49 protein-coding genes, 3 tRNA genes and 3 pseudogenes (2 of these 55 cut by a window edge) are annotated in these 55,387 nt (G+C 71.3%); 35 read left to right on the top strand and 20 right to left on the bottom strand.

Going from position 1 to position 55,387, the window contains the following annotated elements:
- From ACH4TL_RS14955 to ACH4TL_RS14940, 4 genes are all read left to right on the top strand, one after another.
- Positions 1–19: the end of a lipid-transfer protein gene (locus tag ACH4TL_RS14955; RefSeq protein ID WP_398314098.1), read on the top strand. 1,148 nt of this gene lie to the left of the window's left edge; only the last 19 of its 1,167 coding nucleotides appear in the window; its start codon lies beyond the left edge, outside the window; the stop codon is at positions 17–19.
- A gap of 53 nt (positions 20–72) precedes the next feature.
- Positions 73–921 carry a DUF1906 domain-containing protein gene (locus ACH4TL_RS14950; RefSeq protein WP_398314096.1) on the top strand — a complete coding sequence of 283 codons (849 nt, stop codon included), beginning with the start codon at positions 73–75 and terminating at the stop codon, positions 919–921.
- A 179-nt stretch (positions 922–1,100) separates the two neighbouring features.
- A complete protein-coding gene (locus tag ACH4TL_RS14945) occupies positions 1,101–1,631 on the top strand; it encodes a SigE family RNA polymerase sigma factor (protein WP_398314094.1) in 531 nt (176 codons plus the stop codon).
- Between the two features lie 139 nt (positions 1,632–1,770).
- Positions 1,771–3,423 carry a long-chain fatty acid--CoA ligase gene (locus tag ACH4TL_RS14940; protein ID WP_398314093.1) on the top strand — a complete coding sequence of 551 codons (1,653 nt, stop codon included), beginning with the start codon at positions 1,771–1,773 and terminating at the stop codon, positions 3,421–3,423.
- Positions 3,424–3,468: 45 nt separating this feature from the next.
- On the opposite strand, the gene ACH4TL_RS14935 is transcribed toward ACH4TL_RS14940, so the two are convergent.
- Positions 3,469–7,818 carry a PAS domain-containing protein gene (locus tag ACH4TL_RS14935; protein WP_398314091.1) on the bottom strand — a complete coding sequence of 1,450 codons (4,350 nt, stop codon included), beginning with the start codon at positions 7,816–7,818 and terminating at the stop codon, positions 3,469–3,471.
- 212 nt (positions 7,819–8,030) lie between these two features.
- Entirely contained in the window at positions 8,031–8,480 is a 450-nt protein-coding gene (locus ACH4TL_RS14930) for an SSI family serine proteinase inhibitor (protein ID WP_398314089.1), read from the bottom strand.
- A 223-nt stretch (positions 8,481–8,703) separates the two neighbouring features.
- Between ACH4TL_RS14930 and ACH4TL_RS14925 the strand changes: the two genes are divergently transcribed.
- Positions 8,704–8,794 (top strand) — tRNA-Ser (locus ACH4TL_RS14925).
- Positions 8,795–9,066: 272 nt separating this feature from the next.
- Positions 9,067–9,139 (top strand) — tRNA-Arg (locus ACH4TL_RS14920).
- A gap of 212 nt (positions 9,140–9,351) precedes the next feature.
- On the opposite strand, the gene ACH4TL_RS14915 is transcribed toward ACH4TL_RS14920, so the two are convergent.
- Positions 9,352–11,022 carry a hypothetical protein gene (locus tag ACH4TL_RS14915; protein WP_398314087.1) on the bottom strand — a complete coding sequence of 557 codons (1,671 nt, stop codon included), beginning with the start codon at positions 11,020–11,022 and terminating at the stop codon, positions 9,352–9,354.
- Between the two features lie 311 nt (positions 11,023–11,333).
- On the opposite strand from ACH4TL_RS14915, the gene ACH4TL_RS14910 reads away from it, so the two are divergent.
- The 6 genes from ACH4TL_RS14910 to ACH4TL_RS14885 all read left to right on the top strand — a co-directional run bounded on the left by ACH4TL_RS14910 (position 11,334) and on the right by ACH4TL_RS14885 (position 14,846).
- On the top strand, positions 11,334–11,927 hold the full coding sequence (locus ACH4TL_RS14910) for a class I SAM-dependent methyltransferase (protein WP_398314086.1): 594 nt from the start codon (positions 11,334–11,336) through the stop codon (positions 11,925–11,927).
- 283 nt (positions 11,928–12,210) lie between these two features.
- On the top strand, positions 12,211–12,873 hold the full coding sequence (locus ACH4TL_RS14905) for a DUF4232 domain-containing protein (RefSeq protein ID WP_398314084.1): 663 nt from the start codon (positions 12,211–12,213) through the stop codon (positions 12,871–12,873).
- A 78-nt stretch (positions 12,874–12,951) separates the two neighbouring features.
- Complete coding sequence (locus tag ACH4TL_RS14900; RefSeq protein ID WP_398314082.1) at positions 12,952–13,422, top strand: hypothetical protein; 471 nt, start codon at positions 12,952–12,954, stop codon at positions 13,420–13,422.
- Complete coding sequence (locus ACH4TL_RS14895; RefSeq protein ID WP_398314080.1) at positions 13,419–13,763, top strand: transcriptional regulator; 345 nt, start codon at positions 13,419–13,421, stop codon at positions 13,761–13,763. Before ACH4TL_RS14900 ends, ACH4TL_RS14895 begins: the two co-directional genes overlap by 4 nt.
- A gap of 20 nt (positions 13,764–13,783) precedes the next feature.
- Positions 13,784–13,857 (top strand) — tRNA-Met (locus ACH4TL_RS14890).
- Positions 13,858–13,964: 107 nt separating this feature from the next.
- Positions 13,965–14,846, top strand: a complete 882-nt coding sequence (locus tag ACH4TL_RS14885) for an amidohydrolase family protein (RefSeq protein WP_398314078.1) — start codon at positions 13,965–13,967, stop codon at positions 14,844–14,846.
- A gap of 21 nt (positions 14,847–14,867) precedes the next feature.
- Here ACH4TL_RS14885 and ACH4TL_RS14880 read toward each other — a convergent pair whose 3' ends face one another.
- A complete protein-coding gene (locus ACH4TL_RS14880) occupies positions 14,868–15,749 on the bottom strand; it encodes an LLM class F420-dependent oxidoreductase (RefSeq protein WP_398314076.1) in 882 nt (293 codons plus the stop codon).
- A 135-nt stretch (positions 15,750–15,884) separates the two neighbouring features.
- Here ACH4TL_RS14880 and ACH4TL_RS14875 point away from each other — a divergent pair, with 135 nt between their 5' ends.
- From ACH4TL_RS14875 to ACH4TL_RS14850, 6 genes are all read left to right on the top strand, one after another.
- On the top strand, positions 15,885–16,622 hold the full coding sequence (locus ACH4TL_RS14875; protein ID WP_039938430.1) for a response regulator transcription factor: 738 nt from the start codon (positions 15,885–15,887) through the stop codon (positions 16,620–16,622).
- A 5-nt stretch (positions 16,623–16,627) separates the two neighbouring features.
- Entirely contained in the window at positions 16,628–18,517 is a 1,890-nt protein-coding gene (locus ACH4TL_RS14870) for an ATP-binding protein (protein WP_398314074.1), read from the top strand.
- Between the two features lie 25 nt (positions 18,518–18,542).
- On the top strand, positions 18,543–19,841 hold the full coding sequence (locus ACH4TL_RS14865) for a glycosyltransferase (RefSeq protein WP_398314072.1): 1,299 nt from the start codon (positions 18,543–18,545) through the stop codon (positions 19,839–19,841).
- Entirely contained in the window at positions 19,838–22,120 is a 2,283-nt protein-coding gene (locus ACH4TL_RS14860; protein WP_398314070.1) for an ArnT family glycosyltransferase, read from the top strand. Before ACH4TL_RS14865 ends, ACH4TL_RS14860 begins: the two co-directional genes overlap by 4 nt.
- Before the next feature lie 172 nt (positions 22,121–22,292).
- Positions 22,293–23,819 (top strand): MFS transporter, encoded by a 1,527-nt coding sequence (locus tag ACH4TL_RS14855; RefSeq protein ID WP_398314068.1) that lies wholly within the window; start codon positions 22,293–22,295, stop codon positions 23,817–23,819.
- 77 nt (positions 23,820–23,896) lie between these two features.
- Entirely contained in the window at positions 23,897–24,682 is a 786-nt protein-coding gene (locus tag ACH4TL_RS14850; protein WP_398314066.1) for a TetR/AcrR family transcriptional regulator, read from the top strand.
- Positions 24,683–24,705: 23 nt separating this feature from the next.
- Here ACH4TL_RS14850 and ACH4TL_RS14845 read toward each other — a convergent pair whose 3' ends face one another.
- The 3 genes from ACH4TL_RS14845 to ACH4TL_RS14835 all read right to left on the bottom strand — a co-directional run bounded on the left by ACH4TL_RS14845 (position 24,706) and on the right by ACH4TL_RS14835 (position 28,853).
- Positions 24,706–25,560, bottom strand: a complete 855-nt coding sequence (locus ACH4TL_RS14845) for a YceI family protein (protein WP_398314064.1) — start codon at positions 25,558–25,560, stop codon at positions 24,706–24,708.
- 192 nt (positions 25,561–25,752) lie between these two features.
- Complete coding sequence (locus tag ACH4TL_RS14840; RefSeq protein WP_398314062.1) at positions 25,753–28,359, bottom strand: MFS transporter; 2,607 nt, start codon at positions 28,357–28,359, stop codon at positions 25,753–25,755.
- Positions 28,360–28,367: 8 nt separating this feature from the next.
- On the bottom strand, positions 28,368–28,853 hold the full coding sequence (locus tag ACH4TL_RS14835) for a MarR family winged helix-turn-helix transcriptional regulator (protein WP_398314060.1): 486 nt from the start codon (positions 28,851–28,853) through the stop codon (positions 28,368–28,370).
- Positions 28,854–29,063: 210 nt separating this feature from the next.
- Here ACH4TL_RS14835 and ACH4TL_RS14830 point away from each other — a divergent pair, with 210 nt between their 5' ends.
- A complete protein-coding gene (locus tag ACH4TL_RS14830) occupies positions 29,064–29,264 on the top strand; it encodes a hypothetical protein (RefSeq protein WP_398314058.1) in 201 nt (66 codons plus the stop codon).
- 41 nt (positions 29,265–29,305) lie between these two features.
- On the opposite strand, the gene ACH4TL_RS14825 is transcribed toward ACH4TL_RS14830, so the two are convergent.
- From ACH4TL_RS14825 to ACH4TL_RS14810, 4 genes are all read right to left on the bottom strand, one after another.
- Positions 29,306–30,211: a hypothetical protein gene (locus tag ACH4TL_RS14825; protein WP_398314056.1), complete on the bottom strand. Its 906-nt coding sequence runs from the start codon at positions 30,209–30,211 to the stop codon at positions 29,306–29,308.
- A gap of 38 nt (positions 30,212–30,249) precedes the next feature.
- A complete protein-coding gene (locus tag ACH4TL_RS14820; RefSeq protein ID WP_123104616.1) occupies positions 30,250–31,080 on the bottom strand; it encodes an RNA polymerase sigma factor SigF in 831 nt (276 codons plus the stop codon).
- Between the two features lie 183 nt (positions 31,081–31,263).
- Positions 31,264–32,118 carry an RNA polymerase sigma factor SigF gene (locus tag ACH4TL_RS14815; protein WP_398314054.1) on the bottom strand — a complete coding sequence of 285 codons (855 nt, stop codon included), beginning with the start codon at positions 32,116–32,118 and terminating at the stop codon, positions 31,264–31,266.
- Positions 32,119–32,314: 196 nt separating this feature from the next.
- Complete coding sequence (locus ACH4TL_RS14810) at positions 32,315–32,479, bottom strand: hypothetical protein (RefSeq protein ID WP_398314052.1); 165 nt, start codon at positions 32,477–32,479, stop codon at positions 32,315–32,317.
- Positions 32,480–32,686: 207 nt separating this feature from the next.
- On the opposite strand from ACH4TL_RS14810, the gene ACH4TL_RS14805 reads away from it, so the two are divergent.
- Positions 32,687–33,712: a 6-phosphofructokinase gene (locus ACH4TL_RS14805; protein ID WP_398314050.1), complete on the top strand. Its 1,026-nt coding sequence runs from the start codon at positions 32,687–32,689 to the stop codon at positions 33,710–33,712.
- Positions 33,713–33,780: 68 nt separating this feature from the next.
- On the opposite strand, the gene ACH4TL_RS14800 is transcribed toward ACH4TL_RS14805, so the two are convergent.
- Complete coding sequence (locus ACH4TL_RS14800) at positions 33,781–34,698, bottom strand: universal stress protein (RefSeq protein ID WP_398314048.1); 918 nt, start codon at positions 34,696–34,698, stop codon at positions 33,781–33,783.
- Between the two features lie 305 nt (positions 34,699–35,003).
- Between ACH4TL_RS14800 and ACH4TL_RS14795 the strand changes: the two genes are divergently transcribed.
- Positions 35,004–36,218, top strand: coding sequence for a DUF6777 domain-containing protein (locus ACH4TL_RS14795; protein WP_398314046.1), 1,215 nt, complete (start codon positions 35,004–35,006; stop codon positions 36,216–36,218).
- 125 nt (positions 36,219–36,343) lie between these two features.
- On the top strand, positions 36,344–36,697 hold the full coding sequence (locus ACH4TL_RS14790; RefSeq protein WP_398314045.1) for a hypothetical protein: 354 nt from the start codon (positions 36,344–36,346) through the stop codon (positions 36,695–36,697).
- Positions 36,698–36,878: 181 nt separating this feature from the next.
- On the opposite strand, the gene ACH4TL_RS14785 is transcribed toward ACH4TL_RS14790, so the two are convergent.
- The 3 genes from ACH4TL_RS14785 to ACH4TL_RS14775 all read right to left on the bottom strand — a co-directional run bounded on the left by ACH4TL_RS14785 (position 36,879) and on the right by ACH4TL_RS14775 (position 38,689).
- On the bottom strand, positions 36,879–37,118 hold the full coding sequence (locus tag ACH4TL_RS14785) for a DUF6411 family protein (RefSeq protein WP_398314043.1): 240 nt from the start codon (positions 37,116–37,118) through the stop codon (positions 36,879–36,881).
- A gap of 143 nt (positions 37,119–37,261) precedes the next feature.
- Positions 37,262–38,056: a GNAT family N-acetyltransferase gene (locus ACH4TL_RS14780; protein WP_398314041.1), complete on the bottom strand. Its 795-nt coding sequence runs from the start codon at positions 38,054–38,056 to the stop codon at positions 37,262–37,264.
- A gap of 39 nt (positions 38,057–38,095) precedes the next feature.
- Positions 38,096–38,689 carry a GNAT family N-acetyltransferase gene (locus ACH4TL_RS14775; RefSeq protein ID WP_398314039.1) on the bottom strand — a complete coding sequence of 198 codons (594 nt, stop codon included), beginning with the start codon at positions 38,687–38,689 and terminating at the stop codon, positions 38,096–38,098.
- A gap of 47 nt (positions 38,690–38,736) precedes the next feature.
- Here ACH4TL_RS14775 and ACH4TL_RS14770 point away from each other — a divergent pair, with 47 nt between their 5' ends.
- On the top strand, positions 38,737–39,342 hold the full coding sequence (locus ACH4TL_RS14770; protein ID WP_398314037.1) for a helix-turn-helix domain-containing protein: 606 nt from the start codon (positions 38,737–38,739) through the stop codon (positions 39,340–39,342).
- Here ACH4TL_RS14770 and ACH4TL_RS14765 read toward each other — a convergent pair.
- Positions 39,333–40,532 (bottom strand): SMI1/KNR4 family protein, encoded by a 1,200-nt coding sequence (locus ACH4TL_RS14765; protein WP_398314035.1) that lies wholly within the window; start codon positions 40,530–40,532, stop codon positions 39,333–39,335. The two genes, ACH4TL_RS14770 and ACH4TL_RS14765, sit on opposite strands and share 10 nt — an antisense overlap.
- Positions 40,533–40,782: 250 nt before the next feature.
- On the opposite strand from ACH4TL_RS14765, the gene ACH4TL_RS14760 reads away from it, so the two are divergent.
- On the top strand, positions 40,783–41,388 hold the full coding sequence (locus tag ACH4TL_RS14760) for a methyltransferase domain-containing protein (RefSeq protein WP_398314896.1): 606 nt from the start codon (positions 40,783–40,785) through the stop codon (positions 41,386–41,388).
- A gap of 493 nt (positions 41,389–41,881) precedes the next feature.
- Here the strand turns inward: ACH4TL_RS14760 and ACH4TL_RS14755 are convergent, their stop codons facing one another.
- Positions 41,882–42,547: a TetR/AcrR family transcriptional regulator gene (locus tag ACH4TL_RS14755; protein WP_398314033.1), complete on the bottom strand. Its 666-nt coding sequence runs from the start codon at positions 42,545–42,547 to the stop codon at positions 41,882–41,884.
- Between the two features lie 135 nt (positions 42,548–42,682).
- Here ACH4TL_RS14755 and ACH4TL_RS14750 point away from each other — a divergent pair, with 135 nt between their 5' ends.
- Entirely contained in the window at positions 42,683–43,297 is a 615-nt protein-coding gene (locus ACH4TL_RS14750; protein ID WP_398314031.1) for an NAD(P)-dependent oxidoreductase, read from the top strand.
- 3 nt (positions 43,298–43,300) lie between these two features.
- On the opposite strand, the gene ACH4TL_RS14745 is transcribed toward ACH4TL_RS14750, so the two are convergent.
- Complete coding sequence (locus ACH4TL_RS14745; protein ID WP_398314894.1) at positions 43,301–43,840, bottom strand: transposase; 540 nt, start codon at positions 43,838–43,840, stop codon at positions 43,301–43,303.
- Complete coding sequence (locus ACH4TL_RS14740) at positions 43,837–44,376, bottom strand: winged helix-turn-helix domain-containing protein (protein WP_398314029.1); 540 nt, start codon at positions 44,374–44,376, stop codon at positions 43,837–43,839. Before ACH4TL_RS14740 ends, ACH4TL_RS14745 begins: the two co-directional genes overlap by 4 nt.
- 153 nt (positions 44,377–44,529) lie before the next feature.
- On the opposite strand from ACH4TL_RS14740, the gene ACH4TL_RS14735 reads away from it, so the two are divergent.
- Positions 44,530–45,282: an SDR family NAD(P)-dependent oxidoreductase gene (locus ACH4TL_RS14735; RefSeq protein ID WP_398314027.1), complete on the top strand. Its 753-nt coding sequence runs from the start codon at positions 44,530–44,532 to the stop codon at positions 45,280–45,282.
- On the opposite strand, the gene ACH4TL_RS14730 is transcribed toward ACH4TL_RS14735, so the two are convergent.
- Positions 45,234–45,521 (bottom strand): hypothetical protein, encoded by a 288-nt coding sequence (locus ACH4TL_RS14730; RefSeq protein WP_398314025.1) that lies wholly within the window; start codon positions 45,519–45,521, stop codon positions 45,234–45,236. The genes ACH4TL_RS14735 and ACH4TL_RS14730 overlap by 49 nt on opposite strands.
- Positions 45,522–46,490: 969 nt before the next feature.
- Between ACH4TL_RS14730 and ACH4TL_RS14725 the strand changes: the two are divergent.
- The 9 genes and pseudogenes from ACH4TL_RS14725 to ACH4TL_RS14685 form a co-directional block, all read left to right on the top strand.
- Positions 46,491–46,840 (top strand): annotated as a pseudogene (locus ACH4TL_RS14725) (TerB family tellurite resistance protein); the annotation flags it as partial.
- Between the two features lie 288 nt (positions 46,841–47,128).
- Positions 47,129–49,249 (top strand): MMPL family transporter, encoded by a 2,121-nt coding sequence (locus ACH4TL_RS14720; RefSeq protein ID WP_398314023.1) that lies wholly within the window; start codon positions 47,129–47,131, stop codon positions 49,247–49,249.
- Positions 49,250–49,347: 98 nt separating this feature from the next.
- A complete protein-coding gene (locus tag ACH4TL_RS14715) occupies positions 49,348–50,715 on the top strand; it encodes a sensor histidine kinase (protein WP_398314021.1) in 1,368 nt (455 codons plus the stop codon).
- Positions 50,712–51,383: a response regulator gene (locus ACH4TL_RS14710; protein WP_398314019.1), complete on the top strand. Its 672-nt coding sequence runs from the start codon at positions 50,712–50,714 to the stop codon at positions 51,381–51,383. The genes ACH4TL_RS14715 and ACH4TL_RS14710 overlap by 4 nt, the downstream gene beginning before the upstream one ends.
- A 117-nt stretch (positions 51,384–51,500) precedes the next feature.
- A pseudogene (locus tag ACH4TL_RS14705) lies at positions 51,501–51,787 on the top strand (IS1380 family transposase); the annotation flags it as partial.
- A 470-nt stretch (positions 51,788–52,257) separates the two neighbouring features.
- The gene (locus ACH4TL_RS14700; RefSeq protein ID WP_398314017.1) at positions 52,258–53,205 is read left to right on the top strand and encodes a MerR family transcriptional regulator; all 948 of its coding nucleotides are present in this window, start codon (positions 52,258–52,260) and stop codon (positions 53,203–53,205) included.
- 17 nt (positions 53,206–53,222) lie between these two features.
- Positions 53,223–53,444, top strand: coding sequence for a hypothetical protein (locus ACH4TL_RS14695; RefSeq protein WP_398314015.1), 222 nt, complete (start codon positions 53,223–53,225; stop codon positions 53,442–53,444).
- An 835-nt stretch (positions 53,445–54,279) separates the two neighbouring features.
- Complete coding sequence (locus ACH4TL_RS14690) at positions 54,280–55,161, top strand: alpha/beta hydrolase family protein (RefSeq protein WP_398314013.1); 882 nt, start codon at positions 54,280–54,282, stop codon at positions 55,159–55,161.
- Positions 55,162–55,291: 130 nt separating this feature from the next.
- Positions 55,292–55,387, top strand: a pseudogene (locus ACH4TL_RS14685) (transposase family protein); its annotated part runs 206 nt beyond the window's last position; the annotation flags it as partial.

Here is a 55,387-nt window from a genome sequence, read left to right as displayed (position 1 = left end):
CCTCGGCGCAGACGGCTGAACCACGCGCGTGTCTGCGGCACCGGCCGTCCGGTGTCCCCATTCACTCCTCATATGAACCGAGGAAAGAAGAACAGATGGATGTTCATGGGCTGGGCCGCCAGTCTGATCGCGGTGCTGGCCACCGCGCTCACCGGCCCCGCCTCCGCCTCGGCGGAAGCACTCCCCGACCCACGGCCCCTGGGCGCCAAGGTCTTCCAGGGCTGGGGCTTCGACACCTGCCACACGCCCTCGCTCACCGCCCTGCGCGCGTGGAACGTCTCCCAGTATCGCGCCGTCGGCATCTACTACGCGGGCCGCGGCCGGGCCTGCCCGAGCCAGCCCAACCTCAGCGTCTCCTGGATGCGCGGAGTGAAGAGCATGGGATGGCAAGTGCTGCCCATCTTCGTGGGGTCCCAGTCTCCCTGCGTCCGCAACAAGAACAAGAGGCATGTCCCCATCGGCAGCACGCCCTGGTCCCAGGGGCGCGCGGAGGGGAAGGACGCGGTGGCCCGCGCGAAGGCGCTGGCGATGAAGAAGCGCAGCGCGCTCTATCTGGACATGGAGGCATACGACCAGGGGAAGGCGAGCTGCGCGGCCACCACGCTGTCCTTCATCCGCGGCTGGAACCGCGAGGTGCGGTCGCATGGCTTCTTCCCCGGCTTCTACAGCAGCGCCGAGTCCGGCGTGCGCCATCTGGAGAGTGCCCGGAAGGCGGGGATCCATGACCTCCCCTCCGTGATGTGGTTCGCGCGCTGGAACGGGAAGGCGGCGCTGGCCGGTGAGCCGGTCCTGGCCGAGAAGGCCTGGCAACCGCACCGCCGCATCCATCAGTACGTGGGCAATGTGAGCGAGAAGCACGGCGGCCGGACCCTCCAGATCGACCGCAACAAGGTGGACGCGCCGGTCGCGATCATCGGCTGAGCCGTGGTCGGAGCCGTCGTCCGCAAGGGGGAGACCCTCTCCGGCAGAGCCCTGAGCGGAGCCCCACCCCCTCCATCCGCAGGAGGTGTTGCCAGCCCTACCCCTACAACCTCAGGTTGATTCGGCTTCGGCACTTGTGGCCGATCCGCGGTGAGCCGCTCACTCCCTAGCGTTGGGGCATGACCACGACCGTGTGCACAGGGGCTTCCCCCGCCGCGTTCCCGTCGTTCACCTCGTACGTACGGGCACGAGGGCCGATGCTGCTGCGCACCGCCCGCTCGCTGACACCCAACGTCTGTGACGCCGAGGATCTGCTCCAGACCGCGCTGACCAAGACCTACATCGCGTGGGAGCGGATAGAGGACCACAAGGCGCTGGACGGCTACGTGCGCCGGGCGCTGGTCAACACGCGCACCTCCCAGTGGCGCAAGCGCAAGGTCGACGAGTTCGTGTGCGAGGAGCTGCCCGAGCCGGACCCGGTCCCGGCTCCCGACCCCGCCGAGCAGCAGGTTCTGCGCGACATGATGTGGCGCGCGGTGCTGCGGCTGCCGGACCGCCAGCGGGCCATGGTCGTCCTCAGGTACTACGAGGACCTGAGCGAGGCCCAGACGGCGGAGGTCCTCGGGGTGTCCATCGGCACGGTCAAGAGCGCCGTCTCGCGCGCCCTCGTCAAGCTCCGCGAGGACCCGGAGGTGGGCCGCGCCGCCTGACGGCGGAAGGCTCCGGGGCGCAAACGGGCTCTGCGAGACGGAGGGGTTCCCAGGGGCGAGCGGGGTAGTGACATACCGGCCGGTCGCTTGCACAATCGGCGGACTACCCGCGCGTAACCGTAAAACCCTGGAGGCCACGGTGCTCAGCACGATGCAGGACGTACCGCTGACCGTGACCCGCATCCTCGAGCATGGAGCGCTGGCCCACGGCAAGGCTCAGGTGGTCACCTGGACCGGTGGCGGGGAGCCGCAGCGCCGTAGTTTCCACGATGTGGGCCTGCGCGCCACCCGGCTGGCGAACGCGCTGCGCGACGAGCTGGGGGTCGGGCAGGGGCAGACCGTCGGCACGCTTCTTTGGAACAACTGCGAGCATCTGGAGGCGTATCTCGCGGTCCCCTCCATGGGCGCCGTCCTGCACACCCTCAATCTCCGGATGCCCGCCGGGCAGCTGACCTGGATCGTCAACCACGCCGCGGACCGCGTGATCGTGGTGAACGGCTCGTTGCTGCCGCTGCTCGCCCCGCTGCTGCCCGGCCTGGGCTCCGTGGAGCACATCGTCGTCACGGGGCCGGGCGACCGTTCCGTGCTGGACGGGTGCCGGGCCACCGTGCACGACTACGAGGAACTGATCGCGGGCCGTCCGGAGAGCTTTCCCTGGCCGGTGACCGACGAGCGCCAGGCCGCGGCCCTGTGCTACACCTCCGGCACGACCGGCGATCCCAAGGGCGTGGCCTACAGCCACCGTTCCATCTATCTGCACTCGATGCAGGTCAACAGCGCCGAGGCGTTCGGCATGTCCGCGAAGGACACGCTGCTGCCCGTCGTCCCGATGTTCCATGCGAACGCGTGGGGCACCCCGCACGCCGCGTTCATGGCGGGCGCCTCGATGGTGATGCCCGACCGCTTCCTCCAGCCCGGGCCGCTCGCCGAGATGATCGAGGCCGCCCGGCCCACCCTCGCAGCCGCCGTTCCCACCATCTGGCAGGGACTGCTCGCCGAACTCGACGCCACGCCACGGGACGTATCGAGCCTCACCCACGTCTACATAGGAGGATCGGCCTGCCCGCCGTCCCTGATGAAGGCGTTCGAGGAGCGGCACGGCATCCGGGTCGTGCACGCATGGGGCATGACGGAGCTGTCGCCGCTCGGCTCCATGGCCCATCCGCCCGCCGGGCTCACCCCGGAGGAGGAGTGGCCGTACCGGGTGACACAGGGCCAGTTCCCGGCCTCCGTGGAGTACCGGCTGATCGCGCCCGACGGCGCGGTCGTGCCCGCGGACGGAAGGGCGGTCGGCGAACTGGAGGTGCGCGGACCGTGGATCGCGGCCGCGTACTACGGCGGGGCGGCGGGCGAGCCCATGCGGCCGGAGGACAAGTTCACCGAGGACGGCTGGCTGAAGACCGGCGACGTCGGCACGATCTCCCCGGACGGCTATCTGACCCTGACCGACCGGGCGAAGGACGTCATCAAGTCGGGCGGCGAATGGATCTCGTCGGTCGAGCTGGAGAACCACCTCATGGGCCACCCTGACGTCGCCGAGGCGGCGGTGGTGGCGGTGCCCGACGAGAAGTGGGACGAGCGCCCGCTCGCCACGGTGGTGCTGAAGGAGGGCGCCACCGTCGACTACGCGGGGCTGCGGGAGTTCCTCGCCGGACGGGTCGCGCGCTGGCAGCTGCCGGAGCGCTGGGCGCTGATCCCGGAGGTGCCGAAGACGAGCGTGGGGAAGTTCGACAAGAAGGTCATCCGGAAGCGGTACGCGGACGGGGAGCTGGAGGTGACCACGCTCCACTGAGGCCGCCCCGCTCGACCGGCGCCGATACCGCTGGGGGACGAGCCCTCAGTTGGTGCCGATCTTCGCCAGCAGGTCGACGATCCGGGCCTGCACCTCCGCGCTCGTCGAGCGCTCCGCGAGGAACAGCACCGTCTCGCCCGAGCTGAGCCGCGACAGGTTCGCCGGGTCGATGTCCGCGGAGGTGTAGACGACCAGCGGGGTGCGGTTGAGCAGCCCGTTGCCGCGCAGCCAGTCGACGATCCCGGCCCGGCGGCGGCGTACCTGCATCAGGTCCATCACCACCAGGTTCGGCCGCATGCGCCCCGCGAGCGCCACCGCGTCCGCGTCCGTCGCGGCCCTGGCGACCTGCATGCCGCGCCGCTCCAGGGCCGCCGTCAGCGCCGCCGCGATCGGCTCGTGCTCCTCGATCAGCAGGACGCGCGGCGGATGCTGTTCGCTGTCGCGCGGGGCGAGCGCCTTGAGCAGGACGGCCGGGTCGGCCCCGTACGCCGCCTCCCGCGTCGCCTGGCCGAGCCCCGCCGTCACCAGCACCGGCACCTCGGCGGCGACCGCCGCCGTCCGCAGTGACTGGAGCGCCGTGCGGGTGATCGGCCCGGTCAGCGGGTCGACGAACAGCGCCGCCGGATACGCGGCGATCTGCGCGTCCACCTCCTCACGGGAGTTCACGATCACCGGGCGGTAGCCGCGGTCGCTCAGCGCCTGCTGCGTGGACATGTCCGGCGCGGGCCACACCAGGAGGCGGCGCGGGTTGTCCAGCGGCTCCGGGGGCAGTTCGTCGTCCGGCGGCGGGGTGCGGTCGTCGACGATCTCGATGGCCCCATTGGGCCCGTCCAGCGGCTCCGGCCCCTCCGCTCCTTCGTCAGGCGCGCCGATCGCGAAGGCGCGCCCCGAACTCTGCGGCGAGGCCGGGCGCGGCGGCTGCGGACCCGGGCCGGGCTGGGGCCGCGGCTGTGCTCCGGGCGGGGGCCCGGCCTGGCCGGGGGCCTGCGCCGGGGCCTGGGGATGGGCACGGGTGCCCGCGGGTTCCAGCTCCGCCGAGGTGTTCTGCTCGGCCATATCGGGCCGGGCGGCCAGCTTGCGCCGCCTGCCGGACCCTGCCGTGGCCGTGCCCCCGGAGGGCGTCTGGGGCTGCTGTGGCTGAGGCGTGCGCTGGTGTTCGCTGACCTGCTGCGCGAACGGCACCCCCTGGCCCAGCGTGCGCACGCTGAACGCGCGCCCCTGGGTAGTGTCCGCGCCTTGCGGTGCGCCCTGCGGTGGGCTTTGGGGTGTGGCCTGCTGCGGGTTCTGGCGTGCGTTCTGGGGCGCGCCCTGGGGCTGCGCGGTGCGCGGCACCTCGGGAGGCAGCTGCTGCGGAGGCATCTGCTGCGCGGGGGGCTGCGCTCCGGACGCGGGCTCCGGCTGCTCCTCGGCGAGGGGGCGCCGGGCGCGGCGCCGCCCGGTGGGCTGGGCCGCCTGCTGGCCGCCGAGCGAGTCCTGCGGCGCCTCGCCCCACGCGGGCTGCTGCTGTTCGGGGGTGCGGGCGGCGGGGAGTGCGGGCATCGCGGACTGACCCGTACCGGCGCCCGGCCCGGCTGTGCCCGGGCGCGGGGCCTGGGGCCCGCCCTGTCCCTGGTTCCGGCCCTGCTGGGCCGGTGTCTGCTGGGGCTGCTGCGGCGCCTGACCGGGACCGGACGGCCAGGCTCCGTTACGCGCGGTGCCGCCCGGGGGCACGGGCTCGCCCCGTACGGCCAGGCCGCCGCCCTGCGGCTGGCCCTGCGCCTGCGGGGCGCCGATGCGCGGGTCCCGGCCGCCGGGCTGCGCGGGAACCAGCCCTGCGGGACCCGCCGGGCCCAGCTCGGGCGGCAGCGCACCGGGCTGTGCCCGGTCGGCCGCCGCGGGCGGCAGCGCGAACGGAGACCGGGCCACGCCGGATTCCCCCGCGGGCTGCTGCGGCTGCTGCGGTTGGGGCTGTCCCGGGTGCTGGCCCGGCTCCGGCACCGGCCGGCTCGGCGTCTCGGACAGCGGTCGGCGGGCGCGGCGGCGGCCGGAGGGCTGGGCCCCCTGCTCGCCGTCGGTGGAGTCGTCGTCCCACCCGGGGGGCTGCTGTTCGGGGGTGCGGGCGGCGGGTAGCGCGGGCAGGGCGGACTCGCCCGGACCGGTCGCGGCGGGGCCGTTCGCGTCGGCCGCCGCCGGAGGCAGCGCGAAGGGGGAACGGCCGCCTCCGCCCTGGCCGCCCTGCTGGGCCGGATACGGAGCGCCGGACTCCTGCGCCGGGGCGCCACGCCGACGGCCGCCCGGGGCCGGGGGCTGCGGCTGAGCGGCCATGCCCTGCGGCGGTACGACGCCCATCCCGGCGGGGCCGACCGGCTGCGGACCGGGCTGCCCCTGCTGATCCTGCGGACCGGCACCGGCGCCCTGGCCGTCCGAACCGTCGCCCGCGGCCGCAGCCGGGTCCTCCTCGGGGCGCGGGCGCGCCCGGCGCCGCCCGGTCGGCCGCGGCTGGTCCTGCTCGCCCGGCTGGTTCTGCTGCGGATCGGCGGTACCGGCCTCCGCGGGGAGCGCCGTGGATACGGAACGGTTCTGCGCGCCGCTCGTCTCCGTCCCCGGAGCGCCCTGCGGGTCGCCGGAACCGCCGGAACTGCCCGAATCGGGAGCGCCGTTCGGCGCACCGTCCGCGCTACCACCGGACGTGTCCGCAGCCGCGCCCGTTCCGCCGCCGGAGGTGCCCTGACCCTGCGCACCCTGCGTACCGTCCGCGCCACCGGACGCCCCCTGAGCGTCGGCCTTCGCGCGCTCCTGGTCCGCGGCCGCCGCCGAGATCGGCACCTCCAGGACATAGGCGTGCCCGCCCATGCCCGGCATCTCATGCGTCTGGAGGACACCACCGTGCCGGCGCACGATCCCGCGCACGATCGGCTCGTGCACCGGGTCGCCGCCCGCGTACGGCCCGCGGACCTCGATCCGTACGACGTTGCCGCGCTGCGCCGCCGCGACCACGATCGTCGAGTCCCCGGACGCGCCGCCGCCCGAGGCGGCCTTGCCGGTCGAGTCGACCCCGGCCACGTCCGCGATCAGATGGGCGAGCGCCTGGGCCACCCGCTGCGGGTCCACTTCGGCCTCGATCGGCGGGGCGTGCACGGCGAACTGTGCTCGCCCCGGGCCGATCAGCTCGACCGCGCCCTCCACACCGGCGGCCACGACCTCGTCCATCGAGACCGCGCACCGGACCAGCTCCTCGCCGTCCGCGTCGAGCCGCTGATAGCTCAGGACGTTGTCGACGAGCGTGGTCATCCGGGTGTACCCGGCGGCCAGGTGGTGCAGGATCTGGTTGGCCTCGGGCCACAGCTGCCCGGCCGGGTCGTCGGCCAGCACGCCGAGTTCGCTGCGCAGCTCCTGGAGCGGACCGCGCAGCGACTGGTCGAGCACCGCGAGCAGCTGGCCGTTGCGGGCGGCGAGGGCGTCCAGCCGCTCCGCGTACGTCTGCCGCTCCCGGTCGAGCTGCGCGTGCAGCTCCTCCAGCGCCTTGGCGTGTTCGTCGCGAAGCTCCTCCAGCTCCTTGCCGTGCCGCGAGGTGAGGCTTTCCACCTCCTCGGCGTGGGTCGAGACGAGGGCTTCCTCGGCGCGCCGGTCGGTGAAGGTCATGACGGCGCCGACGAGTTGCTCGCCGTCCCGTACGGGCGCGGTCGTCAGATCGACCGGTACCGCGCTCCCGTCCTTGGCCCACAGCACCTGGCCGCGCACCCGGTGCTTGCGGCCGGAGCGCAGGGTGTCGGCGAGCGGGGACTCCTCGTACGGGAAGGGGGAACCATCCGGGCGCGAGTGGTGTACAAGAGAGTGAAGTTCCTGACCGCCCAGGTCACTGGCCCGGAAGCCGAGGATCTGTGCCGCGGACGGGTTGACGAGGACCACCTTGCCCTCGGTGTCCACGCCGACCACGCCCTCCGCCGCCGCGCGCAGAATCATCTCGGTCTGGCGCTGCTGGCGGGCGAGTTCGGCCTCGGTGTCGAGCGTCCCGGTCAGGTCCCGCACGATGAGCATCAGCAGCTCGTCGCCGGTGTAGCTGTACTGATCGGCGTACGGGGTCCGGCCGTCCTCGACGTTCGCGCTGGTCACCTCCACGGGGATCTGGGCCCCGTCGGTGCGCCGCGCGATCATCCGGGTCGGCTTGGTGCTGACAGTCTGTTCCGCGTCCCCGGGCCTGCGCATCGACCCGGGGATCCGATTGGGATCGAAGGAGGGAAGAAGATCGAGCAGACCACGGCCCACCAAAGCGGTGCCCGGCGCCTCGAACGACTCCAGCGCGATGTGGTTGGCGTTGACGATCGTGCCGTTGCAGTTGACCAGCACCAGTGCGTCGGGAAGGGCGTCGAGTATCGCTGCGAGGCGAGCAGCGCCTCGGGATGGCCTGCTGCTCACGACGACGCTTCCTCCCTGACTTACCGCACCTTGCTGACACCCGCGGTCATTGTGCCGCCCGTCCGTGGAGTGTCTCAGGGGAGTCTACGGGCACCAAGGGCGGGCGCGGCGGTAGATGAGAGCGAGGTCGCAGCACGACGTGCACGTCTCGGCGCACCCCCGGACAAACCTCGCGGGCCTCTCCGCCGCCCACTCCCGGCCCAATCCCCAGGTCAGCTCCCAGGCAGACGCAAAACGATCGAGAACCGATTCCACCGGGCGATTTCGCATCCGTTCGTACGCGTGAAGCGAGCGTTGACGGGGCGGCCCGCCCAGTGCCCCCGCACCGTCGCCGTTGCCTCCCCGCCGTACTGCCCCGTGCACATCGCCCCGGGCGGCACCGGCGCGAACGGGTCCCGGCCCCACTCGGTCTGCGCGTCCAACTGACGGCAGGCCGCCCGCGCCCGGGGGTGGGTGCCACCCGTCGGGTGGCACGCCAGTACGTACCGCACGGTGTCGAAGGGCTGGCCCGTCTCGCTCACCCTGATGACGAGACGGTCCGAGCTCTCCCCGTCGTACGACACGGGCAGCGGCAGCGGCGTGGCCGCCGCGGGGCTCAGTGCGGCCACGGTGGCGGCGACAGCGGCGGCGGTGGTGACGGCGAGGCGATGCAGCAGGGGCATGTCAGTACTCCTGGTGTGATCGGACCGGGGCACGCTGCCCCTGCCCCTGCTAACGCGCCTCCGCCGCGCGCGTTGCGCCGCCATCCGGGCATTGCGCCCCCGAAGAGCTTTGCGGTCCTGCCCGCCAGCCGAGTACCGTAGGCCGCGATTGGTGACATCCCACTGGGCTGTGACATCATCTGCACACACCACATCGCGCTCGCGTGAGCCGACACGGTGTGCTGGAGGCTTCGCCTAGTCTGGTCTATGGCGCCGCACTGCTAATGCGGTTTGGGCCCTAAAGCCCATCGAGGGTTCAAATCCCTCAGCCTCCGCTTCTTGAGAGCCCCGGTCGATCGCGATCGGGGCTCTTGTGCGTACGCCCTCCGGGTGACGATCTCCCTCCGTAGCGTCACCCCTCCGGAGCGCCCCCGAGCCGCGCCACCCGGCCCTTCTCACCCTGCCGCCATCACCGGTCCCACCGACCTCAAAACTGGTATCTGCCCAGGTCAGAGGGGGTGAGGGAAACGGATTTCGCGTGACGGCGCAGGTCATGTAATGTTGTTCCCGCAACGCCGACCGGCAAGAAAAACCGCCGGGAAGCCAAGCGCTCGTAGCTTAACGGATAGAGCACTTGACTACGGATCAAGAGGTTGCAGGTTCGAATCCTGCCGAGCGCGCAGCAGCTCAGAGGCCCCTTCCAGAGATGGAAGGGGCCTCTTGCGTTGTGCGTTGACGGCGGTCGTGATGGTCACGCGGATCGAGCTGTGCCCGAGGATTCAATGATCATCCGGGCGTCGGCTCCCTGCTCGTGGAGCAGGGACGCGCAGGTGCGGCAACCCTGTCTCGCGCTTCGGGGTATGGCGGGCCCGGAGCGTCGTCCGCCGGGGGGTCACCCGTGACGGTGGTGGCCGTGCTGACGGTTGTGGCCATGGTGGCCATGGTGGTGAGGGTGGGCGTGGCAGTCGGAGAGCTGGAAGGAGGCGATGCGCGTGTTCCAGTTTCCGGTGCCATCGGTCGGTTGGTACTGGTTGGTGTACCAGAACGTACAGTCGTCCACCGGGTCGATCGCCATGGAGGTGTAGTCACCCCAGCGGTTGCTGCCGGTCTGGGAGCCTGCGCCGGTCCACACGGTGGTTTCGCGGAACGTCATCAGGTTCGGCGGGTCGTGCGCCAGGCGTCCGGTGACGCGGATCGAGGGGTGGGTCCGGGAGGACGACTGCGAGTATCCCAGGGCGATGTCGCCGTTCTTGTTCATGGCCGCGGAGCCCATCCACCGGTACGTGGGGTCCGGGGCATAGGTGCTCTGCTGGCGGACGACCGGCCGGCCGTGGCGCAGCCGCAGTTCGTACCAGCGCACGCCCACGCCGCCGCGGGCATCGACCGCGTGGTTGACGACCAGGGACTGGTGGTCGCCGAAGTTGCGGTAGGCGAACCGGTACATGGGTGAGTAGGAGAGCGAGTCCAGTTTCTGGGTGGTGCCGGCCTGGGGGACGCACTGGGTGGGATCGGCACTCTCGCAGGCCCGGGTGTAGCGGGCCACCTTCAGCTCCCGCGGGCCCGCGAGGGTGGTGCGGGCCGGGTTCGTCCAGTCCACGTGGAACCGCCAGTACTGCAGCCTGTCGTCGGTGGGGCCGAGGTTGATCAGCAGGTTGGGCTCGCCCCGCGGGGGTGGGGTCGTGCCGTCGAGGTCCGAGCCGATCGGGATGGTCGCTGCCGGGACGGTGTAGCACTGCTGGTCGGCGTCGGCTCCGCGCAGCATCCTGTGCCGGTCCCAGGCGCACGCCACGAAGAGCGAATCAGCGGCGGTGGCGATCACGTAGTAGGCGTCCGGCCACACCGCGAACTTCGGGTGGTCGGGGAGGGTCCGATACCCGAAGTCGTAGCGGTAGTACGCGCCGGTGGCGTCCGCGGTGCGGGAGACGGCCACGCACAGTCGATTCGTGTTGGTCACGGGGTCGCTGGCGAACTGGTTGATGATCCAGCGGTGGGCCAGGGAGTCCCATCGGACTTCGGGGTCCCCGAGGAAGTCGTTCTGAGCGGTCTCGCACGGTCCGCCGAACCCGCGGAACAGGGTCTGGGTCGTCAGCGGCCTCAGAAGCGTGGCGCCGGACTTGGAGTACACCGCGAGTTTGAAGTTGGTGATCTCTACGACCTGGCGGGAGCCTACCGAGGCGTTGGGGTCAGGAGGGGTGCCCCCGCCTTCGCGGATGCCCTCGAAATTGACGCCCAGCCGGATCCGCCCCCGGCTGCCGTCGCGGTTCTGCACCACCCGGTCGTGACCGGTGGCCTTGGCGGAGGACGGGCGCGACCGCTCGCTGGGGGGCATGGGGTCGGAAGCGCGCCGGAGCTGTCCGGATCTTTGCGCCAGCTTGCGCAGCGGTGGCGAGGTGTCATGGTGCACCGCGGGGCCCGAGTCAGGGGACCGAGTGGCCTTCGTGTGGTCGACCGTCTTGAGTACCGCTCTGGCGGCGGGCATGGCGGACCACGCCGGGGAGGCCAGCAACGCCGCTCCCACTGAGGTGGCGGCAACGATCGAACGCAGGGCACGGGATACGTGCATCGAACCTCCGAACGGGTCGGTGAGCCGACCCGTTCGGCAGCCTGGTGACGGCGGTGTCCGAGACAAACCCCCACTCGCGTGCGGGGCTGTCGCGACCTCCCCGCGACCCGGGCACGCCGGGCACGTGTCGAGGCCACAACATGAGGGCGGGTGACTCATATGATTGTTTGGAAAACCTAGTTATTCACCTCGTCCGCGCACCGCTGGGGTGACGGGTGTCGTGTCGGGTGCGGTTCAGCCGTATGGCGCTGCCTGCATGGCGGGCCGGTCACCGTGGCGGCGGTGGCGGGGGCTGGGTAGGGTCCGGACGCATGGGAGTGAACTTCAACGATCACTACCACTCGCTTCTGCTGAGGCAGGTGCCGGACGGGGCGCGGACCGCGCTGGAGGTCGGGTGCGGCACGGGGCGGTTCGCGCGGCTGCTCGCGGGGCGGGGGCTGGACGTCGACGGGATGGACGCCGATGCGGACGTCATCGCGGCGGCGCGGGCGGCCGGGGGCGGGCCTCGGTACCGGCAGGCCGATGTGCGCGACGCGGACCTTCCGGACGGGCACTACGACGTCATCTCGTGCATCGCGAGCCTCCATCACATGCCGTTCGAGACGGTGCTGACGCTGCGGCGGGCCCTCGCTCCGGGCGGGGTGCTGGTGGTGCTGGGGCTCTGTCCGGTCAGGACGGTGACCGACTTCGTGTGGGCCCTCCCGGCGTGGGCCCTCCTCAAGGCGGACCGCCTGCTGAACAGGGGCCGCCCTGCGCCGTCCGTTCAGGTCCCGATCGTCTGGCCGCCGCCGCTGTCGTACGACCGGACTCGTGCGGAATCCGCCCGGCTGCTGCCCGGTTCGACGGTGCGGCGTCTGCTGTTCTGGCGGTATCTGCTGGTGTACCGGGCGCAGCCCGCGGAATGATCTGGCGTCGTGGGGCATGACCACCCGGTAGCCCGGCTCCAGGGCCGTGCGGGCCGTGCGGGCCGTCGCGCCGGTGCCTCGGGGGCCGCGTCGGGGGGCCGCGACCAAGGCCGGCTGGGCGTCGGCCACGATCGGGCGATCGTTGCGGACGGCCCCGGGACCAGGGCGGGGGCGGGGCGTTAGTGATGCGTTAGTGGGGTGCCACTGGCGTGTTAACAGGGCACTAGCGCGGATCGGCAGGGTTGTTGATGCGAGAGACGTTCGTATCAGCGAGGGGGTTCCCATGTCGCACATCACGCTCACCAGCCGGGGCAAGGTCGTCGTCACCACCATGGCGGCGGTGGCGGCCATGGGAGTGACGGCTTGTCAGGGCACCGAGCCGAAGCCCGAGGGCAAGGGCCCCGCGCCCGCGGCCGCCGCCTCGCAGGACGGCGGCGCGGCGAAGGGGTCGGCGACCGGGGGCTCGGCGACCGGTTCGGCGACCGGTTCGGCGGGCGGCGAGGAGATCGGGTCGAAGGCCGGAAGCGCCGGCGGCGGGCGGTGCGAGTCCTCGGCGATGGGCCTGCGCCTGGGGCGCGCGGACGTCGGGGCGGGCAACATCCACTACTCGCTGGTGTTCACCAACAAGGGCAAGAGCGCCTGCACGCTGAACGGCTTCCCCGGGGTGTCGCTGCTGGCCGGGGACGGCCAGACGATCGGGAAGCCCGCCGAGCGGGAGGGCGCCACGGGGAAGCCCGTCACGGTGCCCGCCGGGGGCAGCGCGCACGCCGTGCTGCACACGATCAACGACGGCCTCTCGGACAAGCCGTGCTGGAAGAGCGCCTCGCTGGTGAAGGCCTACCCGCCGGGGTCGAAGGAGGCCATGACCGCTCGGGTCGCCTCGGGGCTGCGGGTGTGCGGGGACGAGTTCACCGTCACGGCTGTCACGTCCGGGGCCGGTGCGTAGACAGCGGCGAACGGGGCGGCGGAGCCCCGGAGCGCATCTACTTGCCGTAGCGGAAAGTGGTCTGTCATTCTTTCCGGTATGGAAAGTAGTTCGCGCAACTCGGGTGAGATGGACGCCGGTTCGGCACGTGCCTCCCTGGATGCCGTCGACGCCTCGCGCGCCCGACTGGCGGCTCGTGTCTCCGCACCCTGGTGGTACCACTGGGGGATGGGGTGCATGCTCATGCTCGCGTTCGCCTCGATGAGCCTGCGACTGGCGTCCTGGGTGGTGCCGATGGTCCCCGCCGTGGTCCTCGGGCTCGAGTGGGCGATCCGCAGGTCGACCGGGGTCGCGTTCGAGCGCCACGCGGCCACGCAGGGCACCAGGCAGCTCTACGGGGCGTACTGCGCGGTCCTGGTGCTGCTCGCCGCGGTCGGCATGTGGCTCGAATGGGGGCTGGACCTGCGCTTCGCCATCGCCGCGGCCGGGCTGGTGATCGGGGCGCTCACCATCGCGATCGGCTATCGCCTCGATGCCGTGGCACGCGAAGACCTCAAAGCCTCACGATGACCGCCCCGGCCTTCGACGAAGTGATCCACGCGCCGAACCGGCTCCAGATCTGCGGCATGCTCGCGGCGGTCGATGCCATGGAGTTCTCGGCGGTCCGCGATGCGCTGGACGTGAGTGACTCGGTGCTCAGCAAGCACCTCAAGGTGTTGCAGGGGGCGTCGTACGTCGAGGTGAAGAAGGTGCGCGGCGGCTCCTATCCGCGTACGTGGATCTCCCTCACCGCCGACGGGCGGCAGGCCGTCGCCGGGCACCTCGCCGCGCTGCGCCGCATCGTCGCGATGGCGGAGAGGGGCGAGGAGGGAAGCGAGCAGGGGGCCGATTTCCCTCTGCGGAGCGAATGACGTAGTGTTGCATTCACCGACGCGGGGTGGAGCAGCTCGGTAGCTCGCTGGGCTCATAACCCAGAGGTCGCAGGTTCAAATCCTGTCCCCGCTACTTGAGATCGAGGGCCCGGCACCTGATAGGTGCCGGGCCCTCGTGCGTGCCGGGTGGTGTCGGGTACGTGGTCCCGGGGGCGTGGGGCGAGTCGTACCGTGATCCGTATGACTGATCCTGCCGCCGCCGCCACGGTCCGTCGTTTCTGGGAAGGGCTCGGGCTGCCCGGACTCATCGATGTGCACACCCACTTCATGCCGAAGAACGTCCTGGACAAGGTCTGGGCGTACTTCGACGCCGTCGAGCCGCTGGTCGGGCTCGAGTGGCCCATCACGTATCGCGAGGACGAGGACGAACGGCTCGCGCTCATCCGGGACTTCGGGGTGCGGGCCTTCACGTCGATGGTCTATCCGCACAAGCCCGGCATGGCGGCGTGGCTGAACGAGTGGGCGGCCGGGTTCGCCGCCCGTACGCCGGACTGTCTGCACACCGCGACGTTCTTCCCGGAGCCGGGCGTCGAGGAGTACGTGCGCGCGGCGCTGGACGGCGGGGCGCGGGTGTTCAAGGCGCATGTGCAGGTGGGGGCGTACGACCCGGGGGACGCGCTGCTGGACCCGGTGTGGGGGATGCTCGCCGACGCCGGTACGCCCATCGTCACCCACTGCGGTTCGGGCCCGGCACCCGGCAAGCACACCGGGCCCGAGCCGGTGGCCCGGCTGCTGGCCCGGCATCCTCGGCTGCGGCTGGTCGTCGCGCACATGGGGCTGCCGGAGTACGCGGACTTCCTGGGGCTCGCGGAGCGGTACGAGGAAGTGCGCCTGGATACGACGATGGCGTTCACCGACTTCTCCGAGACCCACTGGCCGTTCCCGCCGGAGGAGCGGGGGCGGCTGGGGGCGCTGGGCGACCGGGTGCTGTTCGGGAGCGACTTCCCCAACATCCCGTACGGCTACGCGCACGCCCTGGAGGCGCTGACCCGGCTGGACCAGGACGACGACTGGTTGCGGGGGGTGTGTTACGGGAACGCGGCCCGGTTGTTCGGTCTGTGACACCCCCCGCCGCTCGGGGCGTCAGCGGCCGCCGAGGGGCAGGGCCTCGGCCAGGGCGCGCCACTCCTCGCGGGGGAGGCGGGTGGCCAGGTCGGAGGTCACCACCTGCACCGCGACGTGGTCCGCGCCCGCCGCCAGGAACCTGTCCACGCCGCGCCGGATCGCCTCCGCGTCGCCCAGGGCGAAGACGGAGGTCAGCAGGCGCTCGCTGCCGCCGTCCGTGAAGTCCTTCTCCTCGAAGCCGAGCCGCAGCAGGTTGTTGGTGTAGTTCGGCAGGGCCAGATAGCGGGAGAGGTAGTCGCGGGCGATGGTGCGGGCCCGCTCGGGGTCGGGTTCGAGGACGACCTTGAGGTCCGGGGCGAGCAGCGCCCCGTCGCCCAGGATCTGCCGCGCCTGCGCCGTGAACTCCGGGGTGACCAGGTACGGATGGGCTCCGGCCGCGCGGTCGCGGGACAGCTCCAGCATCTTCGGGCCGAGGGCGGCCAGGACGCGCCCGGAGGCGGGGACCGGGGCGGGGGCGGAGTCCAGCGCCGCCAGGTACTCCCGCATCGCCGAGTACGGGCGCTTGTACCGCTCGCCGGCGAGCGCGCTGTGGCTCACCCCGAGGCCGAGGACGAAGCGCCCGCCGTGGGCCGCGTCGAGGGCGGCGTACCGCTCGGCCACGAACGCCGGGTCGTGATCCCAGATGCTGAGGATGCCGGTCGCGACGGTGATCCGCTCGGTGGCTTCCAGGAGGGGCGCGGCCAGGTCGGGGCCGGGGCTGCCGCCGAGCCAGAGGGTGCCGTAGCCGAGCGCGTCCAGCTCGGCCGCCGCCTCGCTGACCTGCGGCGCCGGGGAGGAGTCCGTGCCCCGCAGGGACGCGGTCCAGATGCCGATCTTGCCGAGGGCGGGTTGAGTAGCCATACCCCTGGTAACCGGAGGGGAGCTCCGCACTATTCCCGGGCCCGGAGACCGGGCGATTCCAGGCCCATAGGATTCTCAGGTTATTCACAGGTAGCCGAAAGGAAGCTCTCAGACCCTCACCGGAAGCTGAGGTTCATGATGGCGACCTCGCCCCATGGGCGTACCGAGCTGCTGCGACCGGACGGGAGCCCCGTCCGGGTGCTGGTTGTGGACGACGAGTCGGCCCTCGCCGACCTGCTGTCGATGGCACTGCGCTACGAGGGCTGGGAGGTGCGGACAGCGGGCGACGGCGCCGAGGCGATCCGTACGACCCGTGAGCTGCGCCCCGACGCGGTCGTGCTCGACGTCATGCTGCCCGACATGGACGGGCTCACCGTCCTGGGGCGGCTGCGCCGCGAGCTGCCGGAGGTGCCGGTGCTGTTCCTGACCGCGCGGGACGCGGTCGAGGACCGGATCGCCGGGCTGACGGCGGGCGGCGACGACTACGTCACCAAGCCGTTCAGCCTGGAGGAGGTCGTCGCCCGGCTGCGCGGGCTGCTGCGCAGGTCGGGGGCGGCGGCCGCGCGCAGCGAATCGGTGCTGGCGGTCGGCGATCTGGTGCTGGACGAGGACAGCCACGAGGTGTCGCGGGCGGGTCAGGAGATCCATCTCACCGCGACCGAGTTCGAGCTGCTGCGGTATCTGATGCGCAACCCGCGCCGGGTGCTCAGCAAGGCGCAGATCCTGGACCGGGTGTGGAGTTACGACTTCGGCGGCCAGGCCAACGTCGTCGAGCTGTACATCTCGTATCTGCGGCGCAAGATCGACGCGGGCCGCAGCCCGATGATCCACACCCGGCGCGGCGCCGGGTATCTGATCAAGCCCGGGGAGTAGGCACCGTGGCGCACCCGAGCCCGCGCGGCAGGAAGAACACCCGGGCCGCCGCCCGGCGGCCCTGGTCGCTGCGCACCCGTCTGGTCGTTTCGGCGGTGTCGCTGATCGCCGTGGTCTGCGCCGTGATCGGCACGGTCACGACGATCGCCCTGAAGTCGTATCTGGAGGGCCAGGTCGACAACAACCTGCGCTCCTCCGCGGGCGGCGCGATGCGCAAGGCGAGCGAGCAGCCGAACTCGATCGACCCACGCGGCCCGGAGAGCATCTTCTTCCTCAACGGGCCCGGGCAGCCCATCGGCACGGCCGGGGCGCGCCTCGGGACGGACGGCAAGGCGATCAAGTCCGGCAAGAGCAACGACGAGGCCATGCTGCCGGACTTCTCGAACGCCGCGCAGCGCGTGGACAAGCTGACCAGCAGCCAGGAGAAGGCGCTCACCTCCATCCCCCTCGACGACAAGGTGCACGCCGTCGACCTCCCCGGCCTCGGCAGCTACCGGGCCGTGGCGAAGTGGAACCCGAGGGACGGCGGGATCATCATGGCCTTCCCGCTGAACCAGACCCAGGACACCGTCAACACCCTCATCCTGGTCGAGGTCTGCGTCGCCGCCGCCGGGCTGGTCGCGGCCGGGCTCGCCGGGGCCACCATGGTCGGCATCTCGCTGCGCCCGCTGCGCCGGGTGGCCGCGACCGCGACCCGGGTCTCGGAGCTGCCGCTGCACAGCGGCGAGGTGGCGCTGCGGGAGCGGGTCCCGGCCTCCGAGGCCGATCCGCGGACCGAGGTCGGCCAGGTCGGGGCGGCGCTCAACCGCATGCTGGGGCACATCGAATCGGCGCTGGCGGCCCGCCAGGAGAGCGAGACGCGGGTACGGCAGTTCGTCGCCGACGCCAGCCATGAACTGCGGACCCCGCTCGCCTCGATCCGCGGCTACGCCGAGCTGACCCGGCGCGGCCGCGAGGAGATCGGGCCCGACACCCGGCACGCGCTGGGCCGGGTGGAGTCCGAGGCCGGGCGGATGACCGGTCTGGTGGAGGACCTGCTGCTGCTCGCCCGGCTGGACGCGGGGCGGCCGCTGGAGTGCGCCGAGGTGGATCTGTCCCCGCTGGTGGTGGACGCGGTCAGCGACGCGCGGGCGCTCGGCTCCGACCACGGGTGGCGGCTGGAGCTGCCCGACGAACCCGCGCTCGTCTACGGCGACTCGGCGCGGCTGCACCAGGTCCTGGTCAACCTGCTGGGCAACGCCCGTAACCACACCCCGGCCGGGACGACCGTCACCGCGCGCGTGCTGTGGGGCGGCCCGCACACCTCGCCGCGTCCGTCGCCGTACCTGGCGCCGTACGGGATGGTGCACGGCCCGTCGTACGGCGCCCACCACGATCCGGGCAACGGCAACGGCAACGCCAACGCCAACGCCAACGGCAACGGCAACGGCAACGGCAACGCCAACGGCTTCGGGCCCGAGTCGCCGTACGCCTTCGGCCATGGCCCAGGGCACGGTACCGGTGCGCCCTCCGGCGGCAGCGCGTCCGGCTCGCCCTACGCGGCGCCGTACGGATCCCCGTACGCCAGGGCGCGGGCGGCCGCGCACCCCGGCACCTTCGGGCCGCCGCAGCCGCCCTCGTACCTCTCGCTCCAGATCGAGGACGACGGCCCCGGCATTCCGCCCGATCTGCTGCCGCACGTCTTCGAGCGCTTCGCGCGCGGCGACGCCTCGCGTTCGCGCACCGCGGGCAGCACCGGTCTGGGGCTGGCCATCGTGCACGCGGTGGTCGCCGCGCACGACGGTCAGGTGACGGTGGACAGCGTGCCGGGGCGGACCGTGTTCGGCGTCCATCTCCCTGTTCACCAGGGCGTAACGCACTCACAGCCAGGCCACAGGCTGACCACACAGCCGTGACAGCGCGGCTCGCGAATGTCGTTCCATGCGAACCGACACCCCTCTCGAGGCGCCGCCCGAGACACCCCTCCAGACCTTGCCCGCGCGGCGGCACATCGTGGTCGACCGCAGCCGTCCGGCGCTCGACGTCGTGATCCCCGTCTACAACGAGGAGGCGGACCTCGAGCGGTGTGTGCGACGGCTGCACGACCATCTGACGCGCACCTTCCCCTACCCCTTCCGGATCACCATCGCGGACAACGCCAGTACGGACCGCACGCCCCATGTGGCGGCCTATCTGGACGACACGATCGAGGCGGTGACGGCGGTCCGGCTGGAGCAGAAGGGCCGCGGGCGGGCGCTGCGCACCGTATGGACGCTGTCCGAGGCGCCGGTGCTCGCCTATATGGACGTCGATCTGTCCACCGACCTCAACGCGCTGTTTCCGCTGGTGGCCCCGCTGATCTCCGGCCACTCGGACCTGGCGATCGGGTCGCGTCTCGCGCGCAGCTCGCGCGTCGTACGCGGCACCAAGCGGGAGTTCATCTCGCGCGCGTACAACCTGATCCTGCGCGGCAGTCTGGCGGCCCGGTTCTCCGATGCCCAGTGCGGCTTCAAGGCGATCCGCAAGGACGTCGCGGAGCGGCTGCTGCCGATGGTCGAGGACACCGGGTGGTTCTTCGACACCGAGATGCTGGTGCTCGCCGAGCGGGCGGGGCTGCGCATCCACGAGGTGCCGGTGGACTGGGTCGACGACCCGAACAGCACGGTGCACATCGTGAAGACGGCCACCGACGACCTGAAGGGCGTCTGGCGGGTGGGGCGCGCGCTGGCCACCGGCGGGCTCCCGCTGGACCGGCTGCGCCGCCCGTTCGGTGACGATCCGCGGGACCGGGAACTGAGCGGCGTGCCGGGCGGACTGGCCCGCCAGCTCGTCGGGTTCTGCGTGGTGGGCGGGCTGTCCACGCTCGTCTATCTCGCGCTGTACACGCTCTTCCGGCTCGGTACGGGCCCCCAGGTGGCCAACGCGCTGGCGCTTCTGCTGTCCGCGCTCGGCAACACCGCGGCCAACCGGAGGCTCACCTTCGGCGTCCGCGGCCGGGATCGGGCCATCCGCCACCAGGCCCAGGGGCTCGTCGTCTTCGGTATCGGCCTCGTGCTGACCAGCGGCTCCCTGGCCGCCCTCGACGCCGCCCCCGGATCCCCCTCGCACGGCACCGAACTGGCCGTGCTCATCGCGGCCAACCTGGCCGCGACCGTACTGCGCTTCCTGCTCTTCCGGGCCTGGGTCTTCCCGTCGGACAGCGGAGCCACCACCGACCACGACCCGAGGACCAACCGATGACGACGTACGACTACGGCACCCGGGAAGCCGGTCCCCCGCCCGCCACCCCGCCCGCCACCGCTCCCCGCGTCGCGCCCGCCGCTCCCGGCGGCTCGCGCCTGGCACGGGCCTGGCGGGGCCGCCCCGAGGACCCGCGCTGGGCGCGGCCCGCGCTGTGGGCCCTGCTCGCCGTGACCACCGTGCTCTACGTGTGGAGCCTGGGCGCCTCCGGCTATGCGAACCAGTTCTACTCGGCCGCCGTGCAGGCGGGCAGCGAAAGCTGGAAGGCGTTCTTCTTCGGCTCCTCGGACGCCGCGAACTCCATCACCGTCGACAAGCCCCCGGCCGCGCTGTGGCCGATGGCCCTCTCGGTGCGCCTCTTCGGCCTCTCCTCCTGGGCGATCCTCGTCCCCGAGGCGCTGATGGGCGTCGCGACGGTCGGCGTGCTCTACGCGGCGGTGCGCCGCAGGTTCAGCGCGGCCGCCGGGCTTATCGCGGGCGGCGCGCTCGCGGTGACCCCGGTCGCGGCGCTGATGTTCCGCTTCAACAACCCCGACGCGCTGCTGTGCCTGCTCATGGCCGCGGCCGTCTACTGCGTGCTGCGCGCGCTGGAGGACGCCCGGACGAAGTGGCTGGTGCTGGCCGGAGTCTGCTTCGGCCTGGGCTTCCTCACCAAGACGCTCCAGGCGTGGCTGATCCTGCCGCCGCTCGCCGTGGTGTACGCGGTGTGCGCCCCGGCGAAGCTCGGCCGCCGCATCGGGCAACTGCTGCTCGCCGGGCTCGCGATGGTGGTCTCCGGCGGCTGGTGGGTCGCGATCGTCGAGCTGTGGCCCGCGTCGTCCCGGCCGTACATCGGCGGCTCGCAGAACAACAGCTTCCTGGAGCTGACCTTCGGCTACAACGGCCTGGGCCGGATCAACGGCAACGAGACCGGCAGCGTCGGCGGCGGTGGTGCGCGCGGCGGCGGTGGCGGTGGCGGCGGGATGTGGGGCGAGACCGGCATCGACCGGCTCTTCGGCTCCGACATGGGCGGTCAGATCGCCTGGCTGCTGCCCGCGGCGTTCATCCTGCTGGTGGCGGGGCTCTGGCTGACCTGGCGGGCCAAGCGGACGGACACCCAGCGCGCGGCGTTCCTGGTCTGGGGCGGGGCGCTGCTGATGACGTTCGCGACGTTCAGCTTCATGTCCGGGATCTTCCACCAGTACTACAACATCGCCCTCGCGCCCTACATCGCGGCGATCGTGGGCATGGGCGCGACGATGCTGTGGGAGCGGCGGCGGCAGGCCGAGGGCCGCGTCGGCACCGTGGCCTCGGTGGTGCTCGCCGTCACGGTCGCGGTCACGGCCTACTGGTCGTACGTGCTGCTGGGCCGGTCCGCGGACTGGCACCCGTGGCTGCGCTGGGCGGTGCTGATCGCCGGTCTCGCGGCCGCGGCCGGGCTGCTGTTCGCGGCGCGGCTGGGGCGGGCGCTCGCGCTGGGCGTGGCCGCGCTCGGTCTCGCGGCGTCGCTGGCCGGGCCGGTGGCGTACACGCTGAACACGGTGGAGACGCCGAAGAGCGGCTCGATCATCACGGCCGGTCCGACGGTGTCGGGCGGCATGGGCGGCCCGGGCGGCGGCCGCCCCGGCGGCGGACGCATGGGCGGCCCGCCGGGAATGCAAGGCGGTCAGCAGGGTCAGCAAGGCCAAGGCCAGCAGGGGCAGGGCATGCCGGGCGGCGGTCCCGGCGGCGGCCAGCCGCAGCAGAACGGCAACGGCAACACCAACCGCAACGGCAACGCCCAGGCCCAAGGCCAGGGCCAGCAGGGCCAGCAGGGCCAGGGCAACGGCCGGAGCCAGAGCCGGAACGGTCAGCCCGGCATGATGCCCGGCGGCACGGCCGAAGGCGGCCGACGCGGTATGGGCGGCGGCGGCATGGGCGGGCTGCTCAACGGCCAGCAGGTCAACGCCAAGGTGAAGGCGAAGCTGGAGAAGAACGCCGGTGACTACACCTGGGTCGCGGCGGCCATCGGCTCGCAGAACGCCGCGAGCTACCAGCTCGCCACCCAGGACCCGGTGATGGCCATCGGCGGCTTCAACGGCAGCGACCCGTCGCCGACCCTCGCCCAGTTCAAGGAGTATGTGAAGCAGGGGAAGATCCACTACTTCCTGTCCTCGGGCACCGGCATGGGCGGCGGTCCGGGCGGTGGCAGCAACGGCACCTCCTCCAAGATCACCACCTGGGTCGAGGCGAACTACAAGAAGGTCACCGTGGGCAGCACCACGCTCTATGACCTGACGCAGAAGAAGTCCTCCAGCTGACGCCTTCAGTCCCGTCCGTACGGGCCGGTGGCCGGGTTCCCCCCGCGGCCGCCGGCCCGTACTCGTATGGGCGTACGGACACGGAAATTAGCTGTACGGCGTAGAGCGGTTCTCGTACGGTGTAAGGCAAACACCCGGCCCCGCACCGTACAAACGTCTCCCTGGAGTGCCCATGACGGCCCCGACCGCCGATACCGGACCCGCCGCGCCGCCCGGCACCACCACCGGTGGCCATCCACAGCGCTGGCTGATCCTCGCCGTGATCTGCCTCGCGCAGCTCACCGTGCTGCTGGACAACACGATCCTCAATGTGGCGGTCCCCTCCCTGGCCCGGGAGATGGACGCGAGCACCGCCGACATCCAGTGGATGATCAGCGCCTACTCCCTGGTCCAGTCCGGGCTGCTGCTGAGCGCGGGCAACGCCGCCGACCGCTACGGCCGGAAGAAGATGCTGGTCGCGGGGCTCGCTCTGTTCGGCGTGGGCTCGCTGATCGCGTCGCTGGCGCAGGGGGCGGGTCAGCTGATCGCCGCCCGTGCCGGGATGGGGATCGGCGGCGCGCTGCTCATGACCACCACGCTCGCGGTCGTGGTGCAGATCTTCGACGACACCGAGCGCACCAAGGCGATCGGCGTATGGGGCGGGGTCAGCTCGCTCGGCTTCGCCGCGGGACCGCTCATCGGCGGCAGCCTGCTGAACCACTTCTGGTGGGGTTCGATCTTCCTGATCAACATCCCCGTCGCGCTGCTGGGCCTGGTCGCCGTGGTCTGGCTCGTGCCCGAGTCCAAGAATCCCGTCGGCGACCGGCCCGATCTGCTGGGCGCGCTGCTCTCCACGGTCGGCATGACCGGCGTCGTCTACGCGATCATCGCGGGGCCCGAGCACGGCTGGACCTCGCTGCGGGTGCTGTTGTCCGCCTTCGTCGGGGTGGTGGTGCTGACCGGCTTCGCACTGTGGGAGCGTCATATTCCGTATCCCATGCTGGACATGCACTTCTTCCGGGACCGCCGCTTCGTCGGCGCCGTGGCCGGCGGCATCCTCGTCGCCTTCGGCATGGGCGGCTCGCTCTTCCTGCTCACCCAGCACCTCCAGTTCGTGCTCGGCTACGACGCGCTGGACGCGGGGCTGCGCACCGCGCCGCTCGCCCTGGTGATCGTGGCGCTCAACCTCACCGGTGCCGGGGCCCGGCTGCTGCCGAAGCTCGGCACGCCGCTGACGATCGTCACCGGGATGGGGATGCTCGCGCTCGGCCTCGCGCTGATCGCGGTCCTCGGCGCGGACGGCTACGGCGGGATGCTGCTGGGCCTGGTGGTGATGGGGGCCGGTATCGCGCTGGCCATGCCCGCCATGGCTAACGCCATCATGTCGGCGATCCCGCCGGAGAAGGCCGGGGTGGGCGCGGGCGTCAACGGCACCCTCACCGAATGCGGCAACGGGCTCGGCGTCGCGGTCCTGGGCGCGGTGCTGAACTCCCGCTTCGGCTCACTGCTGCCCGCGGCCGCCGCCGGAGCCGGTTCGCTTCCGGCCGCCCTCGGCGCGGCCCGTACCCCCGAGGACCGGGCGGCCGTCCTGGACGCCTTCACCTCCGGGGTGGAGAGCAGCCAGCTGGTCGGCGCGGCGGCCGTGCTCGCCGGTGGGGTGCTGGCCGCGGTGCTGCTCCGCCGGGCCGAACGATCTTCAGAGGCGGCTCCGGCGGCATAGCATCGGACGTGTATGACCCGTCGCGCATCCTGTCCGCCTGATACGCGGCAGCAGCGCAGCGCAGAAGGAGAGCCGCCATGGCAACCGGCAGCCGTGTCACCCGCCCGCGGTCCAGCGTCTGGCTCTCCGAGCGCAAGGCCCCCAAGCGCAAGGGCGACCAGCAGCCGGTCGGTCTCGACCATGTGAAGATCATCGCGGCGACCGTCCGGCTGCTGGACGCCGAGGGGCTGGCGGGCTTCTCCATGCGCCGGCTGGCGGCGGAGCTGGGCGTCACCGCCATGTCGGTCTACTGGTACGTGGAGACCAAGGACCATCTGCTCGAACTCGCCCTCGACGCAGCCATAGGGGAGGTCGCCCTCCCCGGGGAGGCCGTCCAGGCCGCCGGGGAGCCGGACCAGCTGCCCACCGAGCCCCGGGACTGGCGCGAGCAGCTGCGCCAACTCACGTCCGAATACCGCGACGTGCTGGTGCGCCACCCCTGGCTGTCCCCGCTGATGGGGGAGTACTTCAACATCGGGCCGAACGCGATGGCCTTCTCCACCGCCGCCCAGCGGGTGATGCGCACCAGCGGGCTGCCGGACGAGAAGATCACCAGCGCGCTCGCCCTCGTCTACCAGTTCGTCTACGGCTTCAGCACCATCGAGGGCCGCTTCTCCGCCCTTTGCCGGACGCTGGGGGTCACCCAGGACGAGCTGTTCCAGGAGGTGATGAGCTCGGTCGAGGACCGCCCCGAGTTCGACGAGTCGCGCAGGACCATGGAAGCCAGCCGCGGACAGATCGTCGAGGAGATGCGCGAGCGGGAGTTCACCACCGCTCTGGACTTCGCGATCGCCGGTATCGAGGCCCTGCGGGACGCCCCCTAGCCCGCGAGCGGGCGCCACGGCGGTCATGCCGCCGCCGGAAGCTCCTCGCCCTGGACGGCCTGTATGTCCAGCTCCACCCGCAAGGTGGTACCGATTGCCGCGATGCCCGCCGCGACCACCTGGTTGTAGTTCATCGCGAAGTCCTCGCGGCGCAGCTCCGCGGTCGCCCTGAAGGCCGCCCGCACCCCGCCCCAGGGGTCGGGGCCGGTGCCCAGATAGGTCAGCTCCAGATCCACGTCCCGCACGACACCGTGCATGGACAGCTCACCGTGCACCGTCCACCGGTCAGGACCGGCCGCGCTCAGATGCGTGCTCTGGTAGGTGAGGACGGGGAACTGCTCCACGTTCAGGAAGTCCGGCGACTTCAGGTGGCCGTCCCGCATCTCGTTCCCGGTGTCGATGCTGGCCGCCTGGATCACCGCCTCGACCCTGGACTTCTCGATGTCCTCGGCGATCTCGATCCGGCCGCCGAAGTCGGTGAACCGCCCGTGCACGCTGGAGATCCCCAGATGCTGCGCGACGGCCCCCACGGTCGAATGCGCGGGATCCAGCGTCCACGCCCCGGGCGGCGGCAGCTCCACCCCGCCCTGCCGGGCCAGCACCAGCGTGCCCACATCGGCGCGCCCGGCCGCCGTGACGATCGCGGTCGACGCCACCGGTGCGTACCCCACCGCGGTGGCGATCACCGTGTACGGACCGGGCGGCAGCGGCTCCTCGCCGCGCACCGAACCGTCCTCGCCGGCCTGGGCGCGCAGCACCTGCCCGCCCGTCATGTCGGTGACGGTCAGCACCGCGTGCTGCACCGCCCATCCGTCGCGGGTGAGGATCCGGGCGCGCAGCCCCGCTCCCCCGCCTGCTCCTGCCCCAGTGGTCGTCATGCCGTCCGTCGTCTCCTGCTCCCGTGCGTGGTGCTGTGGTCTTCGCGCCCGGACCGGGCAGCGATGTGAGGCCGTCCCCTGCCTGATGTACACCGCTGCCCGGCGCCGGGTTCCGGGTCCGGCGGAATGCGCCGCCCGGGCCGGGGCCGGGGGCGCGTCTCCGCTCTGCGCACGCCCCCGGTCCCGGGGTTCTCAGTCGCCGGGGTGGGCGAGCTCGACGTCGTGTCCGTCGATCCCCTGCCCGGCGACCGTCAGGCTGCCCGCGACCGGCGGGTAGCCGCTCGCGATGACCGTGTAGTCGCCCGCGTCCAGGTCGGTGAAGGCGTACGCGCCGTCCTCCCCGGTGGTGGCGGTGGCGACCACGTTCCCGGCCGCGTCGACCAGCGTGACCCGCGCGTCGGGCAGCGGGCGCCTGTCGGCCCCGGCCCGTACGGTGCCCTGCACCCGGGCACCGGCCTGGAGCGCGATCTCCAGCCGGGTCAGGCCCTGGGAGCCGACCTCGACGGGCAGCGCGGCGGGCCGGTGGCCGGGCGCGTTCACCGCGACCGTGAAGGTTCCGGCGACCAGCTCCTCGAAGCTGAACTCGCCCCGCTCACCGGTCTTGCCGGTGGCCAGCACCTCACCGCGGACATCGGTGACCACGACCATCGCCGCATCCACCGGCTGCCCGTCCTCGGCGCCGCGCACGGTGCCCACAAGACCGCTGGTGGCCGACAGCACGATGTCGAAGCCGAGCGGTTCGTCGCCGACGACGACCGTGGAGGCCTGCGGCTGGTGCCCGTCGGCGGCCGCGATCAGCACGTACGAGCCGGAGCCCGGGGCGTCCAGGGCGTACGAGCCGTCGGTGTGCGCCACCGAGCGGCCGAGCTGCCGCCCCGAGAGCGAGATCAGCGTCACCGCGGCGCGCGGCACGGCGCCGCCCTCCGCGTTCCGCACGAAACCGTGCACGCCCTGCCGGGGCTGGTGTCCGGCTCCGCCGTCAGCGGCCGAGGCGTACGCCGCCAGGCGCTGCGCGGGGACCGCGGCGGCCGGGGCGCGGCCGGAGTCCGAGGTGGACAGATCGGCGGCCGGGGCGCCCACCAGGGCGGGCTCCCGCTCCTCGGTCCGGTCGGGGCCGGTCTCCGCGGCGGCCGCCGCGGGGGCGGTCTCCGGCGCGGCGGTCTCGGCGGACGGCGCCGAGCCGGTGTTGGTGCGCAGCGCGACCTCCTTGATGAAGAGGGTGAGCAGGAAGGCGAGCAGCGCGGCCGGAGCGGCGTACAGGAAGACGTCCCCGATGCCGTGCCCGTAGGCGCTCTCCATGATCGTGCGCATCGGCTGCGGCAGTGCCTGCACATCGGGGATGCCCCCGCCGCCGGTGCCGCCGTGGCCCATCGCCTGGCCCTTGGGGCCCAGCTCGGCGAGGCCGTCCTTGACGTAGTGGGTGACCCGGTTGGCGAGCACCGCGCCGAGCGCCGAGACGCCGACCGCACCGCCGAGGGAGCGGAAGAAGGTGACGACGGAGCTGGCCGCGCCGAGGTCCTGCGGGGCCACCTGGTTCTGCGTGGCCAGGACCAGGTTCTGCATCATCATGCCGATGCCGAGGCCCATGAGCGCCATGTAGATCGACATGTGCCAGTACGGGGTGTCGTACCGGATGGTGCCCAGCAGCCCGAGGCCCGCGGTCACCAGCGCACCGCCGGTGACCAGCCATGCCTTCCAGCGACCTGTCTTGGTGATGATCTGACCGGAGATGGTCGAGGAGACGAACAGGCCACCGATCATCGGGATGGTCATGAGGCCGGACATCGTCGGCGTCTTACCGCGCGCCAGCTGGAAGTACTGGCTGAAGAAGACGGTGCCGACGAACATCGAGATACCGACGAAGAGGGACGCCAGCGAGGCGAGAGTGATCGTCTTGTTGCGGAAGAGCCGCAGCGGAATGATCGGTTCGCTCGCCTTGGACTCGATCAGGACGAAGAGCAGGCCGAGCACGACCGCGCCGCCGACCATCGCGTAGGTCTGCCAGGAGAGCCAGTCGTACTTGTCACCGGCGAAGGTCACCCAGATCAGCAGCAGCGAGACCGCGGCGCTGATGAAGAACGCGCCTCCCCAGTCGACCTTGACGTCCCGCTTCACGACCGGGAGCTTCAGGGTCTTCTGGAGCACGATCAGCGCGATGACCGCGAACGGCACGCCGACGTAGAAGCACCAGCGCCAGCCCAGCCAGTCGGTGTCGGTGATCACGCCGCCCAGCAGCGGACCGCCGACGGTCGCGACGGCGAACGTCGCGCCGAGGTAGCCGCTGTAGCGGCCGCGCTCGCGCGGGGAGATCATCGCGGCCATGACGATCTGGGCCAGTGCGGACAGACCGCCGACGCCGACGCCCTGGACCACGCGGCAGGCGATCAGCATGCCGGTGTTCTGCGACAGACCGGCGACCACCGAGCCCGCGACATAGATCAGCAGGGCTATCTGGACCAGCAGCTTCTTGCTGAAGAGGTCGGCGAGCTTGCCCCACAGCGGGGTGGTGGCCGTCATGGCCAGCAGCGTCGCGGTGACCACCCAGGTGTAGGAGGACTGGCTGCCGTTGAGATCGGCGATGATCTTGGGTAGTGCGGCGGAGACGATGGTCGACGACAGGATCGCGACGAACATGCCGAGCAGCAGCCCGGACAGCGCCTCCATGATCTGCCGATGCGTCATCGGTGCCGCGCCGTCGGAGCCGTGGCCGTGGCGGCCGTGTCCTCCTCCGTCGTGCTTGGCGTGGGCGGGGTGCCCCGCGGGTCCCCGCACACCGCCGTCCGGTGTGGTCGATGCCATGAATGTCCTTAACTTTGCGAAGGTGTACGGGTGGTGCACTCGGCCTGGTGCGACGGGGTCCGGTGCCGGGTGTCACCGAAGCTCGTCCGCAGCCGGGCGAGAAGTTCATTGAGGCGGCCGATGTCGTCGTCCGACCAGTCGCTCAGACAGCTCGCGAGTGCCTCCGTGTAGCGCTCGGAGACCTGGCTGAGCAGCTTCAGCCCGCTCGCGTTGATGCTCAGCAGCCGCGAGCGCCGGTCGAGCGGATCGGGCTTGCGGTCCACCCAGCCGCGCTCGGCGACATGGGCCACATGGCGGCTGGTGACCGACATGTCGATGTCCAGCAGCTCGGCGAGTTTGCTCATGCGCATCTCGCCGTAGCGGTCGAGGAGCATGAGGACGACGGCCGAGCCGGCTTGGCAGTCGGCGGGCAGCGCCCGCCCCAGGCCGCGCTTGACGGTGCCGATGGCGCTGAGCTGGCGGGCCAGCTCTTCGTACTGACTCTGCGCTGCCATCGCACACCTCCTTGACGTTCTTGACTTTAGGTTGCTTAAGGCAACCATAGAAGAAGTTAGTTGCTACAGGCAAATGATGGGGTGGGTTGAGTAGTAAATTCCCCTTAAAGGCTTGTCCTCTTATCGGTCAAATGGGGCCGCTGAGGTGTGAGGTGCCTCGAGTGACCCAGGGGTGGGCGGGAATCCGCGCGTTCGCTAGGGTCTGGGCCCATGGCGAACAACCCGCAGAGCCCCAACGGCAACCACGATCCGGCCGGCTCCACCCAGATGTTCCGCGCGTTCGTCGACGAGGGCGGACGGCAGCCGCAGGCCGCCGCTCCATCCAGCGGCGGCTCGCGGGTCGGTGTGATCGTCGGCGTGGTCGCCGCGATCGTCATCGTCGCGGCGGTGGCCTGGCTGGCCCTGGGCTGATCCGTCGATCCCCGGGATCTGCCCCGGGACCTGTCAGACCTTCACGACACCTCGGGGGTCCCGGAGTTCGGGGCCTTCGGAGTCTTCGAAGGTTTCGGCTTCGGCTTCGGAGGCTTCCACGGCTTCCAGTCGACCGAGACGTCCCTGGTCTCGATGTACATGCCCAGGGGTACCCGCCAGGCGTCCACGCACACGTTCCAGGTCCGCACCCGCTTCTGACCCGCGCCGATCGGCGCGGGCAGCTTCCGCTTCGATTCCAGCGTCGCCCAGTCGAGCCCGAGCGCGTCGATGACATGCGTCGACAGCGTCACCGTGCCCGATATGACGGGCAGGCCGCCGGTGTTGCGGAACTCGACGGTCACCTTCTCGCACCAGCGCTCGTCGGTCGCCGTGCGCTCGGGGTCGCCGACCTTCAGGGCGGCCGGTCCGCTGGGCGTGGTGGGCGAGGGGGACGCGCCGCCGGGCGTGGTCGAGGGGGCGGGCTCGCCGTTCGTACGTCCGTCACCGGGGCCCGTGTCGCCGCTTCCGTCCTGTTCGCCCGTGCCCGCTGCGCCGGAGGCCGGGGGACGCGATGACGCCGATGGTGCGGGCGCGTACGTACCGGATGCGGCGCCGGACCCCGTGCCGGGTCCGGGCGCGGGGGACGTGCCGTCCGCGTCGTCCGCGCCGGGTGTCCCCGGGGTCCCGCTCTTTCCGTCCGTGCCGCGTGGCTCGCCGGAGGGGCTGTCCTGGCCGGGCTGGTCCAGCGGCACCAGGTCCACGCCGCCCTTCGGGGGGACGGCCTTCGTCGGGGCCCGCCCGTCACCCGGTCCGGCCGCTCCGGTCGCGACATGGCCCTCGCCGCTCCCGGCGCAGCCGCTGAGCAGCGCACCCAGGCACAGCGCGGCCGCCGAGGCGGCGATCGCCGTGCCTCGGCGGCCCGTTGTCCGGCTCCCTGCGGGTCGCATCGGGCCAGTGTGGCTGACGGCCCGTCAGGAGTACAGGGTCAGTCCGCGATGAGTCCCTCGCGCAGCTGGGCCAGGGTCCGGGTGAGCAGCCGGGAGACGTGCATCTGAGAGATCCCGACCTCCTCGCCGATCTGGGACTGCGTCATGTTGGCGAAGAAGCGGAGCATGATGATCTGGCGCTCGCGCGGGGGCAGTTTGGCGAGGAGCGGCTTCAGCGACTCGCGGTACTCCACGCCCTCCAGGGCGCTGTCCTCGTACCCGAGCCGGTCGGCTAGGGAGCCTTCGCCGCCCTCGTCCTCCGGGGAGGGGGAGTCCAGCGAGGACGCGGTGTAGGCGTTGCCGACCGCGAGCCCGTCGACCACGTCCTCCTCGGAGACGCCGAGCGCCGTGGCCAGCTCGGTGACGGTCGGGGAGCGGTCGAGGCTCTGGGACAGCTCGTCGCTGGCCTTCGTCAGCGCCAGCCGCAGCTCCTGGAGCCGCCGCGGGACGCGCACCGACCAGCTGGTGTCGCGGAAGAAGCGCTTGATCTCGCCGACGACGGTCGGCATCGCGAAGGTCGGGAACTCCACGCCCCGTTCGCAGTCGAAACGGTCGATCGCCTTGATCAGGCCGATCGTGCCGACCTGGACGATGTCCTCCATCGGCTCGTTGCGGCTGCGGAACCGGGCCGCCGCGTAGCGCACCAGCGGAAGGTTCAGCTCGATGAGGGTGTCCCGTACGTAGCCCGCTTCCTCGCTGTCCCGGTCGAGTGCGGCGAGCCGCAGAAAGAGGGAGCGGGAGAGGGTGCGGGTGTCGATGGCGTCGCAGTCGTCAAGCACGTGCGGTGCGTCGTTGGTGAGCACCTTCGAGCTGCCCAGTTCTACGGACATGCCACCCCCTTGAGGTCGCGGACGGATCCCAGTTGCGCTCTGAAGCGTTCAGCGCAGCCTCCCCCTCAATACCGGAGGTCGGGCCGCGGCAAACGCGACTCCAGCAGAATGTCACATGTCGGCAACACGCTGTAGCGCCATGTCGACATTACAGCGCCGAAGGGGCGGGGCGGGGGTCCCTCGTCACGACGACGGTTCGATCCGATTTGCGGATCGCAGCCGGGCGAAGCTGCGGGACAGCAGCCGGGACACATGCATCTGCGAGACACCCAACTCCGCGCTGATCTGAGATTGAGTCAGATTGCTGTAGTAACGGAGCAAAAGGATACGCTGCTCGCGCTCGGGCAGTTGTACGAGGAGGTGGCGCACCAAGTCGCGGTGCTCGACTCCGGCGAGCGCAGGGTCCTCGTAGCCGAGCCGGTCGACCAGTCCCGGCAGCCCGTCGCCCTCCTGGGCGGCTTCCAGGGAGGTGGCGTGGTACGAGCGCCCGGCCTCGATGCAGGCCAGCACCTCGTCCTCGCCCAGGCCCAGCCGTTCGGCGATCTCGGCGGTGGTGGGCGAGCGGCCGTGCAGCACCGTCAGGTCCTCGGTCGCGCCGTTCACCTGCACCCACAGCTCGTGCAGCCGGCGCGGTACGTGCACGGTGCGGACGTTGTCCCGGAAGTAGCGCTTGATCTCGCCGACGACGGTCGGCATCGCGAAGGTCGGGAACTGGACGCCGCGCTGCGGGTCGAACCGGTCGATCGCGTTGATCAGGCCGATCGTGCCGACCTGGATCACGTCCTCCATGGGCTCGTTGCGGCTGCGGAAGCGGGCGGCGGCGTAGCGGACCAGCGGCAGATTGGCCTCGATCAGCGCATCGCGCACCCGGTTGTGCTCGGGGGTGCCGGGGGTGAGGCCGGACAGCTCGGCGAAGAGCACCTGGGTGAGGGCTCTGGCGTCAGCCCCGCGGCTTCTGCCGCTCTCGCTGCCGCCGTCACCTCTGCCGCCATCGCCTCGGGGCGGGGTTCTGGGCGCGGTACGGGCCGACACGGTCACGCCACCCCTTCACGATGTACTCACCCGGCAAAGCGGTCATAGCATCACAAGACATGTGCACTGTGTGCAAGCACCGCTTTACTACGTGTTGGTGGCGAAATTGCCCCATAGTGGGGCAGGCGCTTCCGTCGGTACCCGGGTCGGTACTCGGAAGGGCGAGCCGACGGTCACCCGGGTGCCCGGCCCGGGCGGCGGGTCAGTTGACCAGTTCGCTCATGAAGTCACCGACGCTCTTCGCGGCCTCCGATATGCCCTCGAACCCCACCTGCACGAGGTCGGCCGCTCGTGCCGGGCTGTTGATGATCGTGTACAGCACGAAGACGATCAGCATGTAGAGCGCGACTTTCTTCGCCTGAACCATCTCGTACTGCCTCTCCCGCCGTGTCCCCTGGGGCAATCGCGGCGGAGTCTATCCACACCGCAAGAACATCAGTCTTACCAGTCCGATCATCTGGCAGGTCATCCACAGGTGCGGAAGCTGTGGAGTGGGCGCCCGGGCGACGATGGGTGGACTCTGGAGAGGGGCGGGGTGGCGAAGGTCATGGGGGACCTCATGAGGGAGGCGGAGATGCGTGTCGGGGTGCTGACCGGCGGCGGCGACTGCCCGGGGCTGAACGCGGCGATCCGCGGCATCGTCCGTAAGGGCGTCGAGGTGCACGGCATCGACTTCGTCGGGGTGCGGGACGGCTGGCGCGGCGCCCTCGACGGCGGGATCGTGCCGCTGGACGTGCAGGCCGTGCGCGGCATCCTGCCCCGAGGCGGGACCATCCTCGGCTCCTCCCGCACCAATCCGCTGGCCAGTGAGGACGGGGTGCGCCGGGTCCGGGAGACGCTCACCGATTTCGAGGTGGACGCGTTGATCGCCATCGGCGGCGAGGACACGCTCGGGGTCGCCGCGGCCCTCGCGGACGAGGGGATCGCCGTGGTCGGCGTGCCCAAGACCATCGACAACGACGTCGCGGGCACCGACAGCACCTTCGGCTTCGACACCGCGGTCAACATCGCCACGGAGGCCATCGACCGGCTGCACACCACCGCCGAGTCCCACACCCGCACCCTGGTCGTCGAGGTGATGGGCCGCCATGCGGGCTGGATCGCCCTGTACTCGGGCATCGCGGGCGGCGCCAACGTCATCCTCATACCCGAGCAGCCCTTCGACGTCGACCAGGTCTGCGGCTGGGTGGAGAACCGCTTCAAGATCAGGTACGCGCCGATCGTGGTGGTGGCGGAGGGGGCCGTGCCGAAGGAGGGGCAGATGGTGGTCAAGGACTCGGCGCTGGACGCGTTCGGCCATGTGCGGCTGTCCGGCGTCGGGGAGTGGCTGGCCCGCGAGATAGCCGACCGCACCGGCAAGGAAGCCCGCACCACCGTGCTCGGGCACATACAGCGCGGCGGCACGCCGAGCGCCTTCGACCGCTGGCTGGCCACCCGATTCGGGCTGCGCGCGGTCGACGCGGTGATGGAGCGGGAGTTCGGCGTCATGGTCGCGCTGCGCGGTACGGACATCGTGCGCGTGCCGCTGTCCGAGGCCGCGGCCGGGATCAGGACTGTCGATCCCGCGCTCTACGCCGAGTTCGGCGTGTTCTTCGGCTGAGGGGCGGGGGCGGATTGCCGGTGCCGTGCGGTGCGGTGCGGTGCGGAGCCGTGCGGGGTGGTCCGGGGTCAGGCGGGGTGCGGGACGACGGCCACCGGGCAGTGGGCGTGGTGCAGCACCGCGTGCGCGACCGGGCCCAGGCGGCGCTCGGCCGCCCGCGGGCTCGTACGGCGCCCGACGACCAGCAGCCGGGCCCGTTCGGACGCCCGTACCAGCGCCTGCGCCGGGCCCAGCAGCACCACATCCGGCACCACCGCGACCTGCGGGCACTTCTCCCGCCACGCCCGCAGCGCGTCGGAGACGACCTGCCCCTCCTGGTCCTCCCACAGGCCCCGGTCCTCCTCCAGCACGGTCAGCATCCAGGCGGAGGGCGAGGCCGGGGGCAGCGCCCAGGCGTGCACGACCCGCAGCAGGGCGTCCCGCTCCCGGGCGGCGCGGAAGGCGAAGCCGATCGTCTCGTCCGCCGGGGCGTGCGCGTTGACACCGGCCACCACCTCGTCCCCGGCCACCACCTCGTCCCCGTCCGCCGACCGCGCCGCCGCGTCGCGCGGCGCCGTGTCGGGCACGGTCACGACGGGGCAGTCCGCGGTTGCCGCCACGCGCAGCGCCACCGACCCGACCGCGAGGCCGTCGAAGCCGCCCCAGCCGCGGGCCCCGACGACCAGCAGTCCGGCGTCCGCCGCGGCGGCGAGCAGGGCCTGCTCGGGTTCGGTGTCGGTGTGCGCCCCCTCGACGTCGAGGCCGGGGTGGCGGTCCCGGAACGCGTCGGCCGTCTGCCGCAGCATCTGCTCGCCCACGTGCTGCCAGGCGTCCACCCCGGGCAGCGGGGAGACCCTGCGCGGCAGCGGCGGACACGCGTGCGCCAGCAGCAGCCCGACCCCGCGGCGCAGGGCCTCCCGCGCGGCCCATTCCGCCGCCACCAGGCTGCGCTCTGAGCCGTCGACGCCCGCGACGACAGGGCCGACAGCGCCGACAGGGCCGGTCATCGCCTTCTCCCTCCCGGAGCGCGGATGGGGTTTTGCGTTTAGTCTAGATACGAGGGAAATATCCGCGATGTTCGGAGAGTCCCCTCCACAGAACCGCGAGGGGCAGCGGCCGCTCCCGGTCCGGGCCACCGGATCGGGAGCGGTTCTGCGTATGCGGGGGCCTTCTCCGATGGGCCTGCGGGGTGGGCGTGCCGGACGGGGGTGGCGGACAACTCCCCCGAAGGTGGGGGCGGATCCCGGAACTTCGGGGGACGCGGCGGCAGGAGGGGCGAGCGCAGGATGAGGGCGAGGGAAGGGAAACGGACATGCGCTCGATCTCATGGCATCGCACCTCGCGCCGATCAGGACTTGCCGCCGGATCCGTCGTCGTCGTGTCCGCTGTGGCGGTCCTGGGGACGGTCACCCCCTCCGGGCGCGCCGCGGCGGCGGAATACCGCCGCGAACCGGTCGGGAAGACCTCGGTACCGGCGTTCACCCAGGCCATCGGCCAGGACCGCAAACATGTGGTGTCGCCCTCCAACGGGGGCCGGGCCTTCCAGGGCGACACCCCCGGGCTCTACGCCGGGGTCCCGGGGCGGCAGCCCTGCGACCGGCGGGAGCTGATCCGCGACCTCTCGGCGTCCCCCAAGAAGGCCGCCGCCTGGAGCAAGGTCCAGCACATCCGGCCGGAGCGCATACGGGCCTACGTCCACCGGCTCTCCGGCGTCGTCCTGCGGTCGGACACCTACGCCAGGACGTACGGCTACCAGGGCCGGGTGAAACCCGCGGCCACCGTGCTCCAGGCGGGCACCGCGGTGTTCGTCGACAAGCGGGGCCTGCCGGTCGTGAAGTGCGCCTCCGGCAACCCCATCCGTGCGGCGGCCCCGGCGAAGGGCGCCGAGCTGACGTTCACCGGTCCCCAGTGGTCCGGCTTCTCCCGTAACGCGGTCACCGTCATCCGCCCGGCCCCCGACGCGGTCAAGCGGATCACCGTGGTGACGGTCGGCAAGTCGGAGCTGTTCCGGCGGGTGATCGGTGAGATCAAGGGCAAGAAGGGGCGGGACGCGGTGCTGTCCCCCGCCCACTACCCGAAGTACCTGGCGATGCCGGGCGAGCAGAACGCCCCGAACCTGGCGGAGGCGCCGAAGCGGATCAAGCGCCACTCGCCGTTGGGACTGGAGACCATCCCTCCGTCCGAGACCCCGTCGGCGGACCCGTCCGAGCAGCCGACGGACCCTGGTCAGCAGCCCACGGACCCGGGCCAGCAGCCGTCGGATCCCGGGCAGCAACAGCCGTCCGATCCCGCTCAGCAGCAGCCGTCCGACCCGGGTCAGCAGCCCCAGCAGCAACCCCCGCCGCAGCAGCCGACGGACCCGAACCAGCAGAACCAGCAGCAGCAACCCCCGCCCCAGCAACCTCCTCCGCAGCAACCCCCGCCCCAGCAGCCTCCGCCCCAGCAGCCTCCGCCTCAGCAGCCCCCGCCCCAGCAGCCTCCGCCCCAACAGCCCCCGCAGCAGCAGCCTCCACCGCCCCCGCAATAGCCCTCGGGAGCGCGCACGAAGAAGCAAGCCGTCCCTGGCCCGGCCTCCCGGGCCAGGGACGGTGCGGTGCGGGACATACCCCTGATCACCATCCCCCGGCCGCCCGATGGCGGCATGCTGTGCGCATGTCCTCAGAAGCCATAGCCGTCTTACGCGAGGTCCACGACCTGCTGACGACCTTCGACGAACCCTCCAGCATCCGCCGCGCCGCCGACGAACTGGAGGGCGCCGCGGACAAGGTCGTCGCCTGTGCCGCCGAACTGGTCGACGTCACGGAGCCCGAGAATCTCCAAGTGCGGCTCTCCTTCGCCGTCAAGGCCATCAGGGCCGCGGAGAAGGCGGCGCGTGCCCACCGCCGCAATCCCCTGACCCGTCCCCTCTCCCATGCGCGCTTCGCGCTGCACATGGGCGGCGCCCGTGGCTGGCTCCAGGGGATCCTGGAGAAGCTGGACGCCGCGGACCCGTCCCCGTCCTCCTGACCGTTTCGAACCGTCTCAGGTGGTGGGCTCCCGGCGCATCGCCCGGAGTTCGCGCAGCGCGGCCGGAGGGTTGCCGTCGTCGGGCGAGGCGACGGCGTCCTCCGGAGGACGCCGTATCCGTCAGGGGAACGGAACAGCACGAGGCACGGGCAGTCCCCGGTACGACCGTCCGGAAGGCCTTCTAGAACGGCATGCGGCCGCGAGCCCGCCGCCCCGCGGAGCCGCTGCGGGCAACCGCCTTGGAGCTGCTGCGGAAGGGCTTGCTGAAGATCCGGCCCAGGACACCGGGGGCCTTGCTGCCCGCGCGCGTTCCGACGCCCAGGGTGCGCTGGGTGCCGCGTTCGGGGTGGCGGGACAGCCGCGGGACCAAGAAGGCCAGCACGGCCAGAACGACGCAGACGCCGACGATGGCGAAGATCATGACGAAGTACTCCTCCGTAAGGCGTGTCGGCCGAGTACCCACCCCGCACGGTCACATGCCGACCGCACCGCCGGTCGCCCGTGCCCGCTTGTCGCACAAGGCCCGTCCTTCCCGCGCCGCTTCGTGACGCGGGCACCGCGGCCTCACGACACCGCGACCCGGGCGGCGGCCAAGGGGCGCCATGAGAGGCCGAGACCGCGGTAGAGGCGGACGGCCGCGGTGTTCCAGCCGTCGACCATCAGCGCGGCCCTGCCGTAGTCGGCGACGAGGCCGTCCAGGGCGAGGCCGCACACGGCCCTGCCGATCCCGCGCCCACGCGCCTGTTCGGCGGTGGCGACCCCGGCGAGGAATCCGACGTGGGGCGCGCTCCAAGCGTCCGCGGCGCACGCCAGCAGCGCTCCGGACGCGTCGCGCGCCCCCGCCCAGCGGTGGGCGCCCGGGCAGCCGGGACGGGCGTAGGAGCGCGGGAACGCCTCGTCCAGCAGTGCGCTGATGTCGGCATGATCCGCTGCGGTCAGCCACGCGGCGCCACCGCCACCGCCACCGCCACCGCCACCGCCACGGCCGCCGACGGCGGTCTCGGTCTGCATCCATCCGAAGGCGTCGGCGAACTCCAGCTCCGGTACGCCGCTCACGAGGCCGCGGATCAGCTCCTCGTCGCCGAGGGGGCGGAACGTGGGACCGATCCGCGGCAGCACCGCGCGGACCAGCGCCGCGGCGTCGTCGGCAGGACCGGTGACGGCAAGCCGGTCGCGGCAGGACAGCGCGGGCGCCGCCACGGCCGTGGCCTCACCGGCCGCGAAGGCGCGGGCGGTGAGGCCACCCGCGAAGGCGCGGGCGCCGCGGGCCAGACCGGCGGCGGCCCACAGCAGCAGCGCGTCGCCGCCCGACGCGCTGTGGACATCGCCGACGGTACGCAGCTCACGCAGGACGGCCATGGCCGCACCGTAGGCGGCGTCGACGGCGGGTGGCGCGGCTCATCCGGACTCCCGCTCCCCCTCCTCCTGCAAGGACCGTTGCAGGAGCACCGTGTCGACCCACCGCCCGTGCTTGTGCCCGACGGCGGTCAGCCGTCCGGCGTCGGTGAAGCCGAAGCGCCGGTGCAGCGCGGTCGACGCGTCGCTGCCGGGGCCTTCACCGCCGGGGGCTTCACCGCCGGGTCCGTCACCGGCGGAGCCGTCCCCGCCGGTGTCCGCGATGACCGCGATCATCCGCCGCGTCCCGGCCCGTCCGGCCTCGGTGATCAGACGGTCCAGCAGGGCGGCGCCCAGCCCCCGGCCGGTGACGTCGGGGGCGAGGTAGATCGTGTCCTCCACCGTGTACCGGTAGGCGGGCTTGGGACGCCACGGAGCGGCGTACGCGAACCCGACGACGGCGCCCGACACCTCGGCGACCAGGAAGGGCAGCCCCCGGACGGCGAGATCGCCCAGTAGCCGCTCCCAGTCGGCGGCGGAGCGGGGCGTCTCGTCGAAGGTGATCACACTGTGGCGGACGTAGTGCGCGTAGATGTCGGCCACAGCCTTCAGATCGTCGTGACCCGCGGGCCGGATGACCGTTCCAGGAAGCGCCATGCGCGGACTCATTTCACTATAGAGAAAACTACATCTATTATAGAGTAATGGATCTCGTGGCTCTGGGCAGGTGCGTCCAGGAACTCCGGCACGACCGGGGGCTGACCCTTCAGCACCTGGCCGACGCGGCCGAGGTGAGCGTGAGCATGCTGTCGTCGGTCGAGCGCGGTCAGAAGGCCCCCACCGTCGTCGTCCTCGCCCGCATCGCCGACGGCCTCGGCGTCCCCCTCGCCGAACTGGTCGCCCGCCCGGAGGACCGCCGGATCATCGTGCGCCGGGCCGCCGACCAGGACACCGTCGAAGAGCCCGGAGGGTGGCGGCGGACGATCCTCACCCCCGTGGTGCCCGGCGTGAACTTCGAATGGATCCGCACCACCCTGCCACCGGGCTGCGACGCGGGTGAGTTCCCCGCGTACGCCCCCGGCTCGCATGAGTTCATCGCCGTGGAATCGGGCACCCTGCGGCTGACCGTGGCGGACCGGACCGTGGACCTCAGGGCGGGGGACTCCGGGCACTTCGCCGCCGACCTCACGCATGCCTACGCCAACCCCGCGGACGTGCCGTGCACGTACCACGTCGCCGCGCTCATCATGCGCCCCCGCACCCGGAACCGCCCCCGGCCCGGTCCCCCGGCCGGGGCGGCTCACCAGTAGGCGCGGTCGTCCCAGGGCTCGAACTCCGCGTGCTCGACGGGGTCGTCGTCCTCGTCCAGCGCCGCCAGCCCCTCGGTGGCGAAGGCGCCGCGCTGCCAGGCGAGGAGTCCGTCCACGAGACCGCGATCCCATGGCTCGCCCTGCCGGGCGTGGCGGGGCCAGACGATCAGGGGCCAGGCGTCGGGATCCTCGCCCTCGGTGAGCCAGCCCAGGTAGTCGCCGTCGATGGAGTTGGCGAACGGCAGGAAGCCGCCGGGCTCGGGCCACATCGCGAGCGGAAAGTCCTCCGGGAACTTCTCCTTGAGCTGCCGGTAGCCGTCCAGGGTCGACTCGACGTGCTGGACGAAGCCCTGACCGGCCGGGCGCAGCGGGGTGTGGAAGCGCAGCCAGCCGCTCCAGCACCCGGCGCCGTACAGGTCCAGGAGGGTCACGTACTCCCGTGGCAGCCGCGTGCCCAGCTCCTCGAAGAGCCCGTCCCAGCTGCCGCCGCCCAGATACGGCGCTCCGGGCGGCGGGGACAGCAGGCGCAGGGCGTCCAGCCCCGTGCCGGTTTCCAGGGCGACGCGTCGTTCGGCGTCGGTGAGGCGTGGAACGGTGGGCTCCGGCGGCGTCCAGGGCCCGGCCTCCGACAGAAAGGCGGTACGGGCGACGGTGCCGGGCAGCGGGCCCATCAGGGGGCCGGGCGGGGTGGGGAGTTCCCAGGTCTCGCGGACCATGTGCCGCAGGTAGCCGGTGAGCGTGAGGTCGTACCGGTGCCAGGGGAGGAGCCCGCTGCCGGGGACGGGGCCCGTGTGGCGGACGACCACGGTCCACTCGTCGGGATCCTCCGAGACGGACGTGTCCCAGAACAGCACGTCGCTGCCGCGGGTTTCGCCCCAGGCGAGGAGCCCGCCGGGGGCCGGGTGGAGGGCAGGCCGCTCCGGCTCCGGCAGCGCGCGGCTCTCGATCCGGGCCTCGCGGTGGGTGTCGCGCAGCCAGTCCCCGTAGTCGAAGCGGCCCTCCTGGACGCAGGGCACATGGATCCAAACGAACTCGCCGAAGTCCAGCGGCCCGTGGGCGTCGGCCAGCCGCTTGTAGTCGCCCGGCAGCGGCACCCCCAGCCATGCCTCGACCGCCGCCCAGTCGACGGGGACCGGCGCGGGCGGCCGTTCGGGGCTGGGGGTGGTGAACGCGGCGATGTCCAAGGTCACGTGTGGTCCTCCGGATCGAACGGTCGGACCTCCATCGTCGCTGCGACGACCTCAGTCGCTGCGACGACCTCGGCATCCCCACCACCGGGTCACCCTGCCAAGTCGGCCGCCGAGGCCGGAGGGCCCCTATCCGGCCACAGTTGAACGAGCCCACCGGCAGGCCGCCGCACAGCCCTATCGTTGGCCGGTGCGCACACCCCATGTCGGCCGTCCAGCCGATCTCGACGTGGTCCGTGAGTCCTATGACCGGGTGGCCGACAACTACGTCCACATGGTCCTGACCACGGGAGTCGGCGACATCCGCAGCCATCCGTGGCTCAAGGCGTCGATCGACGCCTTCGCCGACACCGTGAGCGGGCTCGGGCCGGTCCTCGACGTCGGCTGCGGACCCGGAACGGTGACCGCCTACCTCGCCGAACGCGGACTCGACGTGTCCGGGGTCGATCTCTCCCCCCGGATGATCGAGAACGCGCGCCGTCTTCATCCGCGATGCCGCTTCAGCGTCGCCTCCGCCACCGACCTCGACCTCGGTGAAGCGTCCCTGGGCGGCGTGCTGGGGTGGTGGTCGCTGTTCAACCTCCCCCGGGACGTCCTGCCTCAGGTTCTCGCCCTGTTCGCACGCGCCCTGAAGCCGGGCGGACATTTCATCACCGCGACACACGTCGGCGACGAGGACGCGGTGCGCACCGAGGCCTACGGAGGCGTACCCGTCCGTTGGACGACACACAAATGGCGGCCGGAACAGCTCGTGGAGCTGATCGAGCAGGCTGGACTGCGCCCGGTCGCCGAACTGCGGCTCCCCGCGGAGGAGCAAACCGGGCCGGGCGTGGTCATCATGGCCAGGCGACCCGGCTGAGGTTCGGGCGTCGCGAGCGGCACGGGCGGTCGCGACGGCGACGGCAGGCCAGTTGAGGCCGTGCGGGGCTCGCGCGCCGCGACCGGGCCGGCCTGCTTGAACATGGCGAACACCACGACGCTGGTCGGCAAACGAGCACTGGATGTCTGTGGTCAGAGGAACCACGGACATCCCGAACAGCTACAGCACAGGCTGGAAAGCGTGCGGGACAGGTCCGCGGTCGTAGCGGCGGTCGTTCATTCAGTGCCGGTAAATGCTGCTCCGGCGAGGCAGTGTGCCGCTGGCCCCGTATGACGGTCCCGCCAGAACAGTGCTACCCGGGCGGCCCGGGAAGGGCGGGAAGCGGTGCCCCTTCACGTCCGTGCTCCAGTGGTGGCCTGCACCGCAGGCACACTCCCGGGTCATGCTCTCGGGCACGATCTCGCCCGGGCGTCATGTCGTCTGTGCGTCGCTTCGCCCGCTCTCGCGGCTCAGGCCTCGACCCAAACCAGGGTCATCCCCCTGCGGGAGGCAGGAGGGGCACGATCTCGGCCGCCGGGCGGGCTGTGTGCAGGCTGAGCAGATCGGCGATCAGGTCGTCCAGGGGCGGCCAGGGAAGGTCCCCGTGGTCGTTGTAGAGGCTGACCAGGCCGTGCAGCCCGGTCCAGAGTAGGAGGCCCGCCTGCCATTGCTGCTCCGTCGAGGACGGCCTGCGTGCCCCCTCGGCGGCCGCTGCCAGGGAGGCCGTGACGGCCTCGAGTGGTTCGGCTCCGGCGCCGTGCGCTGACCCCGGGATCAGGTCGTCCGGCATGCGCCCGCCGAAAAGGGTGCGGTAGTGGCCGGGTTGGCCGACTCCCCAGCGTACGTAGGCGGCGCACCGGGCGGCGAGGTCGGCCAGCGGGTTCGGGGCGGACTGCGCGGCTTGGTCCATCAGGCGCGCCAACTCCGCGTAGCGCAGTCGCAGCACGTGCTGGACCAGCGCACTCAGGTCGGGGAAGTGGCTGTAGATGCTGGCCGGCGCCACCCCGACCTCGCGTGCGACCTGCCGCAGGGTCAGCGTCTCCGGCTGGTCGAGGGTGGACAGCAGCTTTGCCGCGGCGTCCACGAGTTGGGCCTTGAGTACCTGTCCCTGCCCGCGCGGATTACGGCGACGGGGAGCGGACTGCTCCTGCGGCGACACCTTGGCTCCCTTCTGACCAGGCTGAACGGTTGAGCAGCAGAGGTTCACCGTACAGCCGGGTCTCGCCTTGACATCGCTAACCAACAGTTGTTTAGTCATGTCACCAACAGTTGTTCAGTCAAGGGGTGGATCATCATGCGCATCGCCATACTGGGGGCGTCGGGGCGGACCGGCGGCACGCTCGTGGGTCAAGCGCTGGAGAGGGGGCACGACGTCGTGGCCCTGGTCCGGACGCCGGCCGCGTTCGCCGTGCCCGCGCCGCGGCAGGTCGAGGTCCGCAAGGCGGATGTCACCGACCCGCGGAGCTTCCCCGACCTGGCCGACATCGACGTGATCGTCTCCGCCATCGGCATCGCCAAGGGCGACGGTCCGGGCGCACTGGTCGCCGGAGCCAGGGTGCTCGCGGCGGTCGGCGTCCGCACGGTGTGGCTCGGCGCACTGGGCTCGGGCGTGTCGAGCCGGTCGGGCGGGCTGATCTACGCGGGGGTGATGCGGATGTTCGTCGGCTCGGAACTGGCCGAGAAGGCCGAGGCCGACCAGATCGCGCTCGCCGCCGGCGCCACGGTCTTCCACGCCCCGGACGTCACCGAGGGCCCCCTCAGTTCCACCGGCCGCATCGTGCCTTTGGCGGAACTGCGGCGTCCCCTGCTCCCGCCCCGGATCTCCCGGGCCACGCTGGCCTCCCTGCTGCTGGACGAGGCGGAGACGGACAAGCACGGCAGCGGAATCGCCGTACCCCTCAGCTACTGAGGATTAATGCGTGATGTCGCCAGGGCCTGTGGCGAGGCCGGTGCCGATGAGGCAGCCGGTGATGATGGTGGGCCGGTACTGGATCTGGCGTAGGCCCCGGCGGACTGCGGTGACCAGGTGCGTGTAATCGGTGAAGGCGATGTTGGCCAGGCTGGTGCGCCGCAGGCTGGACCAGATCCCCTCCACGGGGTTGAGGTCCGGTGCATAGGCCGGCAACTGGAACACCGTGAGCCAGTCCCGAGCCGTGGTCCAGGCGCGCATCGCGCGACTGAGGTGCAGGCCGACGTTGTCCCAGACCAGCACGATCGGTGCGCCGAGCTGGGTGTGGGCGGCTGTGAGCAGGTCCCGTAAGTCCTTCCAGGAGAAGCCCTTACGACCGTCGGCCCGCCGGTCACCGGTGTGCCGGAAGACCAATCGCGGCCGCTCGCCGGGCTTGTAGCAGCACAGAGCGGCCACCGACAGGTGGCGTCTGCTGCCGCCGTTGACCCGGATCACCGGGGTGACGCCTCTGCGGGACCAGGTGCGGGCGGTGTGCGGCGTCATCGAGAACCCGGCCTCGTCGGCGAAGACGGTCCAGGCGCCGAGCGCCGCCGCGGTGGTTCCACGGCCGACCAGGTCTCCTTCACCCACGTCGCGACCGCCTTGTCGTCGCGCTGCACCGCCCTGCGAGCCGGAACCTGGGGCGACCAGCCGTGCCGGTGCAGCAACAGGCATACCCCGGGCCCGGTGTAGCTCTTGTGGAACATCCGCCCGATCAGTGTCCGGATCCGCGCGAGCGTCCAGCGCTCGTCGGGCCAGCCGTGCGCCACCGCCCCCAACGCCAGCGCCGCCTCCAGCTTCACGAACAGCTCGTCGCTGAGCTTGGGCAGGGACGCCGGCCCCTTCGAGACCAGTCCCGCCTCACCCCGCTCGGCCCACTCGTGCCGCCAGCGCTGCACCGAGCGCACATGCACCCGCAGCATCTTCGCCACCTCGACGTTGTCACTGCCGGCCGTGAACATCTCGCCCGCATCCAGACGGATCTGCTCGCGAAAAGCCCTCCGCTCGGCAGTCAGCCCGCCACCCTGCGCATACCTCATGACCGTGGTGTACCGCGACGATCACGACCTGTCAGCACCCCACGACATCACGCATTACAAGTCAGTAGCCCTCGGCTGACACGACATTCGGAACAAGACCGCCCGGGCGAATCAGCTGTCGCCCGGCGCGAGGAACCGCGCCGAAAGGACACCATGAGCAACTTCGCCGACAAAATCGGACTCGTGACGGGCGCCGGAAGCGGCATCGGCCGCGCGGCGGCGATCGAGCTGGCTCGGCAGGGCGCCATCGTCGCCGTCACCGACATCGACGAGGCCACAGCGGGCGAGACCACCGAAATGATCAGGAAGGACGGCGGAGAGGCACTGGCTCTCCGCGTCGACATCAGCGACGAGGACGCGGTGCGGACCGCCGTCGAACGCACGATCAAGACGTACGGCGGCCTCGACTTCGCCGTGAACAACGCGGGCCTCGACTCGCACCACCGACAGCTCGACCACATGAGTCTGGAGGAGTTCGAGCGAGTCACCCACGTCAACCTGAGCGGGACCTTCCTCTGCATGAAGTACGAGCTGCCCGCCCTGCGCAGCCGCGGCGGCGGCGCGATCGTCAACGTCGCCTCCAACGGCGGCCTGTACGCGATCCCGACCGCCCCCGCCTACGTGGCCGCCAAGCACGGCATCGTCGGCCTCACCAAGGTCGCCGCCGTGGACTACGCGCCGCACAACATCCGCGTCAATGCCATCTGCCCCGGTCCGACCCGCACACCCGGTTTCGAAAGGGTCGCGGCCGGCACCGACATGATCGCGATGCAGGCGGCGATCACCCCGCTCGGCCGGTTGGCCACATCGGAGGAGGCGGCCGCAGCCGCGGTCTGGCTCTGCTCGGACGCCGCGGGCTACGTCACCGGGATCGCGCTGTCGGTGGACGGCGGGAGGCGCGCGTGAAGGCCGTCGAGTAGCGCAGACTGCTGATGCGGTCCTGACTGCGCGTACAGGCTGAGGAGTTTGCCGATGCGGTAGTCCGGCGCCAGCAGGATCGGATCACCGGAGCGAATCCCGGTTGACGCTTCGTGCTCCACCACGTCTGCCCATCCCGCCAGCATGGGTACGCGCGGTGAGGCGACCAGCACCCAGAAGACACGCCACTTCCTCGTCGCGCCGCCCTGACAGATCGGCTTCAACACGCCGATTCAATAGAGAACGAGCCGTAGCCGAGAGGCAGCCGTTCGACGACCTTCGTAGGCGCTGCCTGATGTTGGCGTGGGTGGAGGGGCTCGCTGTGGGATCCGCGGGGCCGGATCCCACGGTAGGCCCCGTCATCGACGGCCGTTTCGGCAGGTCAGTTGGGGCCAGGCGGGCTCACGTACCTGGACGTGTCCACACGCCGGTGTGGAACACGTCCACACGCAGAACACCCCCCTTCCCTGCGTTTCCGCAGGGAAGGGGGGTGATTCGAGCGGTAGCGGTGGGATTTGAACCCATCCACGTGACCCGTTTCACCTGCGGTTTTTCTGGGGATCGGGACAAAATGCCCCTCTTCGATCCTCCTGGATGCTGCTGAATCCGGATCGAGCCGGTGTCGTGTGGACGTGTCCACGCGACAGCAGTGCCCTGAGGGCGTGACGCGGCAGAGGTGGAGCGCATGTGGCGCCGCTGCCGGAGTTGGGTTGTGTCCAACCCTTCCAGCGGGTTGGGTCGGCGGGAATTCCCAGCGCCCCGAGTGGCCGGGCTGGAGGCCCAGGTCATGCCAAATCGCTACGTAGTACCTCTCTCGTGCGGTTCGCTGCTTCTCCAGCAGGGCGGACCAAGATTCGGAGGTGCAGCTCTGGGCATGCAGGGTGTGTTCCAAGTCCGCGACCGTTACTGCCCAGCCGTCCGCCTCCTGTGCCACCTCAGGGATGCCGAGTATCAACAGCGCTTCTCCGGAAGCGGGATCGCACATCAGTGGCTGCTGCCAGTTGGGAAGCCGCTTCTGGTGGAGGCAAGGGCCTCGGGTGAGGGTCGTTGCCGAGGTGGGCCGATACTCGGCGGGTCAGGGTGACGGTCTTCCTCAGCGACAACGCGTAGTCGGTGTAGGCCGCCCATCGCCGCTCCTCCCAACGAGCTTCCTGCTTACGACGGAAACGGGTCTGATCGCCGTGCAAAACGGCCAGGTACGGGCCGAGGGCTCCGATGATCACGCCGATGAGGGCTGGGGGCTGTTGTATGAACGCGGACACTGCTGCATGGCCCTCGTCGAGGCGCTCGCGGCCGACACCGGCCGGATCTTCGGCGAACCCTGCGGGCCCGGGCTGGCCATAGAGCTCCACGAGGCCCTGGACCCGCTGGCCCCCACCTGGCCCCCGCCGGCCGGGAGGCCATCCTCCTCCAGGGCGCCCGTATCGCTCTTGCCGACGGGCCGTAAACGCCTGCCGAACGGGAGACCCTCGCTACGGTGGGCACTGCCCTGATGATCTGTGCGGATGATGTGACGCGATTGCTCACGGCGGCGCGGACGTCGTCGTGGGCCCCGGGTGGGCCCGGGCCCCTCGCGCCCTCCCGGCGGGGGATTGAATTCTGCTGCGGGTCGGTGAGGGCTGGTCGCGCACACGCGGCGGTAGCCGCAGATCGAAACAGTCCCGCGCCCCTTCCGGGGCGGCGCGCCGTCCGCCGATTACTCCCCGGGGAGTAATCCGCACCCGCCGTCGCCCCCGGCAGTACGCGTCACCTCGCCCTCCCGCCCGACGAAAGCCGTGGTTCTCACCGGAAGTCTGGGGACCGAAGCAGACGTCACCCGGAGGGAGATCGGCCAATGGGGGCCGGAGAGACAACCACGACGAGGACGGGACGCGGGCGAGCCGTTCCATGGGCGGTGCTCGGGCTGTGGATTGCCGTGCTCGCGCTCGTCGGGCCGTTCGCGGCGAAGCTCGCCGACGTCCAGCAGGACCGGGTCACCGACTACCTGCCGGCGAGCGCTGACTCGACGCAAGCGGCGAAGATCGAGGACAAGTTGCCCGGGGGCGAGACCACCGAGATGGTGCTCGTCTACCACCGGGACGGCGGGCTCAGCGCCGCCGACCGGGAGACCGCGGCCGGGCAGGTCGCGGAGATCACCCGGCGGCACGAGCTGATCGGCGGTGCTCCCAAGGGGATTCCGTCCAAGGACGGCACGACCCTGATGTACCCGGTCGCCAGCAACGAGCCCGGGGCGAACGAGGAGCAGCGGGACAAGCTCGTCAACGACGTCCGCGAAGTCGCCCAGGGCGAAGGCGGGTTGAGCGTCGATGTGGGCGGCGCCGGCCCGCTGGACATCGACTCCGGCGCGGTCTACGACTCGCTCGGCGGACCGCTGCTCTACACCACCATCGCCGTCGTCGCCGTACTGCTGATCCTGATCTACCGCAGCCCCGTGCTGTGGCTCGTGCCTCTCGTCGTCGCCGGGATCGCCGACTACGTGTCGATGGGTATCGCCTACGGCCTCAACCAGGCCTTCGGCACGACCGTCTCGGGGCAGAGTTCGGCTGTGATGACGATCCTCGTGTTCGGGGCGGGCACGGACTACGCGCTGCTGCTCGTCTCGCGCTACCGGGAGGAGCTGCGGCGCATCGAGCGACCGTACGAGGCCATGGTCGCCGCCCTGCGCGGCTGCGGGCCCGCCGTGCTCGCGTCCTCCGGCACCGTCGCCGCCGGACTGCTGTGCCTGCTCGCCGCCGACCTCAACAGCAGCCGGGGCATGGGCCCGCTCGGCACCGTCGGCGTGCTGTGCGCGCTGATCGCGATGATCACCCTGCTCCCCGCCATCCTCGTACTGCTCGGACGGCGTGTGTTCTGGCCGCTCGTGCCCGCCTTCGGGAGCACGCCCAAGCAGCGGCGGAGCCTGTTCTCGGCGATGGGCAGCTCTGCCGGACGCAGGCCGCTGACCGTACTCGCGAGCGGTGCCGTACTGCTCGGCGCCCTCGCCCTGGGCTCGCTCAACCTGCCGGGACCGGTCAAGCAGGAGGACTCCTTCGTCGACAAGCCGGAGTCCGTCGTCGCGATGAAGACCCTTGCCAAGGCCTATCCCGAGCAGGGCAGCCAGCCCATCGACGTGATCACCCCGCAGGGCCGCGCCGACGAGACCCTCGCGGCCGTCCGCGGCACCCCGGGAGTCGGCAGCGCGGAGAAGGGGCGTACGGGAGACGGCTGGACCGAGATCTCCGTCTTCGCGAAGAGCGCACCCCAGTCGGCGGGGGAGATCGCCACCATCAAGTCCCTGCGGGACGAACTGAAGGGCTCCTACGTCGGCGGGGACAGCGCCCAGCAGATCGACCTGGAGGACACCAACGCCCGGGACACGAAGATCGTCGTGCCGCTCGTCCTCGTCTCCGTGATGCTCATCCTGATCGGACTGCTGCGGAGTCTGGTCGCACCGCTGCTCCTGGTGGTCGCGGTCGTCGCGGTGTGGGGTGCCTCCCTCGGGATCGGCGGACTGGTCTTCGAATCGATCCTCGGCTTCGAGGGCACCGATCCGGGGCTCGGACTGCTGTCCTTCGTGTTCCTGGTCGCCCTCGGCGTCGATTACGGCATCTTCCTCATGCACCGGATGAGGGAGGAGTCCCTGGCGGGAGCGGAACCGGCCGCGGCGGCACTCACCGCACTGCGCACCACCGGCGGCGTCATCGCCTCCGCCGGACTGGTCCTCGCCGCGACCTTCGCCGTGCTGATGAACATGGGCCTGGTACAGCTGGTCCAGCTCGGCTTCGTGATCGCCGTCGGCGTCCTGCTCGACACCTTCCTCGTACGGACGTACCTGGTGACCAGCGCCAGCGTCGCCCTGCGCCGGAAGGTGTGGTGGCCTGGAGGGCTCTCACGGGAGCCCGAGCCGGCCGAACGGACCGGACCGGCCGGACCGACCGAGCCGCCCCGGCAGCCGGAAACCGTCAGTGCACCCTGAGCACGCTGATCGTGCACCTTGATCCGGCGGGCCCGCCCGGGTGCCTCTCCTTCCGGAGGGGCGCCCGGGTTCCCGCACGAGTACCGGAAGATGGAGCCGTGGAAGAACGGGGAACGACCACAGGGCTACGCGACCGGTCGGCGGCGGAGACGGCGGCCGGTGGCGGCGGGCGGTCCCGTCGCGTCGAGCGCATCATGTCCGCCATCAACCGCGAGCCGCTGACCGCGCCGCACCGCACCCGCAACGACGCGGTCCTCGCGCTGGGCGTCGCCGTGCTCGCCGTAGCCATCGCCCTGACGGGCGGCGAAGGGATCCGGCCCGGCCATCTCAGCTGGAAGCTGCTGCTCGCCGGGTACGTGCCTCTCGTATGGCGGCGCCGCAGTCCGTTATTGGCCCTGCTCGGGGTGGTGGCCTGCATGGCTCCGTACTACGCCCTCGACTACAACCCCGCCCTGCCCGTCCCCGCGACCGTCCTGGCGCTCTACACCGTCGCGGCGACCGGCGCCGTACGCCGCACGCTGCTCACCGGTGTCGCCGTCCTCGGCCCGACAGTGATCAGCAACGGCCTCACCAACCAGGACGGGGCGCTGGAGTCCCTGGAGATCTCCGGCTGGATCATCGCGGTCCTGTTCGTCGGTATCGCCGTCCGCTACTACCGCTTGTACGTCGCCTCCATCGTCGAGCGGGCCGAACGGGCCGAACGCACCCGGGAGGAGGAGGCCAGGCGCCGCGTCGCCGAGGAACGGCTGCGGATGGCCCGTGACCTGCACGACCTGCTCGCCCACAGCATCACGCTCATCGGCGTGCAGACGTCCGTGGCGGCCCACATCCTCACCGCCGACCCCGAGCGCCTCGACCGCAAGGCCGTCGCCCAGGCACTGGACGACATCGCGGGGACCTGCCGGACCGCCCGGGGGGAACTGCGTACGACGCTGGAGGTGCTGCGGGCGCATGACACGGTCATGGGAGTGGGCGCGGACCTGGGAGCGGGGGCCGGTTCCTTGTCCGGTTCTGTTTCCGGGGCCGAGGACATGCGGGGGCCGCTGCCCGGGATCGACGGACTGGCCGGTCTCGCGGAGGCAGGCCGGGTGGCCGGGGCCAAGGTCGAACTGTCCGTCCGTGCGGACGGCATACCGCCCTCCGTGGGCGCCGCCGCGTACCGGATCGTGCAGGAGGCGCTCACCAACGCCGTACGGCACGGTGGCCGCGAGGACCTCACCGTGCGGGTGGGTCTGTGGACCGCGGACGGCGCACTGCGGGTGAGTGTCAGGGACGACGGGACGGGCGGGGACGACGGTTCGGGCGGCGGAGTGGGCCCGTCCGGCGGCACGCCGGGGTTCGGGCTCGTCGGAATGCGGGAGCGGGCCCGGAGCGTGGGCGGCACACTGGACGCCGGTCCGGGGCCCGCCGAGGGCTTCGAGGTGACCGCCACACTGCCGCTGTCCCGGGAGGACGAGGTTCGATGACCATCCGCGTACTGCTGGCCGACGACCAGAACCTCGTACGGGCTTCCTTCGCGATGCTCGTTTCGTCGGCCGGGGACATGGAGGTCGTCGCCGAGGCGGGCACCGGGCGGGAGGCCGTGGCGCTGGCCCGGTCGGCGCGGGCCGATCTCATCGTGATGGACATCCGCATGCCCGACCTCGACGGGATCGAGGCGACCCGGCTCATCGCCGCCGACGAGGATCTCGCGGGGGTGAAGGTGCTCGTCCTGACGACGTACGAGACCGACGAGCACATCGTCGAGGCACTGCGGGCCGGGGCGTCCGGCTTCCTCGTGAAGGACATCAGGCCGGCCGAACTCCTCGACGCCATCCGGACGGTGGCCGCGGGGGAGTCCCTCCTCTCGCCCGGTCCCACCTCGCGGCTGATCGCCCGCTTTCTGCGCGCGCCGGACACCGCGACGACATCCGCGGTGGGCGGGCCGAGCGGGCTGTCCGAACGGGAACGGCAGGTGCTCGCGCTGGTCGCCCGCGGTCTCAACAACTCCGAGATCGCCGACGCGTTGGGACTCAGCCCGCTGACCGCGAAGACCCATGTCAGCCGGATCATGGGCAAGCTGGGGGCGCGGGACCGGGCACAGCTGGTGATCGTGGCGTACGAGTCGGGGCTTGTGATACCCGGGACTGTCTGAGTTCGGGCCGACCCCGGGCCGACTCCGGATCGGGTTCGGGTTGCGTTCCGGGGGTCCGTTGTGCGGTCCCTCAACTCCCTGTGGTTGCACGGGCATTGCTCTGTCCCTCGGTGCGCACTCTCCGATGTCACCAGCCTGACCAGCGCCTTCACGGACGCACTGCGACCGCGTGGCACCGGGCACGACCCGGCTGGATCGAGGTAGATCTCGCGATCATGCTCGCCGACGGCGGCGAGGCGATAGCGGACCTGGCCCTGCTGCGCGACCAGGACGAGGTTTTCGGCCCTGTCGCCGCCACTCCGACCGCCTGGCGTCTGCTGGCCGGCATCGATTCGGCTGCACTCCCGCGCCTGCGCTCGGCCAGAGCCACCGCCCGGGACCGTTCATGCGCGACATCAGCACAGCGGGTCTGCCGGGCTTGCTGTGGGACCCGCGGGGCCGGATCCCACAGAATGCTCCGTCATCGACGGCCGTATCGGCAGGTCAGCTGGGTTGTGTGGGCTCACGTGCCGAGATGCGTCCACACAATTGGTGGACGTGTCCACACGCAAAACACCCCCCTGCCCTGCGTTTCCGCAGTTCAGGGGGGTGATTCGAGCGGTAGCGGTGGGATTTGAACCTATCCACGTGACCCGTTTCACCTGCGGTTTTTCTAGAGATCGGGACAAAGTATCCCTCTTCGGTCCTCCTGGGTGCTGCTGAATCCGGTTGTATCCCGGGTTGGTGTGGACGTGTCCACACACTCCGTTGATCGATGAGGCGAGGGAGAGCTGCGCGACCGGAGGGTGCTGAGGCCGCATCACGCGAGGAGCCTCTGCGGCAATGTCCGGCATTGGTTGAGTCTCCTGTGGGGGGAGACCTCAAGCTGAGCTGTATGGACAGCGACGGCCTCTATTCCATCGGAGAATTATCCCGCCGAACCGGCCTGACGGTGAAGACCATCCGGTTCTACTCCGACCAGGGCATCGTCCCGCCGACCGGCCGGAGCCCGGCAGGCTACCGGCTCTACGGCCCCGACGCGCTCGCGCGCCTGGACCTGGTCCGCACGCTGCGCGATCTCGGGCTCGACCTGGCGACCGTGCGCAAGGTGCTGGACCGGGAGGCGTCCATACCGGAAGTCGCGGAAGCACATGCCAACGCCTTGGACGTGCAGATCCGAACGCTCCGCCTGCGCCGGGCAGTGCTGCGCGCAGTCGCCAGACGCGGCCCCACCCCCATGGAGATGGACCTCATGCACCGACTCGCCACGCTCTCCCAGGCCGAACGGCGCCGACTGGTAGCCGACTTCATCGACGACACCTTCAGGGACCTCGATGCCAACCCCGAGTTCGTGACCCTGATGCGATCCGCCATGCCCGAGCTGCCCGACGACCCATCCCCTGATCAGGTGGGGGCCTGGGTGGAACTCGCCGAACTGTGCCAGGACGCGGACTTCCGTACGGTGGTGCGGCACATCGCCGAGGAGCAGGCGGAAGACCCTTCCCCGCAGGACGTCGGCAGTCTGCACGACGGTCTCAACCAAGCGATGCGCGAACGAATCGACGAAGCCGTATCCGTCGGCCTCCTTCCGGCCTCCGCCCAAGCACCCCTCGCCGACTCACTGGGCAGCCTCTACGGCCACGCGTTCGAGCGAGCCGGCGACGGCGATCTGCGCCGCTGGCTCCTAGCCCGCCTGCAGATGACCACCGATCCATGCGCCGCGCGCTACTGGCAGCTCCTGGCGACGATCAACGGCTGGCCCACATCCCCGACTCTCGCCCCCGTGTACACCTGGTTCACCACCGCCCTCCACGGTTCTTCTGCCGTGGCAGCGACGTCTTGAGCACGGGAGGGCATCACGTGAAGTACGACATCCTTCAAATCCTCGGTATGGCTCTCCTCGTCCTCGGGGGGCAGGGAGCGATCCGCCAGCTCGTCGACCACGACAACGCCGGCCTGCTCGGTTGGCTGCCAGGCGGATTCGCGGTCGGCATCACCGTCCACGTTGTCGCCGCGGCCATCGGCGCGGGCCTTGCGGGCTGGGCGCGCGGGCAAGCGAAGGCTGTCAGGCGCACGAGCTGATGGTTGGGCTGCCTACGTGAGGGGAGCATCGAGCACGGCAAGATCCACCCGTTCACCGCGGAGCCGGGAACGTGGCGCGGCGGATGTCCGGCTTCGCTGGAGGCGCCCAGCTCAACTCCATCGAATCCACCCTCGATCTCGTCGTCTCGTCCTGACCACCAGGAGGGGCGCCCGGCCAGAGACGGGGCGCCCTGGGTCGTCGGACGCAGTCTTGCGTGGATGATGCATGCCCGTCGGCATGCCCGGGACTACGAACGGCTTGCCCAGCACTCGGGGAACCGACGAAGTACGGCTCCCCGGGTGACGGAATGTGTAGGCCGTGCGGGCGGGGTTCCGAGAGCGGTCTCGAGGTGTCTCGTCTCACTGAAGGTTGACCGATCGCATCGAACGTTGACCGGCCGTCTCCGAAGCAGCGGATCCGCTCTCACGCTGTCGGGAAACCTGGCCTGAACAAGATCCGACCACAGAGGTAGCTCAAGTAGGCCTGTAGAGCGACGTGTTGGAGGCAATCGGAGGTCTAGCGTCGACTGTATGACCACCAGACGTCGAAGAGCCGTTGCAGCCAGCCTGCTCACCCTCGCCCTGTCCGCCCCGCTCCTGGACGCCGCACCGCCCCGCCTCCGCCCAGGGCGTGCAGACTCCTCCCTCCCGGGTTCCGTACGCGAGCGGGTTGGCGTTGCCGCTTCCCACCGGTCCGTACATGGTGGGCCGCCGCGCCCTGCACTTGGTCGACAGGGACCGCACTGACCCGTGGGTGCCAAGGGCGGGGAACCGGGAGCTGATGGTGTCGGTGTCCTATCCGTCGCGTGGGGCGGGCGGTTCGCCAGCGGCATACATGACCGATGACGAGGCGCAGCTCCTGCTGGAGGCCCGAGGTCTCGGCGGAGTGGTGCCTGCCGCAACGGTTGCAGGGGCGCGTACTCACGCTGAGGAAAGTGTTCTCCCGGCGCCGGGGCGTTTCCCCTTGGTGCTGCTTTCTCCGGGATTCTCGATGCCGCGCACCACACTCACGTCGGTCGCCGATGATCTCGCGAGTCGCGGCTACGTCGTTGCCTCCGTGGACCACGCATACGAATCCGTTGGTACGGCCTTTCCTGGGGGCCGAATGCTGACCTGTGTGGCCTGCGGGCAGGTCGAAACGTCCGAGGAGAAGGCAGCCCTCGCGCGCGGCCGGGCCAAGGACATGTCCTTCGTGATCGACGAGCTGACGAAGGCCCGACAGGCGGGGGCGCTGTCCCGCGCGATCGACCCGAGCCGGATCGGAATCGCGGGGCATTCGATCGGGGGCGCGGCCGCCGCGGCAACCATGGCCGCCGACCGTCGCGTGCGTGCCGGGGTTGACCTGGACGGTGACTTCTTCCTGAACCCTGCTGCTTCGGGGCTCGGCCGACGTCCATTCCTCATACTCGGCGCCGAGTCCACGCACAGCCCCGACAGCAAGGACACCGACTGGCCTGAGGCATGGAAGCACCTGAGCGGCTGGAAACGCTGGCTGACGGTGACCGGCGCCGGGCATTTCTCCTTCACGGACGTGCCTTATCTCGCCGGCCAGTTGGGCCTGTCGGATCCCGCCGTGCCGCTCTCCGGGGAACGAGGTTGGGACATAACCCGCGACTATGTGACCGCATTCTTCGACCTTCACCTGCGGGACATTCCGCAGCCGATCCTCACCGGTCCGACTGCCGCGCATCCCGAGGTCGTATTCCGGCAGCCGTGAGGACGCGCTGCACCGGCCCTCGGGAGTCCGCAGGCCAACCGGCGAGCTGGGATGCTCCGGATGGGGCTGGTGTGACCACGGCGTCGGAGCCGTCCGCTGACGGACCAGCTGCCGCTAGCGGCCGTGTGCCTGGCGCACGAACTTGACCTTGCGGCAGCTGGCGCCGCTGTTCGGTGTCGCGAAGTCCGCCGCGGGCCGAATCATCGACGACATCAGTCCGCGCCTG

Source organism: Streptomyces sp. NPDC021115 (assembly GCF_044333065.1).
GTDB lineage: Bacteria > Actinomycetota > Actinomycetes > Streptomycetales > Streptomycetaceae > Streptomyces.
Note: the sequence above shows the minus strand (reverse complement) of the source record. Positions and strands in the feature narration are given on the sequence as shown.

What these genes read in the sequence shown, in the direction of transcription:
- ACH4TL_RS14810 (WP_398314052.1), bottom strand. Translation starts at nt 32,479, where the DNA reads ATGGTTCAGGCGAAGAAAGTCGCGCTCTACATGCTGATCGTCTTCGTG.
- ACH4TL_RS14740 (WP_398314029.1), bottom strand. Translation starts at nt 44,376, where the DNA reads ATGAGGTATGCGCAGGGTGGCGGGCTGACTGCCGAGCGGAGGGCTTTT.
- ACH4TL_RS14910 (WP_398314086.1), top strand. Translation starts at nt 11,334, where the DNA reads ATGGGAGTGAACTTCAACGATCACTACCACTCGCTTCTGCTGAGGCAG.
- ACH4TL_RS14795 (WP_398314046.1), top strand. Translation starts at nt 35,004, where the DNA reads ATGCGCTCGATCTCATGGCATCGCACCTCGCGCCGATCAGGACTTGCC.
- ACH4TL_RS14790 (WP_398314045.1), top strand. Translation starts at nt 36,344, where the DNA reads ATGTCCTCAGAAGCCATAGCCGTCTTACGCGAGGTCCACGACCTGCTG.
- ACH4TL_RS14700 (WP_398314017.1), top strand. Translation starts at nt 52,258, where the DNA reads ATGGACAGCGACGGCCTCTATTCCATCGGAGAATTATCCCGCCGAACC.
- ACH4TL_RS14915 (WP_398314087.1), bottom strand. Translation starts at nt 11,022, where the DNA reads ATGCACGTATCCCGTGCCCTGCGTTCGATCGTTGCCGCCACCTCAGTG.
- ACH4TL_RS14805 (WP_398314050.1), top strand. Translation starts at nt 32,687, where the DNA reads ATGCGTGTCGGGGTGCTGACCGGCGGCGGCGACTGCCCGGGGCTGAAC.
- ACH4TL_RS14845 (WP_398314064.1), bottom strand. Translation starts at nt 25,560, where the DNA reads ATGACGACCACTGGGGCAGGAGCAGGCGGGGGAGCGGGGCTGCGCGCC.
- ACH4TL_RS14895 (WP_398314080.1), top strand. Translation starts at nt 13,419, where the DNA reads ATGACCGCCCCGGCCTTCGACGAAGTGATCCACGCGCCGAACCGGCTC.
- ACH4TL_RS14850 (WP_398314066.1), top strand. Translation starts at nt 23,897, where the DNA reads ATGGCAACCGGCAGCCGTGTCACCCGCCCGCGGTCCAGCGTCTGGCTC.
- ACH4TL_RS14945 (WP_398314094.1), top strand. Translation starts at nt 1,101, where the DNA reads ATGACCACGACCGTGTGCACAGGGGCTTCCCCCGCCGCGTTCCCGTCG.
- ACH4TL_RS14880 (WP_398314076.1), bottom strand. Translation starts at nt 15,749, where the DNA reads ATGGCTACTCAACCCGCCCTCGGCAAGATCGGCATCTGGACCGCGTCC.
- ACH4TL_RS14780 (WP_398314041.1), bottom strand. Translation starts at nt 38,056, where the DNA reads ATGGCCGTCCTGCGTGAGCTGCGTACCGTCGGCGATGTCCACAGCGCG.
- ACH4TL_RS14830 (WP_398314058.1), top strand. Translation starts at nt 29,064, where the DNA reads ATGGCGAACAACCCGCAGAGCCCCAACGGCAACCACGATCCGGCCGGC.
- ACH4TL_RS14745 (WP_398314894.1), bottom strand. Translation starts at nt 43,840, where the DNA reads ATGACGCCGCACACCGCCCGCACCTGGTCCCGCAGAGGCGTCACCCCG.
- ACH4TL_RS14860 (WP_398314070.1), top strand. Translation starts at nt 19,838, where the DNA reads ATGACGACGTACGACTACGGCACCCGGGAAGCCGGTCCCCCGCCCGCC.
- ACH4TL_RS14950 (WP_398314096.1), top strand. Translation starts at nt 73, where the DNA reads ATGAACCGAGGAAAGAAGAACAGATGGATGTTCATGGGCTGGGCCGCC.
- ACH4TL_RS14720 (WP_398314023.1), top strand. Translation starts at nt 47,129, where the DNA reads ATGGGGGCCGGAGAGACAACCACGACGAGGACGGGACGCGGGCGAGCC.
- ACH4TL_RS14785 (WP_398314043.1), bottom strand. Translation starts at nt 37,118, where the DNA reads ATGATCTTCGCCATCGTCGGCGTCTGCGTCGTTCTGGCCGTGCTGGCC.
- ACH4TL_RS14835 (WP_398314060.1), bottom strand. Translation starts at nt 28,853, where the DNA reads ATGGCAGCGCAGAGTCAGTACGAAGAGCTGGCCCGCCAGCTCAGCGCC.
- ACH4TL_RS14820 (WP_123104616.1), bottom strand. Translation starts at nt 31,080, where the DNA reads ATGTCCGTAGAACTGGGCAGCTCGAAGGTGCTCACCAACGACGCACCG.
- ACH4TL_RS14770 (WP_398314037.1), top strand. Translation starts at nt 38,737, where the DNA reads ATGGATCTCGTGGCTCTGGGCAGGTGCGTCCAGGAACTCCGGCACGAC.
- ACH4TL_RS14875 (WP_039938430.1), top strand. Translation starts at nt 15,885, where the DNA reads ATGATGGCGACCTCGCCCCATGGGCGTACCGAGCTGCTGCGACCGGAC.
- ACH4TL_RS14930 (WP_398314089.1), bottom strand. Translation starts at nt 8,480, where the DNA reads ATGCCCCTGCTGCATCGCCTCGCCGTCACCACCGCCGCCGCTGTCGCC.
- ACH4TL_RS14900 (WP_398314082.1), top strand. Translation starts at nt 12,952, where the DNA reads ATGGAAAGTAGTTCGCGCAACTCGGGTGAGATGGACGCCGGTTCGGCA.
- ACH4TL_RS14885 (WP_398314078.1), top strand. Translation starts at nt 13,965, where the DNA reads ATGACTGATCCTGCCGCCGCCGCCACGGTCCGTCGTTTCTGGGAAGGG.
- ACH4TL_RS14855 (WP_398314068.1), top strand. Translation starts at nt 22,293, where the DNA reads ATGACGGCCCCGACCGCCGATACCGGACCCGCCGCGCCGCCCGGCACC.
- ACH4TL_RS14710 (WP_398314019.1), top strand. Translation starts at nt 50,712, where the DNA reads ATGACCATCCGCGTACTGCTGGCCGACGACCAGAACCTCGTACGGGCT.
- ACH4TL_RS14735 (WP_398314027.1), top strand. Translation starts at nt 44,530, where the DNA reads ATGAGCAACTTCGCCGACAAAATCGGACTCGTGACGGGCGCCGGAAGC.
- ACH4TL_RS14865 (WP_398314072.1), top strand. Translation starts at nt 18,543, where the DNA reads ATGCGAACCGACACCCCTCTCGAGGCGCCGCCCGAGACACCCCTCCAG.
- ACH4TL_RS14775 (WP_398314039.1), bottom strand. Translation starts at nt 38,689, where the DNA reads ATGGCGCTTCCTGGAACGGTCATCCGGCCCGCGGGTCACGACGATCTG.
- ACH4TL_RS14825 (WP_398314056.1), bottom strand. Translation starts at nt 30,211, where the DNA reads ATGCGACCCGCAGGGAGCCGGACAACGGGCCGCCGAGGCACGGCGATC.
- ACH4TL_RS14690 (WP_398314013.1), top strand. Translation starts at nt 54,280, where the DNA reads ATGACCGATGACGAGGCGCAGCTCCTGCTGGAGGCCCGAGGTCTCGGC.
- ACH4TL_RS14905 (WP_398314084.1), top strand. Translation starts at nt 12,211, where the DNA reads ATGTCGCACATCACGCTCACCAGCCGGGGCAAGGTCGTCGTCACCACC.
- ACH4TL_RS14750 (WP_398314031.1), top strand. Translation starts at nt 42,683, where the DNA reads ATGCGCATCGCCATACTGGGGGCGTCGGGGCGGACCGGCGGCACGCTC.
- ACH4TL_RS14800 (WP_398314048.1), bottom strand. Translation starts at nt 34,698, where the DNA reads ATGACCGGCCCTGTCGGCGCTGTCGGCCCTGTCGTCGCGGGCGTCGAC.
- ACH4TL_RS14840 (WP_398314062.1), bottom strand. Translation starts at nt 28,359, where the DNA reads ATGGCATCGACCACACCGGACGGCGGTGTGCGGGGACCCGCGGGGCAC.